Raw genomic sequence first — 40,861 nt, 5'->3', positions numbered from 1 at the left:
TCTGGGGAACGGTGATGTCTGGTTGACAGTACCCGGTACGGATTCGCTGCTGCTCAAACCGTAAAACGTCCCGACAGTCTTCTTCTGCCAAGGAGCCTCACATATGCCAAAAACCCGCGTCATGATCGTCGATGATTCGGCCGTGGTACGCAAAGTCGTCTCCCAGGCCATCTCGCGCGAGCCCGCCATCGAAGTCATCGGCACGGCGCAGGATCCCATTTTCGCCCTGCAACGCCTGCAGCACGAATGGCCCGATGTCTTTATCGTCGACATCGAGATGCCCCGCATGGACGGCCTTACCTTCCTCAAAAAAATCATGGCCGAACGACCCACCCCGGTCATCATCTGCTCTTCCCTGGCCGCTCAGGGTACCCAGGTCGCCATGGAGGCCATCGCCGCCGGTGCCGTCAGCATCATCACCAAACCCAAGCTGGATCTCAAGGCTTTCCTCGAAGATGCCAGCAACGATATCGTCTCCGCCATCAAGGCTGCCGCCAGGGTCAACATGTCGGCACTGCGAAAACTGCAGACACCCGCCCAGCCTGTCGCGCCCAAATACGATGCCAGTGCCGTCCTCGGCCTGTCATCGCACAAAGGCGAACAGATGTACGGCACCACCCACAAGCTGATTGCCATCGGCACCTCCACCGGCGGCACCCAGGCGCTGGAGGCGGTACTGACCCGCCTGCCACGCGTCTGTACCGGACTGGTCATCGTGCAGCACATGCCGGAGAAATTCACCGCGCTCTTTGCCGAACGACTCGACAGCCTCTGCCAGATCGAGGTCCGCGAGGCCCGCGACGGCGATCGGGTCCGCAACGGACTGGCGCTGGTCGCACCCGGCGGCAGGCACATGCTGGTACGGCGCAGCGGTGCCCAATACTGCGTCGAGGTCAGGGACGGGCCGCTGGTCAATCGCCACAAGCCTTCCGTCGATGTGCTGTTCCGCTCTGTCGCACAGGTCGCCGGCAAGAATGCCCTGGGCATCATCATGACCGGCATGGGCGACGACGGTGCCCGCGGTCTGAAGGAAATGCACGAGGCCGGTGCCCGCACCCTGGCTGAAGATGAATCCACCTGCGTCGTCTATGGCATGCCCAAGGAAGCCGTGCGCATGGGCGGAGTGGACAAGGTCTTGCCTCTGGATCGCATGCCTCAGGAAATCGTCGCATTTCACTGAGAATGCCGCGCACGATACTGCGTGCTGAGCACCTTCAAAATCAGAATACCCGACTGATCGTCATGCTGCCGAACACCGGCCGATCCCCCTGGCCGTCAAATTCGCGGGTACGGTGATAGCGTGCAAAAGCCACCTTCCACGGCCCGTACGTGACGGCCAACCCATACCCGAAATCCGCCACAAAAGGCCGCTTGTGCACGCTGTGGCTGTTGCGGAAGGTATTGCCGTCCAACGTAATGTCATGCACCATCCAGCGCCCATCCACCGTGGCAAACAGGTGTCCGCCCCAGCCCCTGTTGCGTTCACCGCGCGGCTGTGGTGCCATGTTCTCGCCCGAGGGCCGCAACGGTGAACTGCCAAAATCATCCGGCAGACGCCAGCCAAAACGGATCTCCCCACCCACATTGGCATAGGTAGCGAGGTTGCCCAGGCTGCCCCCCCAGTGCGTCGAGGCATCCCAGCCCCAGCCCCGGCGTGCCTCGGCAGGCTGCCAGCGACGGGTACGCTCGTGGATCAGTTGGAAAACCGGCTCGTTGTGCAACTGGTTATCCCATCCCTTGAAGCGGTCGGCACCGATGATGCGATGCCATTCACTCTGCGTCTTGCCCGCCAGCGCGGCGGGGCCGACGACGCCCAGGCGCAGTACGGTAGTACGCAGCAGGTCATCGGCACGTGCGTTGTAGCCGGCACTGACAAACAGCACACCGGCATACGGGCGATCATCCTCGATCAGATCGGAGCGATAGCGATCCTCGGGCGTGAACATACCCTGACCAAGGCTGAACACCACATTCTGCAGATCGGTCGCCTCGGGATGCAGCCAGCGCAGGAAATGGCTGGTCTTGCGCATCCAGGCCGGCTGGCAGGGATCATTGCTGAAATCGGTCAGATTGGGCGACACCACCGACAACAGCAAGCCATTGGTGTAGTTCTGATCCTGATCGTCCCAACCGAACATATCATTGTCGAGCCGCAGCGTGACCCCGAAACCTGCCTGCTCGACCGAACTGTCGCGCACGCAGTCCTGCGCCACAGCCGTGCCCGCCAGCATGAACATGAGCACGCCCAGCAGGCCGCTGCCGCGCAGCCTGCGCGATGCACGGCGTTGCCCGGATCGGTATTGAGTCCGTGGAGTCATCTCGTTCTCGCCTCATGAAAGGGATAAGCAATGCTGCATAGGGTCCGGCCATGCCGGAAGCCGGAAAATTGTAACTGCGCCAGCACCGACAAAACGTGTCAGAGGGTAAGTCAACTTCGACCACCCTGTGACAATTTTGTCCAATTTTCAAGGGCATGGCGATCCGGTAGATTGCCTTTTCGCTGATCGGACAAGGGAGCGTCATGCCAGAATCGAAGATGTCGGGGATAAAAGTGGGTGGCTTGAATACGGTCGGATCGAATATGCCGGCCTCAGGTTTGCTGCAAGCTCATGTCCAGACTGCAGATCATGCCGTCTCACTCCCAGGCCTGCGCCTGACCAACGATCTGGTGTTCAAGGCACTTTTCAGTCGTCATCTGCATCTGCTGTCGGATCTGATCAACGCCGTTCTGCAGTGGCCATCCCCGGTTACCGTCGTCAAGGTGCTCAATCCCGATATCCTGCCGCGCCACGCCAATGGCAAACGCATCGTCATGGATATCCTGGTGCGTGATGCCACCGACGCCGTATTCATCATCGAGATGCAGGTACGCCGCGAAGAACCCTGGCCGGAACGCAATGTGTATTACCTGGCACGCGGCCTATCGGAACAGCTACAAGCCGGGCAGGATTATGAAAGTTTGCGCCCAGTGATCGGCATCAGCCTATTGGCTCATGACCTGTTCCCGGAATATCCACATCAGGCCCTCTGGCGGTTGGCCCTGCGTGATGAGCAGACACCCGCCGTCTGCTTCAAGGAAGCTCTGCAACTGCATATAATGGAACTGCCCAAGGCTGAACGACTGGGCGATCTGCCGCCCGAACTGCGCGCCTGGATCGCCTGCCTGCTGCACAACCTGGACGAGGCCGCCATGAAGCAGATTACCCATCCTCCCGTGCAGGAAACCCTGCAACACCTGCAGACCCTGTCTGCCGATGAAAAACTGCGCTGGGCGGCACTGCAGCATGATATTGCCATGCTCGATGAGCGTACCGCACTCAATCGTGCGACCCGCAAGGGGGTTGAGCAAGGATTGGCACAGGGTATTGAGCAGGGCCTGCAACAAGGTCGGGAAGAAGGTATCAAACAAACCCTGGCGCAAGGCCGTGAAGCGGCAGCGGGAACGCTGACTACATTACTGCTGCGCAAATTCAGCCATATTCCCATGCCGGTGCAGGATCGCATCGCCTCCGCCGACCTGGCTGCCTTGCAGCAATGGACCATCAACGTGCTGGATGCCGATCAGATCGAAGAGGTATTCAAAACACCGCTTTGATGTGTAGCAAGGTGCCACCACTCATGCCAAAGTCGGATACACCAACGCTGAATTCATCCTACGCTCCCAATTCGACCTGCACCTGTCTTTCGGCACTGCGCCCCAGATCATCACTGACCCGCAACCGGTAAGCCCCACTGCGCGGCGGACGCCAGGCCAGTCCTTCGCCGGGGGCAGACTGCCCCAGATACGACTGGCCGGCAAACCAGTACAGGCGCGTGGCCGCGCTGTCGGCCGAGGCGCGCAGCAGCAGCCCGGCTTCCTGCTCGGCACTGCCCAGCCTGTAGGTCACGCCCTGCAATGGTGCAAGGATCGACGGCGGATCACCTGCCACCTGCGCATGGCCCGTCCCGCATGCCGGCAGGCTGGGCGGATGACGGCGCGGCACGCTGGCGGCATCGAACAGACGCCGCATCTCGCCCGGCCAGAATTCGAACACCTCAAGGCGGCTGTCCTCAGGAAACGGCGGCCCGCACACGGCCCGTCCGGCCGCATCGACACGTACCGGCCGATGCAGCGTGGACACACGAATGGGCGACACGCCGGGCATGAACCAGGACGGCACGGTCTGCGGACACCAGCGGTCAGGCAGGTCGCCCGAAGCGCGGCACACCTGCACTGCCTCGACGCCCTGCGGAGGGGTATCACGCCAGTCGACACGCGGCCCGATGGCCGCCAGCGCATCGGCCAGCCGGAAAAACAGCGGCGCAGCCATCTGGGCACCAATGAATGCAGGATTGGCCCGCCCATCGAAATTGCCGACCCAGACCACCAGCACGTACGGGCCGATCAAACCCGCACTCCAGGCATCGTGAAACCCCCACGACGTACCGGTTTTCCAGGCTACGGGCCATTGTGCACCCCGCCGGTCGGGAGGCAAACCATCCGGGCGGGGGTTGTAGCGCAACATGTCGCGCACCATGAATGACGCGCCTGGCGACATCAGTGTTTCGCCCGCCGCCGCGGGATCGCCCTGCAGCATCCGGGCGCGAACGGCACGGCCATCGCGCCCCAGCGCCAGATAGAGCTGTGCCAGTTCCAGCGGCGTCAGCTCCCCACCCCCCAGGGCCAGCGCCAGGCCGTAATGCGCCTCTTCTCGCAAGCCGCTGACCCCTGCCCGCACCAGCAAATCGTGCAGGCCGGGCCGGCCCAGCCGGTTGGCCAGCCATACGGCAGGGATGTTGCGGCTGCGGATCAGGGCATCACGCGCGGTCAGCGGCCCGGCAAACTTGCCGTCGAAATTCTCCGGCTGGAAATACCCGAATGCCGTCGGAATGTCCCGCAACATGCTGAGCGGATGGATCAGGCCACGATCCAGGGCCAGCCCGTACAGGAATGGCTTGAGCGTGGAGCCCGGCGAGCGGCGGGCGCGTATGCCATCGACCTGGCCGTGGATAGAGACATCGAAATAGTCGGCCGAGCCGACCCAGGCCTTGACCGACAGGTCGCGACTGTCCAGCAGCAGCGCCGTTGCATTGCGCACGCCCCGGCTGGCCTGCTGCCGCACGAACTGACGCACAGTTGTCTCTGCCATCCGCTGCAGTACCGGAGACAGCGTGGTCTGCAACACGGTATCACTGCGGCTGGCCAGCAGGTGATCGCTTAAATGCGGTGCGGAAAACGGCAGGCGTCGCTGCGTCGCAGGCGGCAGTTCCAGTGCCATGACACCGCCATTGCGGGCATCATCGGGATAGGCCTGCAACCAGTCCTGCAGCAATGCTTCGGTCGCCCGCCGCTGCGCTGAACCAGAGCGACTGCGCCAGGTCGGCTGTTGCGGCATCACCGCCAGCGCCAGTGCCTCGGATAACGACAGGCGGCTGGCCGGCTTGCCGAAATACAGCCGGCTGGCCGCGCCGACCCCCTCGATGTTGCCACCCATGGGCACCAGGTTGAGATAAGCCTCGAGCAATTCATCCTTGCCATGGCGCAACTCCAGCCAGAGCGCCAGCGCCATCTGTTGCAACTTGCCAGCCACGGTACGGGTATTGAGGCCGTAGAGCCGGCGCGCCAGTTGCATGGTGACCGTGGAAGCCCCCATGCGCGTCCCGCCACCATAGGTTTCACGCACGGCACGCAGCAGGGCCACCGGGTTGATGCCCGGATGCCAGTAAAAATATCGATCTTCCTTGAGCAGCATGGCCTGCACCATGCTGTCGGGAATATCGGCCAGCGGCACATGCTCCCGGTATTGCTGGTCCGGGGCCAGGGTCATGCGCAGCAGACTGCCGTCGGCGGCAAGCACCTGGCGTGAAAAAGCCACTTCGGCAAACAGGCCCGGACCCGGCCACAGCCGCACCCCCACGACTACCAGCCCCAGCACAATCGCCACCACCAGCACACCATATAGCCAGCGCCAGCCTCGGCGGCGCGATGACAGGGGTTGCTGCAAGTCCGAAGCTGGAGGTGGCGGCCCCTGCGCCAGACGCCACCACCCAGCACGCCTCATGGCTGGACGATTTCCAGCCGGCCCACGGCACCGTGAGCCTGCAGCGTCGGATCGTACATGCCCTCGGCATAAGCCGGCGGGATACCGAACTCGCCGGCGCTGACCGCACGGACGCGATAGACGAATGTGCGATCCTGACGATCCAGCCAGCCATACAGGATCACCCGATCCTCGCGTACATCAACCTGCTCCGGTTCCCAGTCGCTGCGCTCCGGCTCGCCGATCGGCGCACGCCAGCCGCCCTCGCCCCCTTCCTCGTCGAAGTATTCACCGGACTCATCGGCTGCGGCATCGTAGCCCGAGCTGTTTTCATCGACCTGCGGTGCCATGCGGTAGACAGGTTCAACGCCCCCCGGCAACAGATCGACTACGGCCACCTGGCCTGAACGATTGTCATCGGTCACCCGCACGCGTACCTGCACCAGCATTTCCTGGCCGACTTCGGCACGCGTCAGCGGCTTGCCGTCCAGATCCAGATAGGCATGCATCACCTCCAGTCCTTCGTATACCGGCTGGGTCGGCACGTCGCGGTCAAAGCCGGCCTGGCTCAGCATGTAGAAGGCCGGTGCCCGCCCCGTCTTTTCCAGTTCGACCTGGCGGGTGCCCACCGGTACGGCCGCTTGCGGCGGATTGCCCTGCAGGTCCAGTGCAATCCGCAGCCCTTCGGTCGCGCCAGCCTGGGCGGCCATGCGTGCGCTGGCCTGCAGTGCCATGTCGGCACCAGCCTGGGTGCCGTAGGCATCGAGCGCCCGCACCAGCAATGCGGCCGAATACGAACTGTAGCGCTGTGCAGCAATCGCCTCGCCCATGCGATCCAGCACCGCATCCGGCACGCTCTTGCGGGCGGCAGCAAAATGCCGGCTCATCAGCGTCAGGCGCTCGGCATCATGGATCAGCGGATCGCTGTACTGGCCACTGCGCTGCCAGGGCGACAGCAATTGCCAGGGCACATCGGCAAACAGGGCGTCGGCCTGCCGGTCTTCCCGCATCAGGCGATAGGCAGCAGCCAGATAGGCCGCGCCCAGGTCACGACGCCATGCATCACCATGGTAAACCTCGTACTGTTCACGGATATCGGCCAGCATCCGCCCGGCCTGTCGCCCTTGGCGGGTCAACAGATAGGCGGCATAGGCACGCAGGCGCAGATCCTCCATGCCTTCGGATGGACGATTCGCCAGTGCCTCGGCATAGTCAAGCGTACGCGCCAGCAGGTCATCCGACACGACCAGGCCACGCTGACGGGCCTCGATCAGGAAATCGAGCGCATACAGTGTCGCCATGTCGTCGGCCTCCAGGCTGGCTGACCACATGCCGATCCCGCCGTCGTAGTTCATGCGCTGGCGCAACAGCCGCTCGGCCTGCGCATAGGCATCGCGAGCCTGCTGTGTCGTGCCGCCCGCCTCGGTACCCAGCACCAGCGCCGGCATGGCCTTGGACACCATCTGCTCGGTGCAGCTGTAGCTGTAGTCTCCCAGATACTGGGACAGGCCGCTGATCCAGGCCAGCGGCGATGCCGCTGCACTGAGCCCGACCTGCCGATAGGCGTCATGCAGGTTGCGCGACAGCGCCAGCGTCTGGCTGCCTGTTGAAAAACGGCCGGCATCGAGCGTCACGCGATGCGTGCTCAAGGGTCGCACCGAGATTTCCTCGCCGATGCTCACCTTGCGGCCATCCGGCAGGTGAGCAGTCCAACGCAGCGCCGCCGCCCCCAGTTGCTCACCGGCCTGAACCTGCAGCTTCAGCGTCTGCTCGCGACGCGGTGCCAATGTAAGCGTCTGCTGCGTGCCATCGGCCAGAACCAGGCCCGTGTCGGCGACAACCTCCAGCCGCACTTCGGCCGGCGCGTCCAGGTTGCTGTAGACCCCTGCGGTTACTTCAAAACGGTCTCCCGGCGAGACAGCAGCCGGTACGTTGGGGGTGATCACCAGCGGGCCGCGCACGGCGCTGGCACCTTCTGCCACGCCGATGCCCTGGGCATCGACCGCCACGGCAAAGAGCCGCAGCGAGCCGTTAAAGCTCTCCGGTACCGTATAGCTGAACTGCGACCGGCCCGCCGGCACGTCGATCAGCCCGGACCACCAGGCGACCGGCGGCTGGCGCTTGCGCTTGAATGGGTTGAGATGCGCATCGAGCACGCCTTCACCGTCACCCCCGGCAGCGGCTACATTCAGCAGGCGACTGAACTCGGGCAGGATCAGGTCGAGGATCTGGCTGGTTTCGACTTCCAGCGCACGCTTGCGGAAGAAATGCGCCAGCGGCTCGGGTGTACGGTAGCGCGCCACGCTCAGGATACCTTCGTCCACGGCATAAACCACGGCCCGCGCCGGACGACCACTCTCCAGCGAGAAGGTCAGTGTCTGGCCGGGTTCTATCTTCTCGGGCGAGGTCAGCGCCAGCGGCAGTGTACGGCGCTCCAGACTCAGCTTGAAGGGAGCCACGCCGACCGACAGCGGGCTGGCATAGATCTCATCGGAAGACGGTGCACGCACGAACTGAACATTGACGTAGGCATTGCCCTCCAGGTCATCGGGAATGCGGATGCGCTGCACGCTGCTGGTCGTATCGGCACGGAACCACTGCGCCTGGTAGACGCGATCACGCTCGATGGTGATCAGGCCGGCACCGACATAGGGCGCTCGCACCGAGATTTCGATCTCGTCGCCAGGGCGGTACTGCGCACGGTCGAGTTTCAACTGCAGCTCGGCATTGCGATCCAGGGCACGCGTCATGTTGGCGGCACCGGCAACCGAATAGTCGATGGCATTGAGCAGCCGCCCTTCGGCATCCATCAGCCGCAGGCTGAAGTCACCCGGCTTGCCGGTATCCAGCGGCCAGGCCTTGCCTGCCACCGGCACCCCAAACGGCTGGCTGCCCAGCGACACTTCCTTGAGCCGCGAGACATAACGATAGGTATCGTCGGGCTGGCGCACCAGCACCGATACATAGCGCTTTTCGACCAGATCCAGGGTCAGCCCCTCGACCGCCACCGGTTCGAGATCCGGCCCGACGGCCAGCCAGTCCACGGCGCGCTGGGCACCTCGCGCCACATAATCGAGCGCATCGCGGCTGCGCACGCCCACCAGCCAGGGCGCGCTCGATACCAGCACACGCGACTGGGCCGCCACATTGCGTCCGCCTTCTGCCTCATAGACCCGCGTCAGCAATTGCAGGCCGTAGGTCCCCTCGGCAAACCGGTCCAGACCCAGGTCGAATGTGGCCTGGCCGTTTTCGTCGGTCTGCTGGTCCGGCAGGTTCTCGATGCTGACTTCGCTGCGCGGGTTATAGGCACGGAAGCGATAGTCGCGATAGCGCTCGAAACCGGCAAAAGCGGGGGCCAGGCGCATCTCGGCCGATACGCGCCGGTCCGAAGCCGGGGCGCCGAACAGATGCATGGCCTCGACCCGCGCCTGCACCTGATCCGGGCGCACCCAGCCGACAACCGGCTGCGCCGTCAGATCCAGACCGACTTTCATCCGGTCCGGCTCGAAATCACGCACGCGGAATGTCGTGCTGCCGATTTCGGTTTCTTCGCCATCCGGTCCCATCAGGTGCAACGACGCCTGGTAATCCCCCGCCGCAGCGGTTTCGCTGCTGGTGTACTCCATTTCGTCAAATCCGCCCGCCGACAGGCTGTAGCGCTGGCGCAGCACCATCATGCCGCGTGGATCGAATACACGGAATTCCAGCGGCATGCCGGCCAGGTCACCCTGCCAGTCGGCGCGCCGCACGATCAGGCCCAGGTGTGCCGTTTCGCCCGGCCGGTACAGGCCTCGATCGGTGAACAGGTAACCCTGCAGCCGGTCGGGCTGGCCACTCTCGTAGGCACCGCCCACGTCAAAGCGTGAATAATCCAGATAATGCGAGCGCTTGGCCAGCGGCAGGAACGACATGTCGGTACCGGCAGAGACCACGATCATCAGGGGTGCACGTTCGCGCCGCAGGTCGCCCAGTTGGGCAAAGTGCGCGCGCCCCTGTGCATCGGTGAACTGGCGGGCCACCGGCAGGCCGTTGCGGCCGACCAGTTCGACCTGCGCCTGCGCCACCGGCTCGCCGGTGCCGATGGACTGCACAAACACATCCTGGCTGCCATCGCTGGCGCGCTTGGCAATGATGCCCAGGTCGGTGACCACGATGAAACGCGTATCGCGGGCCTCGTAGCCCTGTACAAACGTACGGTCATCTTCGTCGTCGGTGGCGGCAATCCGCACCACGAACACGCCCCGACGCCCGCCCTGGGCCGTCAGGTAATCGCCCAGGTCCACACTGCTGTAGCGCGTCTTGGCCGGATCACCGGGCGGCAACATGATATCCAGCCGCTCGCGCTCGACCATGCGGTCGAACGACGATTCCGACAGGGATGGCCGGGCAAAGGTCCCGCTGCCCTGGTCCACCAGATGATGCAGCTGATTGGGCAGCATGCGGGCAATTTCCACCTGCGCGCCCGGTACGCCACGCGCCATGAAGCCCAGCCGGCGCTCGCCCGACAGGCCCAGCAGCGCGCCATCGGACATGAAGCGCAGCACCCGCGGGTAATCCGGCATGGTCTGCACCTCGAGATGCGGATTGCGCGCCAGGTAACCCCCGATGGCTTCCAGCCCCGCCTGGACCCGCACGAATATCTGGCGTCCCGGCGGCGCATCGAAACGGAAGGCATGCTGCGTATTGAGCGGCTCGATGCTGGGCACGTGCGTCAGCGCAATCCGCGACGACCGCGCCAGCACGGCATCGGTCACGTCCATCGTATCCCAATAGCCCTGATCCCGCGCACGCACGGGCAACACCCAGGCCTGCACGCCGGCCGCAATGGTGTCGTCCGTCATGGGGCGGGTACTGTGCAGCATCAGAACCGGTTCCGGCTCGCCCTGGTCATTGTCGGCAAAGATGATGCCGCCGCTTTCGAACTCCAGCTGGTAGCGTCCGGGCACGGTCAGGGCGCGATGCATGTCCCTGTCCAGTGCCTGGCCACCGCTGCGTGCCTTGATACCCTTGTCCAGCCGCAGTTCGGCCTGCACGGACTCCAGCGGCACCGCCAGCGCAGCCGACAGGATATAGGCCTTGAGCCCTTGTTCATCAAACCGGATGGCCGGCTCTGCGGCCTGCCCGGCCTGATATTGCAGGCCCTTGCCCAGGTTGAAGGCGACCCGCCGACGCACGCTTTCCTCATCGACCGGATGGGTGAAGGCAACCGTGGCCGCCGCCCGCTTGATCTGCTCGTCCTGCGGATCCTGGTAGAACGTCAGGGCCTCGATCCAGCCGTTGAAGGCCTGCGTCTCGAACGTACCCTGCGCCGACGACAGCAACACGCCCGGTGCCAGCAACCGCTCAGGCTGCATCGTCACATCATATTTTTGCCCGACCGGCCAATCGCCTGCCGGCTCGAACACCAGCAGGCGACTGCTGCTCCAGCGCCATTGCCCGTCGATGGCCGGCGACACGGACACACCTTGCGTCAGCACCTGCCCCACCGCCTCCAGCGGTGCCACCGGCTCGGCAAAGGCCACGCGCAGCGGCTGCACATGACGGCCATTCTCGTCGTAGCGGGTCAGCTCCGGGGCCACGATGCGGTACTGCACAGTGTGCGGCTGCGGCCTGGATTCATACCACTGCCAGCCATACCAGGCCCCTGCGGCCACCAGCGCCAAACCAGCCAGTGCCGCACCGGCAACCCGCGGCCGACGCCGCATGCCATTTCCCAGCCATGCAAAGCCACTGCCCAGGGCAGCCAGCCAGGCGGGGGCCTGCCACTGCACCCGTCCGAACAGGAATACCCAGCAGGCGGCCAGCAGGCGGCATACGCCACCGCTCACGGCACGCAACGGGCGGGCCAGGGAAGAGAGGAATTTCATGGTGCGGGCAGATATCAGGGGAACAGACGCATTATCGCCTATTTGCTGCTGCGGCGACGCCACGCAAGCGTGCCTGTGCACCCGGAATGTGTCTCGCATCGGCCTAGGGTTTTCCTAGGTTTGCACAATACATATTACTTCATATGATATTTGATAAGAACCCACCATAACAGGAGACAAACATGTCGCACACGACACTCAAACACTTCATCAACGGCCAGTACACAGCCGCCGCAGACAGTGAATACTTCGATCTGGTCAGCCCGGTCACCGGGCAGGTCTACGCCCGCTCGCCCAATGCCACGCAGGCCGATATCGACCGCGCCTACGATGCAGCCAGGGGAGCGTTTCGCACATGGGGCCGCAGCACGCCCTCGCAACGCCAGAAAGCCCTGCTGGCGCTGGCCGATGCCGTCGAACAGAATGCCGACCGTCTGATCGAGGCCCAAAGCCGCAACACCGGACAGCTCAAATACCTGATTGCGTCCGAGGAAGTCGCGACCTCTGCCGACCAGATCCGCTTTTTCGCCGGCATGGCACGCTGCCTCGAAGGCAAGGCCAGCGCCGAATACATACCGGGCCTGACATCCTCGATCCGCCGCGAACCACTGGGCGTGGTCGGTCAGGTCACCCCCTGGAACTACCCGTTGATGATGGCCGTCTGGAAATTGGCACCGGCCCTGGCCGCCGGCAACACCACCGTGCTCAAGCCCAGCGACACCACGCCGGAAAGCACCCTGCTGCTGGCCGAACTGGCCGCCCCGTTCTTTCCGGTCGGCACCATCAATGTCTTGCTGGGCAAGGCCGATGCCGGTGCCCGAATTGTCTCGCACAAGACCCCGGCACTTGTCTCCATTACCGGCTCCGTCAGGGCCGGCCTGCAGGTCGCCGCTGCAGCCGCCTCCAACCTGACCCGCGCCCACCTCGAACTGGGCGGCAAGGCACCCGTCGTGATCTTCGAGGACGCCGATCTCGACAAGGCGGCCACCACCATTGCCACCACGGGCTATTTCAATGCCGGCCAGGACTGCACCGCAGCCGCGCGGGTGCTGGTGGCAGAATCCGTCCACGACGATTTCGTGGCCCGCCTGGTCGAAGCGGCCAGGGCCACCCGCTTTGGCGACCCTGACGACGAGGATGCGCTCTACGGACCGCTCAACAATGCCAGCCAACTGGAGCGGGTCCAGGGTTTCATCGAGCGCCTGCCGGCCCATGCGCGCATCGAAACGGGTGGCAAGCAGGCAGACCGCCCGGGTTTCTACTTCGAGCCCACCGTCATCACCGGGCTGCAGCAGCATGACGAAGCCATCCAGACCGAGATTTTCGGGCCGGTCATTACCGTGCAGTCCTTCCGGGACGAAGCCGATGCCCTCGACAAGGCCAACGATGTCGAATACGGCCTGGCCTCCAGTGTCTGGACCCGCGACCACGGCCGTGCCACGCGGCTGTCGGGCGCGCTCGACTTCGGCACGGTCTGGATCAATACGCACATCCCGCTGACCGGGGAAATGCCGCACGGCGGCTTCAAGCGCTCGGGCTACGGCAAGGATCTCTCGGGCTACGGTTTCGAGGAATACACCCGCATCAAGCATGTGATGAGCGCACACGACTGAGCACACGGGAGAACACCATGACAGCAATCGAAAGCCTGCGCGAGCGTGTCGCCCGCGCACACCGCGAACTTTTCACAGAGCGCGACACCGGCGCGCTGGAGCGCTACTTCTCACCCGATTTCGTCGAGCACTCGCCCCTGGTTGCCGATGGACTGGAAGGTCTGCGCACACTGGTGGCGGCGCATCCGGACCTGCACCATGAGGCTCATCGTGTGCTTCAGGATGGCGATCTGGTTGCCATCCACGGTCGCTATACCGGACTGGAAAAGCAGCCACTGATCGGTTTTGATCTGTACCGGATCGCCGATGGCCTGATCGTCGAGCACTGGGACGGGCTGGTGCCCGAGGCGGCCCCCAACGCCAGTGGCCGCAGTCAGCTCGACGGCCCCACCGATCCCGGCACGGGGCACGACCCGGAACAGAACCGTGCACGGGTGACGCGCTTTTTCACGGAGACGCTGATCGCAGGTGACTACGAAGGCTTTCGGCGCTACACGGACGGCAAGACTTTCCTGCAGCACAGCCCGGACATCGCCGATGGCGTCGAGCCGGTCATCGCCTTTCTCGAAAAGCTGCGTGACGAGGGACAGGCCCTGGACTATGCCCGTATCCACCATACCGTTGCCGATGGCCAGTTCGTACTGACCCACTCGGAAGGTGCCATCGCCGGGGCACGCCATGCCTATTTCGAACTGTGGCGCGTCCAGGACGGCAGGATCATCGAACTGTGGGATGCCATCATGCCCGTGCCGGAAGATGCCCAGGCACTGCACAGACATGGCATATTCTGACTTTCGCTTTTCCACCACTGCATTGATGTCATGACTGCGCATACTGTCGTCTACTCTCCCATCGGCCAGAGCTCCCGCGCCGAGCAGATTGCCGAACGGCTCAGCAACGCCATCGTGGCCGGCCTGCTCGAAACCGAGGAGCAACTGCCCAACGAGGCGGAGCTGTCACGGCTCATGGGGGTTTCGCCGGTCACGATACGCGAAGCCCTCAACACGCTGCGCGCGCGCGGCCTGATCGACACCCGGCGCGGCCGCAACGGCGGCAGTTTCGTCTGCCGACTGCCCGAACGGGCCCGCCAGGAGCATCACCCCCTGCGCCTGGCCAGCAGCGACGGCATCGCCGACCTGGGCGAACTGCACGCTGCCATCATTGGCCACAGCGCCCTGCTGGCCGGGCAACGCAGCACGGCCAGGGATCAGGAGCGACTGGCCTCGCTGGTTGCGGATTTCGCCCAAGCCAGCCAGCCCGAAGCCCGTGCCCAGGCCGACATGCGTTGCCTGCTGACACTGGCAACGCAGGCGCAGTCAGCCCGTCTTGCCAACCAGGCGCTGGCCATCCAGGCAGAATGGGCACCGCTGGCTGCGGCGCTCTACCACGACAGCCAGGCTCACGCCGTCACGGTCCAGGCCTATGGCCGGATCCTGGCCGCCCTGGCAGCCGACGACGGCATGGCCGCACGCGATGCCGCGCAAGGCATGCTGGCCGCGCTCACCGCACAGATGCTCGACCTCAAGTTGCGTCTGCGCGATCCGACATCATCGCCCCCCACTGCAGCAGCCTGATGCACCATCAGGACAGGAGCAGAAAATGCGCATTCAATCCCAAATAGAACACGCCCAGGACACACTGGAACGCATCATCGGCGACATGCAGCACAGCGCCGCCGCACTGGCCCGCATTGCCGCCGACATCGTCCCTTCACCCCAGCCCGGCACCCAGGGCACCCGACTGTCGGACAGCCAGCGCCAGGCACTGCAGGCACACATCCAGGTGGCCCTCGAACGCCATGCCTGGTGCCACGGTGCAGGCTTTGCCAGCTATGCGTCGCCCACGGCCACCGACAATGGCTACTGGACCCTCGAATGGTGGCTGCGCGAAGCCGGCGATGCCCGCCAGGCACATCTCGACCAGAGCCAGGAAATCCGGCAACGCCTGGATTTCCGTACCTTCGACTGGTTCGAACAACCGGCACGCCGCCACCAGCCCTTTGTCGACGGCCCCTACGTGGATTATGTCTGCAACGGTGCCTACACCATGACGGCTGCCCACCCGGTCATGATCGACAACGCCTTTGCCGGGGTCACGGCAGTCGATGTGCTGGTCTCGACACTTGAAACACTCGCCCTGCCGGCGCTGACGACCATCTCACAGCCAGCGCTCGTCCTCAACAGCGACCGCCGCGTCATTATCTCGACCTCACCCGACATCCGTACCGGCGACCTCTGGAAGACAAACCGACTGCCCGCCTGCCACAGCAAGCCGGGCATCCCACTGCAACTGGTCGTTCTGGACGACGCGCCCGGCCTGCCGCCCAGCGGCCCCCGCTGACGCCCCCGCTCCCGCAGCAGCACCACCCCGACAAGACGCAGCACCCTGTCCGCCCGGACCGGGCAGGCCGGCCTGCGCCCTGATTTTTTACCTTTGATGGAGAACGTCACATGAAATGGTATCTGCACGCCCTCAGGCATTACGCCACCTTCCGGGGCACAGCCAGCCGCCGGGAATACATCGGCTTTCTGCTGATCCAGCTCTGCGCAATTGCGCTCATTTCCTTTCTGGAGCGGACCTTTGCCCTGGCCAACCCGGAAATCGGTATGGGCTGGCTCACCGCGCTGTATCTGCTGCTGACACTGCTGCCCGGTCTGGCCCTGGCTGCCCGTCGCCTGCACGACACCGGCCACAGCGGCTGGTGGCTGCTGCTCTGCCTCCTGCCGCCCATCGGCCTGCTCTTCATCTTCGGACTGGCCCTGCCGAAAGGCGGCTCGGCCACGCATGACCACCTTCAAGCCGCCACGCAGCCTCATTGACACCACACCAGGAGCCCTATCATGACCCTCAATCGACGCAATTTCATGCTCAAGAGTGCCGCCCTGTCCGGTGCGAGTGCCTGCGCCGCCCTGCTGCCCGCTCCGCTGCTGGCACGGATCGCGGACCTCACCGGCCCGGTCGGCCAGGCCGCCCCCGCCCCCGTGCTGCTGCCGGATGCCCACCAGACAGCGTCCCGACTGGGGCTGGATCCCCGTATCTGGAACTGGCATCGCGACACCTCGCCTGCCGACCCGGCACCGGCCAACTATTACGAGGCATCGCTGGCAGCCTGGCCTGATTTCGGCCCGTTGGCAGGCGACCGCACCTGCGACGTGGTCATCGTCGGCGGCGGCCTGCTCGGCGCATCGACGGCGCTGCACATGGCCGAGGCCGGGCTCGACGTCATCCTGGTCGAGAAGGATCATATCGGCTCGGGCGCGTCCGGCCGCAACGGCGGACAGCTCACGCCGGGACTGGCGCGCTGGGAAGCCGAGACCATGCTCGACAATCTCTCTGCTGAAGATGCTCAGAAACTCTGGCGCTTCGCCTCGGTGGAAGCCATGGAGCTGCTGGACGCACTCTCGGCCCGCCACGGTTTTGAATGCGACCGCAAACACGGCCACATCACGGCCGCCGTGCATGCCGGCCACATGGGTGCTCTGGTCCAGAATGCCGACGCCCGACGCCGCCTGGGCGATCGGGCCGTTCGCATCATCGGGCCGCACGAACTGCAAGAATATGTCCGCTCGGATATCTACCACGGCGCGGCGCTCGACAGCTCGGGCGGCCAGGTCCATCCGCTGGCACTACTGCGCGGCCTGATCCATGCCTTCACGGCACAGGGCGGCACCGTACACGACGGCACGCCCGTTGAAAAAATCGAGACAGATTCTGCAGGTACTCGGGTCGTGACCCCCGGCGGCGTGCTCCATGCCCGCAAGGCGGTCGTGCTGGGCGTTCACAGTGCCACCGGCCAGTTCCTGCCCGGCAGCTCTACCACGGTGCCTTTCTACACCTACGTGGCCGTCACCCCGCCCTTGCCCGTACCAGCCGCCGAACTGCTGCCCGCCGACCTGCCGGTCTATGACACACAACTGCAGATCGACTATTACCGGGCCGTGCGCGGCAACCGGCTGTTGTTTGGCGGCCAGGGCACCGGCAACTCATGGTCGTCACGCGATGTGAACAATTACCTGCTGGAACGGATCAGGACCGTATTTCCGCAACTGGAATCGCCCGAACTGGAATACTCCTGGGGCGGCATCAGCGACATCACCCTGAGCGGGGTCACCGACTGCCGCAAGAGCGATGCTGCCGTGCCTGTCTACATGGCTCATGGCTGGAGCGGCCATGGCGTGGCCCAGACCGTACGGATCGGCAAGGCCATCAGCGACGACCTCACGGGTCGCAACCATGATTTCGCGATGCTGACGCGTTTCGAGCATGCCCCCATTCCCATGGGTGACTATCTCGGCCCCGTCGCCATACCGCTGGTCAAGGGAGCCCTGAGCCTGAAGAGTCTGGTGAATCCGGCGGATATGGTGTCGTTTTGAGGGGTGTTTTACGGCGAGAAAGGGCGCTATGCGTGTCGCTGAGCGTCGGCACTCACGCCCTGAGAGCAGACCGGGCACTGTAATAGAGCCGATTGCAAGGGGGAGCGTGCTTGTTTGTGATCATCATAGCTCGTTCTCTCTCACCTTATAGAACAAAGACTGCAGGGCGCTGACAAGGACGATGGATGTCGGCTTTCGACCCATAGCAGACATCTATTAAACCTGAGTTAAGCTGCACCACAACGCAGCATCGGATCGAACTGTTAGGCAACTGAAGCGAACATTTTAAGAGTTTGGACGATCCGTACTATCCGTTTTTTCTGCTGGAAAAATTGCGCATTCTTGCCAAGCAACGCCAAGCTCACTAGCTACATCAGCCACCGCATCATCAGCTGCCTCGTAAGAGCTAAAGCCAGATCGCAACACTCGAGATATGCCGCAGCCTGGATCTCCTGATGGGATGACATGGCATATGGCGTATTCGCCTGTAGATCCTAAGTTTTTTCTCAAAACTGCTGTCCTTATAAAAATTCAACCCTTAGCCCTATCAAAAGCGCCCTCCGATTGAGAGCGCCCTAACGCCTGAATTAAGCCACGCCGCGAAGCAGCGTCGGCTTGAATGAATTGCTCAGAGTTTCCCTAGCGCACTATGCGTCCCAACTCGCTCAGATGATTCGAGCCAACATTTAAGACCGCCTCTGGCTGGCTGCTAATGCGTCGGCTCGCTCCCGGCCAGAAGCGGACGCTAACGCCGCATCCAGCGGCATATCCGCTGTAATGCTTTGTTAGGCAACCTTTTCCTTTCCACTACTGCCTCTTGGTTTATTCTCGATATGCGAAACAAATTCCTCTATTGATGGAAAATGCCTTGGTCCACCTGCAGCTTTACGGAACTCTTTAAGCAGGTAGTGACCCTCTGATGGAGAAATCAAAAATTGATATTGCTCTTCCAACATATTCCTATCAGCTACGTTGTGCCTCCAGGCTGAGAGCGTACTTTCAAGATTGTTTAGATAAGATACAATCTGCCATCTGATATCAGCAGAGTCTGACACTGGAATTTCAATTTGGCTATCAGAATCCTTGGTGGAATTATGGAGATTCGATTCCTTCGAAATGCAACCCAGCAACAACTCCCTGTGCTTCGAATCCACCTTAAAGCTCTCTTGATTCAAGAGAGCTTTTGACTGTTCAAAACTTAGTGTTTCCGCAAACTTTCTAGCAATGGAAGATTGTCTTTGCCTAATCACATCCATGTGCATAAGAAGTTTGATAGCATTTTCTCTTCTGGATCTTTCATGATCTGCTTTTAAAGACCTTCGAGCTAAAAGGGCCTGAAACGCTACAAAGACCACTCCGACTGCTGTGGTGACACTTGATCCGGCGACAATCCAGTCAGTTAACGATGACACTTACTACACCTTCCCTGTGCTTTATTGCTTAGTTAGTAACTAGAAGACACTCATGTCCTTTTAAACGCGACATGTATGTCTGATAACGTTCCTTGTTCGTCCGCAACTTCCTGATTGGCTTGACTGTCACGTCAGAAGCGCGACATGAGGCGAGAGGGAAAGCCACATGAATTTTGAGCACTTTACTGACGTATCAGTTGGATGTCCATCGTCCGCTTCTGGCCGGTAGACGACAGTCTCAGAACGACCCAAAGCAAATCACTAACATTTGACATGAGCGGCGAGGCGAGGTGCAGCGGGCGGAGCCTGTGTGGCACGTCCGCTCGATGGATGGGCTAGGGGCTGTGCTGAAACATGACCAGCTCCAACGCTCTTAACCTGGAAACTTCATAGCCAACAGCTTTGTTCACCGACGCATGCAGAAATGGAAAGCGGCTGTCGGCTAGCAGCTCGCGCAACTGTCGGTGATACGTCCGGTAGTTCTTGACGAGGCGAACTTGATAGTGATGCGGCTTCTTCTTGAACAGAAACGTATAGATCTTGGAATCCCAGATGGCAAAGTTATCTGGCGAAACAAAGTGCAGAAGCTTCGATGCTCCAACCAGAGAGTTGTTTGTGACACTGGCGAGTTGATCGAGTTCTGTATCGGTGAGCTTTCCATTGCGCTTGGCGGTTGACAAGAGTGCGGCCGCTTGCGATAGCCCAATGTTTGGTGACTCTGGGAACAGCTCCAGGATGGTAGGCATCCAACCATAGACCATGTGGCTTCCGCATACGAAGTCTTCCTCAGAAAATATATCTTTCGATGCGAAGTAGCTGATTATGTGTGGGTACGCCAAAATGTATGAGTCGCCTTCAGCGATCCGGATACCTTGAGCGAGTTGGAATACTTCGGACATCTCATTCCTTGCAAGCCAACCAGAATTATTATAAATTGTTACCATAGACGCAATGCCAGCTTGCCAGCAATAACCAAGATCGGATGCCCACCAGTTTCATAAGTATTAGACGAGCTGGCGCCAACTTTTGGTTTTGCTTTGTTTCCATCTATTATCCAAGTATTGGATGAGCTGGCACTCGTTTTAGGTTTCAGTTCCCTCCCGTCCCACAACCACGTATTCGATGATGCAGCACCCACCTTTGGCTTAATCTCCTTCCCTGACAGAATCCAGGTATTTGACGAAGATGCTCCAGTCTTTGGCTTTAACTCAGTGCCGTTGCAGATCCAGTTGCTTGGCAGATCAATTTTTGGCATGTGATATCTCCTTCAGCTTATGTAACGCTAACTACAAATAGGCGACAAGCTGCTGGATACGATTAGTCGCCTAAACAGATCGAATTCAGTCTGACTCATTGGCACAAAATCCTCTGCTGTCTTTTAGTCAGACCTAAAAATCTACGGATGGAACGTTTGTCCGCTTCTGGCCGCAAGCAGTCATCGTATCATTTTATTACTTTATGCCAATTCAGCCGTCGTCGCCCCCCTCAAAAAAAAGGCACCGGTTCCTTATCCCGGTGCCTCTTCTTCACCCCATAAGCCTGACTTACTGCACGGCGTACAGATAAATCTCCACCCGCCGGTTGGCCGCACGGCCTTCCACGGTGTCATTGCTGGCGACCGGATCGCTGGGGCCACGGCCCTCTGCAGTCAGCCTCGACGCCGCCACGCCATTGTTTTCAAGATAGGTCGTGACGCTGCGCGCGCGGTTGAGCGACAGCGTTTCGTTGTAGGCCAGTTGACCCGTACTGTCGGTATGGCCCACCACCTTGGCGCGGATCTGCGGATGCTGCTCCAGTGCCCGCGCCACGCTGTTGAGCAGCGGTGCCAGCTCGGGCTTGATCGCATAGCTGCTGGAGGCAAAGCCTGCGCTGCTGGGAATGTTGACCTTGAGCGTACCGTCAGGCATCTCGACCACATCGACGCCCAGGCCATGGCCGGACTGTTCCACGTCCTTTTTGATGCCCTTCCAGTTGTACCCCACCACGCCACCGGCCACCGCACCGATACCGGCACCGATCAGCGCAGCCTTGCTGCTGTCGCCAATCAGCGCACCCAGGCCCGCACCAATGGCGGCCCCGGCACCCGTGCCGAAGGCGGTGCGATTCTGCTGGTCGGTCGCGCAGCCTGCAATCAGCAAGGCGGCACTCAGGATGGCGATCCGGTTCATCGTTCTGCTTTGCATGGCACTCTCCTCGTTTATTGGAAATAAGCGGATTGTTCCGCAATCGTTGCGACCCGTGACAGTTGTACACCATCACCTGCCACGCGAAGATCAGCATTGATCATTTTTGACAATCGATACACGATGGTACGATTCTCTTTTGCCTTCGTTTCACTGTCTATACCATGAGCGCCCAGGACACCCTTTGCATTGCCGGCAAGCACTATCACTCCCGTCTGCTGGTTGGCACCGGCAAGTATGCCGACTTCGAACAGACGCGGGCCGCACTCGACGCCAGTGGTGCCGAGATCGTCACCGTCGCCATCCGCCGCACCAACATCGGCCAGCATGCCGACCAGCCCAGCCTGCTCGACCATGTCCCGCCGTCGCGCTTCACGCTGCTGCCTAATACGGCAGGCTGCTACAGCGCCGATGACGCCGTGCGCACGCTGCGCCTGGCGCGCGAACTGCTCGACGGCCACGACCTGGTCAAGCTCGAGGTGCTGGGCGATCCGCACACGCTGTTTCCCAACATGCCGGCGACGCTCGAAGCCGCCCGCACGCTGGTGGCCGACGGTTTCAAGGTGATGGTGTACTGCACCGACGATCCGATCCAGTGCCGCATGCTGGAGGATATCGGCTGCGTGGCCGTCATGCCGCTGGCCTCGCTGATCGGCTCCGGCATGGGCATTCTCAACCCCTGGAACCTGCGCCTGATCATCGAGCAGTCCAAGGTACCCGTGCTGGTTGATGCCGGCGTCGGCACGGCCTCCGATGCTGCCGTCGCGATGGAACTGGGCTGCGACGGGGTGCTGATGAATACCGCCATCGCTGGCGCGCAAAACCCCATCCTCATGGCCAGCGCCATGAAAAAGGCCGTCGAGGCGGGGCGCGAGGCCTTCCTGGCTGGCCGCATTCCGCGCAAGCTGTACAGCGGCAGCCCGAGTTCGCCCACGACTGGCCTGATCCAGAGCTGATTGACCTGGCCGGCCCCACGCCGGCCACTGACTTCACAGAACCGAGGACGCTTCGCGACATGATTCCCCATGCATTGAGCATTGCCGGCGTTGACCCTTCCGGCGGTGCCGGCGTACTGGCCGACATCAAGGCCATGAGCGCGCTGGGTGCCTATGGTTGCGCGGTCATCGCCGCGCTGACCGCCCAGAACACCCAGGGCGTGACCGACATCTGCCCGGTCCCCCCCGAATTCGTGCGCAGCCAGATCGACACGCTGTTCGCCGATGTCCGCATCGACGCTGTCAAGATCGGCATGCTGGGCCAGACCCAGGTCACCGAAGTGGTTGCCGAACGGCTCGCCCACTGGAAGCCTGTGCACATCGTGCTTGATCCGGTCATGATCGCCAAGAGCGGTGCCGCGCTGCTGGAACGCGACGCCGTCGCCGCCCTGCGCGAAATGCTACTGCCGCAGACCACCCTGCTGACACCCAACCTGCCCGAAGCTGGCGTGCTGCTCGAACAGGCCCCCGTCGAGAACCTGCGCGACATGCGCCGGATTGCCGAAAAGCTGCGCGAAAAGATGAATCATTCGGGCGAGCGCTGGGTACTGGTCAAGGGTGGCCACCTGCCGGCCGACGATGCCATCGACCTGTTGCATGACGGCGATCGCATGATTGAGCTGCCGGCACGCCGCATCGATACCCGCAATACCCACGGCACCGGCTGCACGCTGTCGGCCGCGCTGGCTGCCTGCCTGCCGCAGGCACCCGACGTACCAGCCGCCGCCCGCCGTGCCAAGGACTACATCAGCCAGGCCATTGCCCATGCAGACGAACTGCAGGTCGGCCATGGCCACGGCCCGGTGCATCATTTTTATCATTGGTGGAAATAGCCATTTCAAGAAGTTGATGCAACCACTGCATCAGCCCATAACATCCGTCCGTCCAGCCCCACTGAGGTAAAATGGAAAGCTGGACTGTCTTCAACTCCGAGCTGCCATGAACGCCAACACCCTGCCCGATATCGAACAAGCCCGCTTCAACATGGTCGAGCAACAGATCCGACCCTGGAATGTGCTGGACGAAAACGTGCTGGAAGCCCTCTCGGCCGTACCTCGCGAACTCTACGTGCCCGCCTCGATGCGCACCCTGGCGTTCGCCGACATCGAAATCCCGCTCGAATCCAAAAAGGGCACCTCCTGTGCCACCATGCTCTCGCCCAAGGTCGAGGCGCGTCTGGCCCAGGAGCTGCAACTCACCGCCAAGGACTGCGTGCTCGAGATCGGCACCGGCTCAGGCTACCAGGCGGCCCTGCTGGCGCACCTGTCACGCCAGGTCACTTCGGTGGAAATCGATCCCGAGCTGGCCGCCTTCGGCAAGGCCAACCTTGAGCGCAACTACGTCACCAACGTCCAGCTCGAGACGGGCGACGCCCGCAACGGCTGGGGCAGCACCGAATACGATGCCATCCTGCTGACCGGCTCCACACCGACTGTACCCGATCCCTTCAAGTACCAGTTGCGCATCGGTGGTCGGCTGGTCGTGGTCGTTGGTCAGGCTCCTGTCATGACGGCCTATCGCATCACCCGCACCAGTGCGGCGGGCTTTGACGTCGAACCGCTGTTCGATACGCTGATCAAGCCGCTGCGCGGCATCACCGTATCGCGCTTCAAGTTCTGAGCGCGCATGGCGCGTCGCCTGCTTGCGCTTCTCTGCCTGGCCTGCACAGCAGGCTGGTCACAGACCGCGCTCGCCGATGACCTCTGGCAGACCTGGCAGGCTGCCCAGGCCCACGATCCAGGCTATGCCGCCGCCCAGGCCCAGTTCCGGGCCTCGCAACAGAAAATCCCCCAGGCACGTGCGCGCCTGCTGCCCAGGCTCGACGCCGAAGGCGGCGTCGAACATCGCCAGGACCGCAGCACCCACAATTTCGAGCGTGCCGGCAATCGGCAGCAGGCCGACTGGGCGCTGCGCCTGACCCAGCCGGTCTATGACCGCGCCGCCTGGAAACAGATGGCGCAATCCCGCCTCGTCCAGGCAGAAGCCGAACTGGCACTCGAGCAGGCACGCCAGGACCTGATGCTGCGCGTGGCGCAAGCCTACTTCGACATCCTGGCAGCGCAGGACACTCTGACCGCCCTGCAGGCTGAACAGCGCGCCACCACAGACCAGTTGCACTCCGCACAGCGCCGCTTCGAACTTGGCTCGGCCACCGTCACCGACATTCACGAAGCGCGCGCGCGCCTGGACCTGCTGGCGGCCCAGGAGTTGCAACTGCTCAACAGTCTGGACATTCGGCGCGACCAACTGGCCCAGATGACGGGTCGCTACCCGGATACGCTTTCCCAGTTGCCTGCAGGCCTGCCCTTGCCGGCCCCCGAGCCCAACCGCATCGAGCCCTGGTCGGAGCAGGCCCAAAGTGCCAACCTGGCCGTTTTGCGCGCGCAATTACAGTCCGATATCGCCCAGCAAAGCATCGAAATCGCCCGCAGCGGCCACTATCCTACCCTGAGCCTGCAGGCCGGCAGCAGCCAGTCAACCACGCAGCGGTTCGACGAGGCACGCCGTGGACGTCCCATCGAAAACACGGTCGGTCTGCAACTGAGCATTCCGCTCTACAGCGGTGGCGGCGTCTCCGCCCAGGTCGAGGAGCAGGTCCAATTGCAGCAGAAAGCCCGCTTCGAACAGGAAGCGGCGCGACGCCAGGCCATCCAGACCGTGCGAGCGCAATTCCAGACGCTGCACAGCGGGCTGGGACGCATCGAAGCTCTGGAGGCCGGCGAAGCCTCCAGCCGGGCGGCCGTCGAGGCCAACCTGATCGGCTATGAAATCGGCGTGCGCATCAACTTGGATGTACTCGCCTCGCAACAGCAACTCTATGCCACGCAAAGCGCACTGGCCCAGGTGCGCTACGACACACTGATGGCGGGCCTGCGCCTGAAGGCGGCCGGCAGCACCCTCTCTGCAACCGACCTGGAAGAGGTCAACGCGCTGCTGGCACGTCCGCCCGAATCTTCTGCACCAGCGCCGTCGTCGAGCGCTGGAAGTCAAACGGAATAGCCACCGCACGCCCGCCCCAACTGCGCACCAGCGCGGTCTCGGGCAGGGTTTCCATGTCGTAGTCGCCGCCCTTGACGATGATGTCGGGGCGCAACTCGGCAATCAGGGCTTCAGGCGTATCCTCGTCGAACCAGGTCACGACAGCCACGCTCTCCAGCGCCGCCAGCAGTGCCGCCCGGTCAGCCTCGCCATTGAGCGGCCGGTCGGGGCCCTTGCCCAGGCGCCGCGCCGAAGCATCGGTATTGACGGCGACCACCAGCGTACCGCCCAGTTGTGCTGCCGCATCCAGATAGGTGACATGACCACGGTGCAGGATGTCGAACACACCGTTGGTAAAGACCAGGGGTCGCGGCCAGTCAGCCTGCGTGAGGGCCTGCCGGCATTGCGTTCTGGAAAGGATCTTGGTTTCGAATCGTGCGCTCATGGCCGGATTCTACCGTGTCCGCCCGAACCGGATACATCCGGACGCGAAACGTTCGCGACAACAGCGGTTAAAATCGCCCCTTTACCTGTTCTCCGGTTATCGCCACATGCGCATCGCCCGCAACTACCTGGGTCGCGAAATCTACCAGTCCAGTGCCATGGTCACGACCGCGCTGCTGGGCCTGTTCGCCTTTTTCGCGCTGATCGATGACCTCGACAAGGTCAGCGATACCTTCGGCCTGGGTGCGCTGCTGTACCTTGAAGTGCTGGCCATTCCCACGCGGCTCTACGACCTGCTGCCCATCGGCCTGCTGATCGGCTCCATCCTGGCATTGGCCAGCCTGGCCCAGCGCAATGAACTGACCATCCTGCGTGTCTCGGGTGTCAGCGGCATGCGGCTGCTGGCCACGCTGTGGCTGATCGTGGTCCCCGTCATGGCAGGCGCCCTGGTGCTGTCCGAATGGCTGACACCACTCTCCGAGATCAAGTCGGGCGAAGCCAACCTGACCCTGCGCGGCAAGAGCGGCGGTGCCCGCATGAGCAGCGGCTACTGGTTCAAGGAGCCCACGCCCAACGGCGGTACCCGCATCCTCAACATCCACAGTCTGCAAAGCGGCGGCAGCGTCAGCGGTGTCACGCTGTACGAATTCGACGACGGTCAGGAACTGATCGCCATGTCGACGGCACCGGAAGGTCACTTCCGGGACGAGACGCTGGTGCTCGACAATGTCACGACCAACCGGCTCAAGCCACAGGCACTGGGCATGCTGGCCGATCCCGAGGCGCGCCACCCGGCCGAACCGCTCATGCAGGTCGAGCGCCAGCCCGAACGCACGCTCGACACGACGCTCACGCCGGCCCGTCTGCTGGCGCGCGTGCTCACCCCCGAGCGCATGTCACTGACCACGCTGCTGGATTACATCGACTACCTCAATGACAACCAGATCCAGGCGGATCGCCAGATCGTCGCCATGTGGCGCAAACTGGCCTATCCCTTTACGCTTCTTGTCATGATTACCATTGCCGCGCCGATCGGCTTCATGCAAACTCGTCGTGGCGGGGTAGCCGCCAAGGTTTTCATCGGCATTCTGTTGGGCGTGGGCTTTTTCATGCTCAACCAGCTTGCCCTGAACGTCGGCATGCTGGGCCGCTGGCCGGCCTGGGTCACGGCCCTGATGCCCAGCCTGGGTGCCCTGCTGCTGGCGCTCGGCACCCTGTTCTACATGGAGTACCGCCATGCGGTATCCCGCATCATGCAACACCGTTGGCCCTGGAGGAAAAGTCCCGCATGATCGACAACCCCATCTGGATGATTGGAGATGTCCAGGGATGCGGCACACCGCTGGACGCCCTGCTCAAGCACCCCGAGATCGACCAGCCCGGCAGCCGCTTCTGGTTTGCCGGCGATCTGGTCAACCGCGGCCCCCAGTCGCTGGCCTCGCTGCGCCGCATCAAGGCACTGGGCGACCGGGCCATTTCCATCCTGGGCAATCATGACCTGCATCTGCTGGCCGTCTCGGCGGGCATCCGCGCGCCATCGAAGAACGACACCATCCAGGAAATCCTCGATGCCCCTGATGCCCAGGAGCTGATCGACTGGCTGCGCAACCGCCCGCTGGCACACTTCGAGGCAGGTCACCTGATGATCCACGCCGGAGTGCTGCACAAATGGACAGCCCAGAAAACCCTGGCCCTGGCCGCCGAGGTCGAAGCCGTGCTGCGCGGCAAGAACTGGCAGAAAGGCCTGCAGAAAATGTATGGCAACGAACCCATGCAGTGGCGTGACGACCTGACCGGCAGCAAACGCATCCGCATCATCATCAACGCCCTGACCCGGATGCGCATGTGCACCATCAAGGGCGAGATCGACCTCAACTCCAAGGCGTCACCGCGTGGTCAGCGCAATAGCACGCTGGTGCCCTGGTTCGACGTACCCGGACGCGCCACGCGCGACGTGACCGTGGTTTTCGGTCACTGGTCCACGCTGGGCCTGATGGTGCGACCGGATGCCATCTGCCTGGACACCGGCTGCGTCTGGGGCGGTCAGTTGACCGCCATGCGACTGCAGGACCGCAGGATTATCCAGATACCGTGCCTGCAGTGCCAGAATCCGGCTGACTTTCCGGGCTGACGGCGGGTACACACACCGCCCGCTGCAATGCCAGTCGAACATCCTGCCCCAGTTCCTGGCGGGTTGCGGGTCGCCCGCTGCGCGTCAGGTGGCCCATCGGCTTGAGATAGTGCACATCCACAGCCAGCCCTGTCGTGCCCATGATGCGCCAGAGATTGCCGACCAGCGACTCTTCGCCCACGAAGGCTGCATAGCTGCTGCGCACACCATGGTGCCTGAAACAGAAGGCCACCGGCTGCACGATCACGCCATGCTGGCGGGCGGGCTCAAGCAGGCTGGCATGCAGGGGCAGCACATCCCAGCCCAGGGTCGTGGTGCCCTCGGGAAACAGTCCCACGGCCTCGCCACGCGCAAAACGGACCGCAATATCCTGCCCCACTTTCTGTACGGCCTGGCGCTGCTGCCGGTCGATGAACAGCGTACCGGCACCGGCGACCAGCCAGCCGATCACCGGCCAGCGACGGATCTCGCTCTTGGCGACGAAGGCCGCAGGACGCAGTTGGTTGAGCACGAAGATATCGATCCACGACACATGGTTGGCCACCCACATGACGGCCCCGCTGCGACAGGGCGTACCATGCACATGCACCCGCATGCCACAGATGCGAACCAGCCCCACCGACCAGAAACGGATCATGCGCTGGCGCACGGACAGCCTGATGCAGGGCAGCACGAAGGTCACGGCCAGCAAGCCCCAGGTCAACCAGGGCAGCAACATGCAGGTACGGGCCAGGAAACGCAGGGTATGAAGTACAGGGGAAGCGGTGGCCGAAGATTCGGGCGCGGAAGAAACAGGGACGGACATGGAATTTCAGGCAGACAGATTCAGTAAAAGGCCAGACGACGCAGCATCGAAATGACGCTGCAGGATCACGGCAGCCGCCAGCGCATCGTCCGGCGCATGGCGTCCTTGCAGTGACTGCGCCTCGAGGCTGCTGTTGCGCTCATCGACCAGCACGACGCGCATGCCGTAGCGGCCATGCAATTGATTGGCAAAACGACGGCTGTGGACCGACGCCAGTTGTTCCTCGCCATCGAGCGTGAGCGGCAGGCCCACCACGCACAGGTCGGGCTGCCATTCGGCCAGCAGTGCCTCGATCCTGGCAAACCGGCCGGCCCGGGTGGATTCCTCGATGATGCAGAGCGGGCGGGCAGCCGCCGTCAGGCTGTTGCCGATGGCCACGCCGATCCGCCGCGTACCGAAATCGAAGGCCAGCACGGTTTCGGGCTGCGATACCGCGCCAGTCAGGGTATCAGGCATGGCCAGCCGCCCCGGTGAGTGCGCCGGGGTCGATGCCCAGCAGCGCCAGTGCCGCCTCGTAGCGATCTTCGGGTGGCACGTCGAAAATGATGCGGATATCTGCCTGCACATTGAGCCAGGCATTCTGCGCCATTTCCGTTTCGAGCTGGCCCGCTCCCCAGCCAGCATAGCCGAGCGTGACAAGCATGCGCTCGGGGCCAAGCCCCGATGCCGTGGCCTGCAGGATATCGCGGGACGTGGTCAGCATCAGTTCGCCCAGATGCAGGCTGGAAGAAAAATCGCCCGTCGGCATGTGCAGCACGAAGCCCCGGTCGGTCTGTACCGGGCCACCGAAAAACACCGGCGCATCCTGCTGCGGCACATGGATCTCAAGCGCCATGTCGATCCGCTCCAGCAGCGCACCCAGCGTCAGGTCGGTCGGCCGGTTGATCACCAGGCCCAGCGCACCGCGCTCGCTGTGCTCACATACATAGATGACACTGCCCGCCAGGCTGCCGCCGACCTGCTCGGGCATGGCCAGCAGGAACTGGTTGGCAAAGCCGGCAAATGCAGGGGCGGACGCCTCCGGCACCATCTCGGCACGGGTATCACGGCTATCGTCGGTCATGGCACGCTCCTAGGAAATGGCTGGCACCTGGCCTGCATGCAGCAGGCACGGCCGGCAGAAACGGTCAGATCTCCATCAATTCGAAATCTTCCTTGCGGGCACCACACTCGGGACAGACCCAGTTCGGCGGGACATCTTCCCAGCGCGTACCGGGAGCGATGCCCTCTTCGGGCAGGCCGGCCTCTTCGTCGTAGATCCAGCCGCAGATCAGACACATCCAGGTTTTCATTGATCGGTTCGCCTCTATGCTGTTCGGATTAGAATGGGGTATTTTACCGGCATCGGTGAGCGCCCCGTGACTCTTGCAGCATCTCCTTCAATCGTACTTGCTTTCGGCCCCTTCGATCCCAGCGGGGCCGACGGCCTGCCCGCCGACGCAGTCACCTGCGGCGCACTGGGTTGCTACGGCCTGTCCGTGCTGAGCGGCATCCTGGTACAGGACTCCACCGGCCCCGAATCCGCCCAGGCCCTGTCGCCCGAACTGATCGACGACCAGGCACGCAGCCTCCTCGAAGACATGCCCGTCCAGGCCTTCAAGGCCGGGGCCGTGTACACGCCCGAGGCCGCCAGCGTGATCGCCCAGATCGCCGCCGACTACAGCGAAACCCCACTCGTGCTGCACCTGGGTGCCGGCCTGCTGCCCACCGAGGATGCCGCCGAGGCCGATGCCGACGAAGCGCTGCACGAGGCCATCCTCGAACTGTTGCTGCCGCAGGCGCACATCACCGTGGTCGAGCATCACCTGCTGACCCGCTGGCTCGACGAAGGCCTGCTGCCTCGCGGCGACAGCGATGCCGATGATCCGGCCCAGATTCTGATCGACAATGGCGCGCAATGGGTACTGACACTCGGCCAGCCCGCCCCCCAGGGCGGCCTGATCAATCTGCTGCTCGGCCCTTCGCGCCAGACGGCCAGTTGGCCCTGCCTACCCACCCAGCCACGCACGCATGACACGGCTGGCCTGACTGCCACGGCCCTGGCCGCCTATGTGGCGCGCGGCAACGACATGCGTGATGCCACCGAGCAGGCCCTGCGCTATGCACGCCAGGCACTGGAGCACAGTTTCCAGCCGGGCATGGGCCTGCGCATGCCGCGTCGCTTTGCCGCCGAGGCCTGACCCATCGCGGCAGCCCTTCTGCCAAGGTGCTGCCCCCGCCCCCATTCCTGACTCCTGCGCGCCATGCCCGACCGACTTGCCTCCTCTCCTTCTGCCTTGCGCTTTCCGCGTGGTCTCTATGGTGTCACGCCCGAATGGGACGATACGGCCCGCCTGTACGACGCCGTTGCCGCCGCGATCAAGGGCGGCATGACTGCCCTGCAACTGCGCCGGAAAACCGCGCCCGATGCCCTGCGCCATGAGCAGGCCCTGGCCCTGGCCCCGCTGTGCCGGGCGCATGGCGTGGCCTTCCTGATCAACGACGACTGGCGACTGGCGCTGGAGATCGGTGCCGATGGTGCCCATCTGGGCCGCGACGATGCCGATCCTTTCGAGGTACGCCGTGCTGCAGGCCGGCTGCTGCTGGGCGTCTCCTGCTACAACGAACCCGAGCGCGCCCGCATGCTGCTGGAGGCCGACGTGGATTACATCGCCTTCGGTGCCATGTACCCGTCCTCTACCAAACCCCTGGCCGTGGCCGCCGGCCCTGAGTGCCTGGACGCGGCACGCACGCTGATCGCCGCACTGCCTGCACCGCGCCCGGCCATTGTCGCCATCGGCGGCATCACCCCGGCCAATGCCGCCCCCGTGGTGCAAGCCGGAGCCGACAGCCTGGCCCTGATCAGCGGCCTGTTCGATGCCCCGGATATCGAACAGGCGGCACGTACCTGCAGCCGCCTGTTCTGATGTGATACTTTTAACCCTTTCAGCAGGCAGGTTTTAGCGGCCATATCGGCCCCCTGTCTGCCGCACATTTGCAGAGATCTACACCATGCCCAGCAATCAGGAGCTTTTCGAACGCGCCGCCCGCAGCATTCCCGGCGGCGTCAACTCGCCAGTGCGCGCCTTCGGTTCGGTCGGCGGCACGCCCCGCTTCATCGCCCGTGCCCAGGGGCCGTACATCCATGATGCCGAAGGCACACGCTACATCGACTATATCGGTTCGTGGGGCCCCGCCATCCTGGGTCATGCGCACCCCGAAGTGATTCGCGCAGTCCAGGAAGCTGCTGTCAACGGGCTGTCGTTCGGCGCGCCGACCGAGGCCGAGATCGACATCGCCGAAGCGCTGATCCGCCGCATTCCGTCGATCGAGCAGGTGCGCCTGGTCAGTTCCGGCACCGAGGCCACCATGAGTGCCATTCGCCTGGCGCGTGGCTTTACCGGCCGTTCCAAGATCGTCAAGTTCGAAGGCTGCTACCACGGCCATGCCGACAGCCTGCTGGTCAAGGCCGGCTCCGGCCTGCTGACCTTCGGCAACCCCACCTCGGCCGGCGTGCCGCCCGAGTTCGTGGCCCATACGCTGGTCCTTGAATACAACAACCTCGATGCCGTCGCCCAGGCCTTCGAACAGCACGGCAACGAAATCGCCTGCATCATCGTCGAACCCTTTGCCGGCAACATGAACCTGGTCAAGGCTGCGCCAGGCTTCCTGGAGGGTCTGCGCGAGCTGTGCACCCGCCATGGTGCCGTCCTGGTCTTCGACGAAGTGATGACCGGCCTGCGCGTCGGCCCACAAGGCGTACAGGGCCTGACCGGCGTCACGCCCGACCTGACCACGCTGGCCAAAATCATTGGCGGCGGCATGCCGGTCGGTGCCTTCGGCGGCCGTGCCGACATCATGGCCCGCATCGCCCCGGTGGGCGACGTCTACCAGGCCGGCACGCTGTCAGGCAATCCGGTCGCCGTGGCCGCTGGCCTGACCACGCTGCGCCTGCTGGAAGCCCCCGGTTTCTACGAACAGCTCGCAATCCAGACCCGCAAGCTGACCGACGGCCTGCAGGCGCGCGCCCAGGCCGCCGGCGTGCCCTTCTGCGCCGACGCCGTGGGCGGCATGTTCGGCCTGTACTTCCGAGACAGCATCCCGACTCGCTACGCCGAAGTCTCCCAGTGCGATACCCAGGCGTTCAACCGGTTCTTCCACGGCATGCTGGATCACGGCGTACACTTCGCGCCCTCGGCATTCGAGGCCGGCTTCGTGTCGGCGACACACGACGATGGCGTCATCCAGCACACGCTGGATGCAGCCGAAGACGTGTTCAAGACTGTCCGAGCCGGTTAAGGCCCGCCAGGGCAGCCCATGACGCAGGTCTCGCCCCGCCATGGCATTCGAGCTGCCCTGCGCAGGCGGCTGCCCGCCCTGTTCTGCACCCTTCTGCTGCTGGTCGCGGCAGGGGGTGCGTATATCGGCATGTCACGACATGCCGAGGCACAACTGGCCCGGGATGCCCAGTTGCGGCTCTCGCTGGTGGCCGATACCCTCAATGCCGCCATCAAGCGGATTGCCGGCATCCCGCCCCTGGTCGGTGCCTCCGGGATGGTTCAGTCCCTGCTGCAGCACCCTGGCGACGAAAACATCCGCAACGCCACCAATGATCTCCTGGCCCGGACAGCGCGGGCCAATGATCTGGACGATCTCTTCATTCTCGATGCCCAGGGCGTCACCCAGGCATCCAGCAATTTCGGCGAGACCGGCAGCTTCGTCGGCAAGGACTACAGTTTCAGGCCTTATTTCCAGATCGCCCGCAAGAACGAACAACCCGTTGTCTCGTATTACGGCGTGGGCGTCACCACCGGCCGACCCGGCTATTTCCTGGCCTCGCGCATTGCGTTCGGCCCAGGCCCCGAGGATTTCGGCGTGGCCGTGGCCAAGACCGAGTTCTCGCGACTGGAATCGAGCTGGGCCGAAGGCGGCGAACATGTCCTTGTCAGCGATGCCGACGATGTAGTGTTCCTGAGTGCGGACCCGCAGTTCCGCTATCGCCCTCTCAAACACCTTTCACACGCCACGCTGGACACCCTGAATGTCGAACAGCGCTATGCCAGGCATGCCCCCGGCGTCGTGATCGACCTGCTGCGCGACCTGCCCGAAGGAGCCATCGCCACGCGCGAAGTGCCGGGCACCGCCTGGCAGATCACGGCAGTACTGCCACGTGGCGACCGACAATGGCAACCCCTGGCCGCCGCGCTGGCCGTGCTGCTGGCCGGCCTGCTTGCCACCCTGGCGGCCATGACGATCAACCAGCAGCGCGCCCGGCGCACTGCCGACCAGCGTATCAAGCAGGATCTCGAACGTCGTGTCGAAGAACGCGCCGCCGAACTGGTCGAGGCCATGTCGCGCCTGGAGGCCGAGATGGTCGAGCGCCGCCAGTCCGAAGCCGAACTCTCCAAGGCCCGCGACGAGCTGATCCAGGCGGGCAAGCTGGCATCGATGGGACAGGCATTTGCAGGCCTGGCCCACGAGATCAACCAGCCGCTGGCCGCCCTGAAAACCTACCTGTCCAGCACCAAGCTGTTGATCGCGCGCGGCGACACCGACAGTGCCGCCGCCAACCTCGGCATCATGGACGAAACCGTCGAGCGCCTGGTCCAGCTTTCGGGCGACCTCAAACACCTGTCACGACGCAGCGACAACCGCCTGGTCGAAGTCGATCTCGCCGCGACGGCACGGCGAGTCATCGGCCTGATGCGGTTTCGTATCCGCGACGCAGGTGCCAGCGTGCGTGAAGCCCTCGACAACGACGTACAGGTCGTCGCCGACCAGGCTCACATCGAACAGATCATCCTCAACCTCCTGAAAAACGCAGTGGACGTTGCCGCCGACGCGACATGCAAAGACATCATGGTGCAAGCCAGCCAGCAGAACGGCATGGCATGCCTGAGCGTCGGCGATTGCGGCCCCGGCGTTCCCGAGTCCGCACGCGGGCGGCTGTTCGAACCGTTTTTCACGACCAAGGGCGTCGGCAAGGGACTGGGACTCGGCCTGGCGATCAGCTATGCCATTGCCCGCGATCATGGCGGCGTACTGCGCTACGAACGCACGCCTGCCGGCCAGACCTGGTTCCACCTGGTCCTGCCCGCCAGGCCCGCCACCGGACAGCAGGAGCAGCACGCATGAACGAATCCATCGGCACCGTCCTCATCGTCGACGACGACCAGACCCTGCTGCGCGCCCTGTCGCAATGGCTGGGCCTGTCGGGCTTTCATACCCTGACGGCATCGAACGCGGAGGCCGTACCGGACCTGCTGCACACACAGGCCATCGATGCCGTGCTGACCGACGTGCGCATGCCCGGCCAGTCAGGTATCGACCTGTTGCGGACGTTGCGCGATACCCTGCCCGACCTGCCGGTCGTCCTGCTGACCGGACATGGCGACGTACCGCTGGCCGTCGAAGCGCTCAAGCTCGGGGCCTTTGACTTTCTGACCAAGCCGCACGACCCCGAGCGCCTGAGCGCCACGCTGCGCAACGCCTGCACGCAACATGCCCTGACACGACGACTGCACACGGCCGAGGCCCGTCTCGCCGGGCTCGACTGCGTTGCCACCCGCATTCCCGGCCGTTCGCCGCCCATGCTCAAGCTGCACGACGAAATACGTGCCGTGCTGGATGCGCCACTCGATATCCTGATACGCGGCGAGACAGGCACCGGCAAGGAGATCGTCGCCCGCGCCCTGCACGAATGCAGCGCACGCCGCGACCAGCCTTTCGTGGCGATCAACTGTGCCGCCATTCCCCATGAGATATTCGAAAGCGAACTGTTCGGCCATGAGGCGGGTGCCTTCACCGGCGCGCGCATGAAGCGCATCGGCAAGTTCGAGTTCGCCGACGGCGGCACGGTATTCTTGGATGAGGTCGAAAGCATGCCGCTCGACGCGCAGGCCAAGGTGCTGCGCGTCCTGCAGGAACGTGCCGTCGAGCGCATCGGCTCCAATCGCGTGGTACCCGTCGACATGCGCATCGTCAGCGCCACCAAGCTCAGCCTGAAAACCGCTGTGGAACAGGGTCGCTTCCGGGAGGATCTCTACTATCGCCTGGCAGGCTATGAGATCTGCATCCCACCGCTGCGCCAACGCAGCGACGATATCGTGCTGCTGTTCACGCAGTTCGCCTCGGCCTGCGCAGAACGGATCGGTCGCCGCCCGCCGGAACTCACGCCTGCACTCGTGGCAGCGTTGCTGGACCATGCCTGGCTGGGCAATGTGCGCGAACTCAAGAGTGTGGCCGAACGCTTCGGCCTGGGGCTGGGCCTGCAGATCCAGCCGGAAGATGCCACCGGCCTGCCCGAACGGCGCAGCCTGGACGCCATGCTGGAAGACTACGAACGCAACCTCATCATGGCCGCCCTGCGCCAAAGCGACGGCTCGGTAGCCCAGGCACTCGAGATCCTCGACGTGCCACGCCGCACCCTGAACGAGAAAATGCGCCGTCTCGGCATCGAGCGCGATCCAGGCTGACTGCCAGTGAACAACAGGTTGTTCTGCTCACGATCCATTTTCCATCACCATCACTTATACAAATTTGGATGATCAATCAGCAATTCTGATCAAATAGCTCATCACCAAACCAATCTCACCACACACACCCTCACCACCTAAATCAATTTAAAAACATGAAAATACGATAAATCAAAAATCCGACTGAAACTCAAAATCATGCCGACGTCTCCCCCTTCACTCTATGAGTAATAGTTGTCTTGACCGTATATCACAAACAGTTACCCAGGGTGTACACCGGGCATCTTTAGACTTGGATCTGACTCGATAAATAATAGGGTCGCTTTATATTGTAGAGCTCCCTAATGAGAAAATTCTACTTCGTGGAATCGTGCTGCATTTCAGGCCGTTCTCGGCGTTTCCGCAGCAGACCATCGTCGCACATTACTTAGAAGACTCGTTGGGCGATAATAGATGGCTCTGATGCCGCTCCTAGTCCCAGCGTGCAGAGTCCAGACAACTTTTATTTAAACTTATTTCATTGGCTAAAATTTGTCTGTAGACCCCTCACTATCATCTGTGGCGTATTGCAAAAGTCTTCTTATATAAATGTCAGACACCTCATTCTTGAGGTCAGGAATCACCCTTTCCTGTACGACAAGAAGGTCTGCCTCTTTAATTTTTAAGCGTCGCATTGCTATTGCTAACGCAAACTCTAGCGAAGCTTCTCCTTGTGGTTTATAGCGGGAAAGGAATATCTTGATGAGGAATTCCCGCATGAACCCGCTCTCTTCATCAGTGTACGAATAGTCCAGCTCAGATGGCAAGGCCTGCCTAAGTATCGCGGCCTGTATGATTCCATCATTAAATCTATTGAAATTATGAGGGTCGAGAAGTACCTGCTGAAAAATATCGGAACTTAGCCTATGAATTTCCAGTAGCGGGGGGGCTGATCGTGCTTGATTCAATAGAGAGAGGGGCGTCCGTGCTCGCTCTAAAATTGCACCTATAGTAGCTAGGACAAGAGGAGCATGTTTTCCGCACGGAGTATAGCCTTCAGGCCAGAATAGAAAATCTCTTCGTAGTGAAAGCGGCGAATTATTGTCAATTGTAGGCAGGAAAGATAATTCTCCCAAACCAACATTCATTTGACGGTTATGACGATGTGACAATAATGGTTGAAGTTCTGGATCAGAATTTAGATCTAGCTCTTGTTGCAATGAGAGGCGCAGCCCCGGTCCGGTAGATAATCTATTCCATGTTAAAAAACGATTCGTCTGATCTTTTGTGTTGGCTAGGTTGGTTTTCAGAAAATGTTGTTCGCGAGCTGTTTCACAGATTTGCAAGCCAACTATATAAATCTTACTGCCCATATGATGTGGTCGCAGATCTCTGGAAATTCCAAGTAGCATTTGTCCTTGGCCAACTACCGCAGCGACGACAAGTAACCCACGTTCTTGATCAAGTTCAGTTAAGTGCGACTCGCAGTCAGTGCTGCTACGCACGCCCCAGGCTAGGGTAATGGAATACTCTTCCAATAGTGTCCGACACTTATCCGCAAGGATTTTGCTAGAAGGGTCGTCTTGATAAATAATTCCTTGAATGGATGCAGGAACGCTTGAGCGAATCTGTTTCCTCAACCACTGAAGAAACTGATCATGTTGTACAAGTAATTCACCGTTTGCATGGAATGTTCGATGTTTTCCATTTTCTGTGCTTACATCAATATTTAGAAAGTCTTTGTCCCAGAATGATGAGCTTATCTCTTTAGCCTCTTCTGACGGATGATAGTCTTTGGTTAAAGCGACTTTCTTGGGAGGCATTTGTTCCTGTTGGAACCGTTCTCCTAGAGTCCTCATACCCTTGGTGCCACGCAATTCTAATTTCATGCGCTCAGCCCAATCCTTGGGCCGTTCCAACTGGAAAAGTGCGTTCTCGCAGCCAGGGGTGTCATTGAATGTCAATAGCGTGATTACTTCATCGTCTGCGCAATTAGTCTTTGTTCTCCAGAGCTTTTCCAAAGAAAGAGAGGACGATGCTGAGATGATGCAATATGCCGTACCAGGAATTGGGGCAGGAACTTTCTCAAGTCCGTCATGAGATCTAAAACTGACTATTCTTGGCACCAGAAGTGAACTTGATGATCGCAGAATTTCACGTAAAGCGTAAGCGAGGCTGGATATTCCCATCGTATCAATGTAGATGGTTTTTAGATTTCTTTTTTGCCCCATTTTAAATGCTATTGTTAGCGCAATAAAATCTACAATCTCGCTTCTGGAAAGTGCTTCCTCTGCTTTTATAAAGTGCGATGAGCCATCGCCTGAAGGTTTCTGGAAATGATATCCTGGAGGGGCGGGAAGGACTAATCCGTCTGAACCAAACGCTTTCGTTAATCCTGCGCTTAAAATTAGGGAAATTACCTTCTGTTTGCGAAGAGCGGATGTGATAAAGTCGGATTTTGTGTTTTTGCTAATTTTTTTTGTTTTGGCTGTTTTCTGCTCCGGATTTATGAGACAGGTGTAAACTCCTATTTTTCCAGCAAGGCGACGTAACGATGCTTTGAAATTTTCGTCTTGCATAGAAGAACTCAGGTCGGCGCCATCGTCAGCCAGAGCTATTACTATGATTCCATCTGGATAAAGAATAGTTTGGGCCGCTGATTTGATAGCATCTTCGAAGTAGGAAGCAGGTATATGGCCCGGCCCCTTGAACAGGACTCGAAATTCGATTTCTTCGTGTTTCCATGGGAACATGAATAGGGAGTTCATGCTTCTCTCCTGTTCAGAGGAACCACAATTGTATAGGCTGTCCCGGGCAGGTATGGCTGCTCTTTTTCATCGGGGTGCCAATGTTCAGGCGAAAATGTTTTTTTGGTGTGATTGAGGAAATCTTGGTATAGGAATGTTCTTCCCGTGCGGAGAACCATAAATGCGCCTAGCTTCTCAAGTGCCTGGAGGGTATTAAATAATCCTTGTCCCACGCCATGAGTTTGCTTTGTTGTGCTACCTACGGCGAAGCATTCCGTGACGCATCTTAGCTCTTCTTCAAAGCTAAAGGATGCCGTGTCTATTCCTTTCTTTTTGGCCCAATTATTGGCTAAGCCGGGCCCAGTGTCGTAAATGGTGAATTCGAGAAATCTTGTGGAGGTTTTTGATTTGTTGCTGAATGGGGATTGGCTTGGATGGCCCAACCTAATTCTTTCTGCTCGTTCTAAATTGGCTTGAGCAGATGGCCGTCTAGGACGTTGTTGAATTGTGGCCTTTATCATGTAGCGGTGGACGTGCGTGTTTATACTGGTTTCTCGACGATCCTCTCTGAATTCAATCGTTCGAGCTATGAGCCCGCGAACATTGCCTGCCGAATATTTATTCCCATCCTCATCCATGCGAGCATGGTCATGCGTGTTTGAGAAGAGTTCAAATATTATAGAAGCAATAAATCTAATGTAGAAGTACGATAGCTTTCTCTCGGCAGTTGGCTCAAAAGCATTTAGTATATTTCTGATTAAATCTATGAATTCACTTGAGTTTCTTAGTGATTGGTCGTCGCTTCGACCGTAAAATGGGTTTAGGTATTCGTTAATAGACCCACTGAAACAGCACAGATGAACTCCCCTGGATCCAATTGTCTCGCGATATTGGTGATTCTGCATTGCACGGATCTTTGGGATTAAAAAACGTCTTGCGCGATTGCTTTCAAGACTAAAACCGAGGGCACCTGATACCTCGCGAGCAAAGTAAATTGCTGCACTCCCATGGGGCTCGTCTGAAAGGCGGTATAGCATTTCTTGGACAGGTTGCCCTGCGACATGGAGAATTCTTTCGCGATTCCTCCTGGACCATTGAGCAAGTAACTGAATGAGGATGCCCGTCACTGCGAATCCTGATTCTGGCGGAATTTTAGCTGGAACCTGAATCGAATTGGCTTCTGGGCTACCTAAATTTTCTATCTGGGATGAAAGAAAATCTAGCTTGATGTCGCGGGGAAATCTGAGCATCTTCGCCTCGATATGCATGTGCTAATGTGAGTCACGGGATCGTGGTGGACTATCCAAGTTCTCACATGATTTCGGATATTAATTTGAAGCAGAAATAGTATTTAATTATACGGCCTCTTGTTTTCAGGACTTCAATGAGTTTGCGCGGAAGTTTTTCATGAATTCTATAGCGGGTCAGAAATCTTAGGTTTGACCATGTAACCCGTTGAATAGTCGATCCAAGCTTACAGTACCTGAGAGGCTGACGTCACCCCCGTTTTGCAGCACTTGAAAACTAGAATTTAGCCCTCTCTGGCAAGCTGACCTGCTGTGGTCTGGCGTATTCACTCGGGGTCAGCATGCCGAGCGAGCCGTGGGGTCGATGGTCATTGTAATCAACACGCCACGCTTCGATAATGGTCTTGGCGTGTTCAAGCGACAGGAATTCATGCGCGTTCAGGCACTCGTCTCGTAATCGGCCGTTAAACGACTCACAAAGCCCGTTATCTGTGGGTTTTCCTGGTCGAGTGAAGTCCAGCAGCACTTTGTTCTCCCACGCCCAGAAATCCAGCGATTTAGACGTAAATTCGGTCCCGTGATCGACGGTGATACTTGCCGGTAAGGGGACCC

Annotated in this window: 34 protein-coding genes; 19 read left to right on the top strand and 15 right to left on the bottom strand. The window is 61.3% G+C overall.

Annotation, left to right across the window (positions count from 1 at the left end):
- The first annotated feature begins 103 nt into the window (after positions 1 to 103).
- Entirely contained in the window at positions 104 to 1,180 is a 1,077-nt protein-coding gene (locus ABN482_RS09680) for a protein-glutamate methylesterase/protein-glutamine glutaminase (RefSeq protein ID WP_349503792.1), read from the top strand.
- A 40-nt stretch (positions 1,181 to 1,220) separates the two neighbouring features.
- Here the strand turns inward: ABN482_RS09680 and ABN482_RS09675 are convergent, their stop codons facing one another.
- Entirely contained in the window at positions 1,221 to 2,318 is a 1,098-nt protein-coding gene (locus ABN482_RS09675; RefSeq protein WP_349503791.1) for a lipid A deacylase LpxR family protein, read from the bottom strand.
- A gap of 263 nt (positions 2,319 to 2,581) precedes the next feature.
- Between ABN482_RS09675 and ABN482_RS09670 the strand changes: the two genes are divergently transcribed.
- Positions 2,582 to 3,595, top strand: a complete 1,014-nt coding sequence (locus ABN482_RS09670; RefSeq protein WP_349503790.1) for an Rpn family recombination-promoting nuclease/putative transposase — start codon at positions 2,582 to 2,584, stop codon at positions 3,593 to 3,595.
- A gap of 58 nt (positions 3,596 to 3,653) precedes the next feature.
- Here the strand turns inward: ABN482_RS09670 and pbpC are convergent, their stop codons facing one another.
- Together pbpC and ABN482_RS09660 are read right to left on the bottom strand one after the other, a co-directional pair.
- Positions 3,654 to 6,041 carry a penicillin-binding protein 1C gene (pbpC, locus tag ABN482_RS09665; protein ID WP_349503789.1) on the bottom strand — a complete coding sequence of 796 codons (2,388 nt, stop codon included), beginning with the start codon at positions 6,039 to 6,041 and terminating at the stop codon, positions 3,654 to 3,656.
- Positions 6,038 to 11,887, bottom strand: coding sequence for an alpha-2-macroglobulin (locus ABN482_RS09660; protein ID WP_349503788.1), 5,850 nt, complete (start codon positions 11,885 to 11,887; stop codon positions 6,038 to 6,040). The genes pbpC and ABN482_RS09660 overlap by 4 nt, the downstream gene beginning before the upstream one ends.
- 182 nt (positions 11,888 to 12,069) lie before the next feature.
- Between ABN482_RS09660 and ABN482_RS09655 the strand changes: the two genes are divergently transcribed.
- From ABN482_RS09655 to ABN482_RS09630, 6 genes are all read left to right on the top strand, one after another.
- The gene (locus ABN482_RS09655) at positions 12,070 to 13,500 is read left to right on the top strand and encodes a gamma-aminobutyraldehyde dehydrogenase (RefSeq protein WP_349503787.1); all 1,431 of its coding nucleotides are present in this window, start codon (positions 12,070 to 12,072) and stop codon (positions 13,498 to 13,500) included.
- A 17-nt stretch (positions 13,501 to 13,517) separates the two neighbouring features.
- Complete coding sequence (locus ABN482_RS09650) at positions 13,518 to 14,291, top strand: nuclear transport factor 2 family protein (protein WP_349503786.1); 774 nt, start codon at positions 13,518 to 13,520, stop codon at positions 14,289 to 14,291.
- Between the two features lie 30 nt (positions 14,292 to 14,321).
- The gene (locus tag ABN482_RS09645; protein WP_349503785.1) at positions 14,322 to 15,074 is read left to right on the top strand and encodes a FadR/GntR family transcriptional regulator; all 753 of its coding nucleotides are present in this window, start codon (positions 14,322 to 14,324) and stop codon (positions 15,072 to 15,074) included.
- 25 nt (positions 15,075 to 15,099) lie between these two features.
- Positions 15,100 to 15,840, top strand: coding sequence for a cache domain-containing protein (locus ABN482_RS09640; protein ID WP_349503784.1), 741 nt, complete (start codon positions 15,100 to 15,102; stop codon positions 15,838 to 15,840).
- 110 nt (positions 15,841 to 15,950) lie between these two features.
- Positions 15,951 to 16,319: a DUF805 domain-containing protein gene (locus ABN482_RS09635; RefSeq protein WP_349503783.1), complete on the top strand. Its 369-nt coding sequence runs from the start codon at positions 15,951 to 15,953 to the stop codon at positions 16,317 to 16,319.
- Positions 16,320 to 16,340: 21 nt separating this feature from the next.
- Entirely contained in the window at positions 16,341 to 17,873 is a 1,533-nt protein-coding gene (locus ABN482_RS09630) for an NAD(P)/FAD-dependent oxidoreductase (protein ID WP_349503782.1), read from the top strand.
- Positions 17,874 to 18,658: 785 nt separating this feature from the next.
- Here ABN482_RS09630 and ABN482_RS09625 read toward each other — a convergent pair.
- The 4 genes from ABN482_RS09625 to ABN482_RS09610 all read right to left on the bottom strand — a co-directional run bounded on the left by ABN482_RS09625 (position 18,659) and on the right by ABN482_RS09610 (position 21,468).
- A complete protein-coding gene (locus tag ABN482_RS09625; protein WP_349503781.1) occupies positions 18,659 to 19,285 on the bottom strand; it encodes a hypothetical protein in 627 nt (208 codons plus the stop codon).
- Positions 19,286 to 19,620: 335 nt separating this feature from the next.
- Complete coding sequence (locus ABN482_RS09620; protein WP_349503780.1) at positions 19,621 to 20,184, bottom strand: hypothetical protein; 564 nt, start codon at positions 20,182 to 20,184, stop codon at positions 19,621 to 19,623.
- Between the two features lie 38 nt (positions 20,185 to 20,222).
- Positions 20,223 to 20,540, bottom strand: a complete 318-nt coding sequence (locus tag ABN482_RS09615) for a hypothetical protein (protein ID WP_349503779.1) — start codon at positions 20,538 to 20,540, stop codon at positions 20,223 to 20,225.
- A gap of 289 nt (positions 20,541 to 20,829) precedes the next feature.
- Positions 20,830 to 21,468, bottom strand: a complete 639-nt coding sequence (locus ABN482_RS09610) for a YiaD family glycine zipper/OmpA-like lipoprotein (protein ID WP_349503778.1) — start codon at positions 21,466 to 21,468, stop codon at positions 20,830 to 20,832.
- 164 nt (positions 21,469 to 21,632) lie between these two features.
- Here ABN482_RS09610 and ABN482_RS09605 point away from each other — a divergent pair, with 164 nt between their 5' ends.
- The 4 genes from ABN482_RS09605 (at position 21,633) to ABN482_RS09590 (ending at position 25,463) form a co-directional block, all read left to right on the top strand.
- Entirely contained in the window at positions 21,633 to 22,424 is a 792-nt protein-coding gene (locus ABN482_RS09605; protein WP_109061231.1) for a thiazole synthase, read from the top strand.
- Between the two features lie 59 nt (positions 22,425 to 22,483).
- The gene (gene thiD, locus ABN482_RS09600; RefSeq protein WP_349503777.1) at positions 22,484 to 23,296 is read left to right on the top strand and encodes a bifunctional hydroxymethylpyrimidine kinase/phosphomethylpyrimidine kinase; all 813 of its coding nucleotides are present in this window, start codon (positions 22,484 to 22,486) and stop codon (positions 23,294 to 23,296) included.
- Between the two features lie 106 nt (positions 23,297 to 23,402).
- On the top strand, positions 23,403 to 24,083 hold the full coding sequence (locus ABN482_RS09595) for a protein-L-isoaspartate O-methyltransferase family protein (RefSeq protein ID WP_349503776.1): 681 nt from the start codon (positions 23,403 to 23,405) through the stop codon (positions 24,081 to 24,083).
- A 6-nt stretch (positions 24,084 to 24,089) separates the two neighbouring features.
- Complete coding sequence (locus ABN482_RS09590) at positions 24,090 to 25,463, top strand: TolC family outer membrane protein (protein WP_349503775.1); 1,374 nt, start codon at positions 24,090 to 24,092, stop codon at positions 25,461 to 25,463.
- Here the strand turns inward: ABN482_RS09590 and rfaE2 are convergent.
- Complete coding sequence (rfaE2, locus tag ABN482_RS09585; protein WP_349503774.1) at positions 25,387 to 25,887, bottom strand: D-glycero-beta-D-manno-heptose 1-phosphate adenylyltransferase; 501 nt, start codon at positions 25,885 to 25,887, stop codon at positions 25,387 to 25,389. The two genes, ABN482_RS09590 and rfaE2, sit on opposite strands and share 77 nt — an antisense overlap.
- Positions 25,888 to 25,993: 106 nt before the next feature.
- Between rfaE2 and lptG the strand changes: the two genes are divergently transcribed.
- Both lptG and ABN482_RS09575 read left to right on the top strand, forming a co-directional pair.
- Positions 25,994 to 27,178 carry an LPS export ABC transporter permease LptG gene (gene lptG, locus ABN482_RS09580; protein ID WP_349503773.1) on the top strand — a complete coding sequence of 395 codons (1,185 nt, stop codon included), beginning with the start codon at positions 25,994 to 25,996 and terminating at the stop codon, positions 27,176 to 27,178.
- Positions 27,178 to 28,017, top strand: coding sequence for a symmetrical bis(5'-nucleosyl)-tetraphosphatase (locus ABN482_RS09575; protein WP_349503793.1), 840 nt, complete (start codon positions 27,178 to 27,180; stop codon positions 28,015 to 28,017). Before lptG ends, ABN482_RS09575 begins: the two co-directional genes overlap by 1 nt.
- Here ABN482_RS09575 and ABN482_RS09570 read toward each other — a convergent pair.
- The 4 genes from ABN482_RS09570 to ABN482_RS09555 form a co-directional block, all read right to left on the bottom strand.
- Positions 27,965 to 28,735 carry a lysophospholipid acyltransferase family protein gene (locus ABN482_RS09570; RefSeq protein ID WP_502877273.1) on the bottom strand — a complete coding sequence of 257 codons (771 nt, stop codon included), beginning with the start codon at positions 28,733 to 28,735 and terminating at the stop codon, positions 27,965 to 27,967. The genes ABN482_RS09575 and ABN482_RS09570 overlap by 53 nt on opposite strands.
- A 93-nt stretch (positions 28,736 to 28,828) precedes the next feature.
- Positions 28,829 to 29,278 carry a Holliday junction resolvase RuvX gene (gene ruvX, locus ABN482_RS09565; RefSeq protein WP_349503771.1) on the bottom strand — a complete coding sequence of 150 codons (450 nt, stop codon included), beginning with the start codon at positions 29,276 to 29,278 and terminating at the stop codon, positions 28,829 to 28,831.
- On the bottom strand, positions 29,271 to 29,885 hold the full coding sequence (locus ABN482_RS09560; protein WP_349503770.1) for a YqgE/AlgH family protein: 615 nt from the start codon (positions 29,883 to 29,885) through the stop codon (positions 29,271 to 29,273). The genes ruvX and ABN482_RS09560 overlap by 8 nt, the downstream gene beginning before the upstream one ends.
- 64 nt (positions 29,886 to 29,949) lie before the next feature.
- Entirely contained in the window at positions 29,950 to 30,114 is a 165-nt protein-coding gene (locus ABN482_RS09555) for a rubredoxin (RefSeq protein ID WP_109061222.1), read from the bottom strand.
- A 33-nt stretch (positions 30,115 to 30,147) separates the two neighbouring features.
- On the opposite strand from ABN482_RS09555, the gene thiD (ABN482_RS09550) reads away from it, so the two are divergent.
- The 5 genes from thiD (ABN482_RS09550) (at position 30,148) to ABN482_RS09530 (ending at position 36,276) form a co-directional block, all read left to right on the top strand.
- Positions 30,148 to 31,002 carry a bifunctional hydroxymethylpyrimidine kinase/phosphomethylpyrimidine kinase gene (gene thiD / locus ABN482_RS09550; protein WP_349503769.1) on the top strand — a complete coding sequence of 285 codons (855 nt, stop codon included), beginning with the start codon at positions 30,148 to 30,150 and terminating at the stop codon, positions 31,000 to 31,002.
- Positions 31,003 to 31,065: 63 nt separating this feature from the next.
- On the top strand, positions 31,066 to 31,728 hold the full coding sequence (gene thiE, locus ABN482_RS09545; protein ID WP_349503768.1) for a thiamine phosphate synthase: 663 nt from the start codon (positions 31,066 to 31,068) through the stop codon (positions 31,726 to 31,728).
- A gap of 85 nt (positions 31,729 to 31,813) precedes the next feature.
- On the top strand, positions 31,814 to 33,100 hold the full coding sequence (gene hemL, locus ABN482_RS09540; RefSeq protein WP_349503767.1) for a glutamate-1-semialdehyde 2,1-aminomutase: 1,287 nt from the start codon (positions 31,814 to 31,816) through the stop codon (positions 33,098 to 33,100).
- Between the two features lie 18 nt (positions 33,101 to 33,118).
- Positions 33,119 to 34,936 carry a sensor histidine kinase gene (locus tag ABN482_RS09535; RefSeq protein WP_349503766.1) on the top strand — a complete coding sequence of 606 codons (1,818 nt, stop codon included), beginning with the start codon at positions 33,119 to 33,121 and terminating at the stop codon, positions 34,934 to 34,936.
- A complete protein-coding gene (locus ABN482_RS09530) occupies positions 34,933 to 36,276 on the top strand; it encodes a sigma-54-dependent transcriptional regulator (protein WP_349503765.1) in 1,344 nt (447 codons plus the stop codon). Before ABN482_RS09535 ends, ABN482_RS09530 begins: the two co-directional genes overlap by 4 nt.
- 524 nt (positions 36,277 to 36,800) lie before the next feature.
- On the opposite strand, the gene ABN482_RS09525 is transcribed toward ABN482_RS09530, so the two are convergent.
- The 3 genes from ABN482_RS09525 to ABN482_RS09515 all read right to left on the bottom strand — a co-directional run.
- Entirely contained in the window at positions 36,801 to 39,023 is a 2,223-nt protein-coding gene (locus ABN482_RS09525) for a hypothetical protein (protein WP_349503764.1), read from the bottom strand.
- Positions 39,020 to 40,270, bottom strand: a complete 1,251-nt coding sequence (locus tag ABN482_RS09520; protein WP_349503763.1) for a hypothetical protein — start codon at positions 40,268 to 40,270, stop codon at positions 39,020 to 39,022. The genes ABN482_RS09525 and ABN482_RS09520 overlap by 4 nt, the downstream gene beginning before the upstream one ends.
- A gap of 256 nt (positions 40,271 to 40,526) precedes the next feature.
- Positions 40,527 to 40,861: integrase core domain-containing protein (locus tag ABN482_RS09515; protein WP_349503762.1), on the bottom strand; the 335-nt coding region annotated here is incomplete at its 5' end.

Origin of the sequence: Corticimicrobacter sp. (assembly GCF_040137905.1) — a bacterium.
Classification (GTDB): domain Bacteria; phylum Pseudomonadota; class Gammaproteobacteria; order Burkholderiales; family Burkholderiaceae_B; genus Corticimicrobacter.
Note: the sequence above shows the minus strand (reverse complement) of the source record. Positions and strands in the feature narration are given on the sequence as shown.

Bases quoted from the DNA above. Each gene is read 5' to 3' on its own strand.
- ABN482_RS09675 (WP_349503791.1), bottom strand. From the start codon at position 2,318: ATGACTCCACGGACTCAATACCGATCCGGGCAACGCCGTGCATCGCGC.
- thiE (WP_349503768.1), top strand. From the start codon at position 31,066: ATGCCCGACCGACTTGCCTCCTCTCCTTCTGCCTTGCGCTTTCCGCGT.
- ABN482_RS09525 (WP_349503764.1), bottom strand. From the start codon at position 39,023: ATGAACTCCCTATTCATGTTCCCATGGAAACACGAAGAAATCGAATTT.
- ABN482_RS09620 (WP_349503780.1), bottom strand. From the start codon at position 20,184: ATGTCCGAAGTATTCCAACTCGCTCAAGGTATCCGGATCGCTGAAGGC.
- ABN482_RS09660 (WP_349503788.1), bottom strand. From the start codon at position 11,887: ATGAAATTCCTCTCTTCCCTGGCCCGCCCGTTGCGTGCCGTGAGCGGT.
- ABN482_RS09605 (WP_109061231.1), top strand. From the start codon at position 21,633: ATGAGCGCCCAGGACACCCTTTGCATTGCCGGCAAGCACTATCACTCC.
- ABN482_RS09555 (WP_109061222.1), bottom strand. From the start codon at position 30,114: ATGAAAACCTGGATGTGTCTGATCTGCGGCTGGATCTACGACGAAGAG.
- ABN482_RS09610 (WP_349503778.1), bottom strand. From the start codon at position 21,468: ATGCAAAGCAGAACGATGAACCGGATCGCCATCCTGAGTGCCGCCTTG.
- ABN482_RS09530 (WP_349503765.1), top strand. From the start codon at position 34,933: ATGAACGAATCCATCGGCACCGTCCTCATCGTCGACGACGACCAGACC.
- lptG (WP_349503773.1), top strand. From the start codon at position 25,994: ATGCGCATCGCCCGCAACTACCTGGGTCGCGAAATCTACCAGTCCAGT.
- ABN482_RS09680 (WP_349503792.1), top strand. From the start codon at position 104: ATGCCAAAAACCCGCGTCATGATCGTCGATGATTCGGCCGTGGTACGC.
- ABN482_RS09645 (WP_349503785.1), top strand. From the start codon at position 14,322: ATGACTGCGCATACTGTCGTCTACTCTCCCATCGGCCAGAGCTCCCGC.
- ABN482_RS09570 (WP_502877273.1), bottom strand. From the start codon at position 28,735: ATGTTGCTGCCCTGGTTGACCTGGGGCTTGCTGGCCGTGACCTTCGTG.
- ABN482_RS09635 (WP_349503783.1), top strand. From the start codon at position 15,951: ATGAAATGGTATCTGCACGCCCTCAGGCATTACGCCACCTTCCGGGGC.
- ABN482_RS09670 (WP_349503790.1), top strand. From the start codon at position 2,582: ATGCCGGCCTCAGGTTTGCTGCAAGCTCATGTCCAGACTGCAGATCAT.
- ABN482_RS09650 (WP_349503786.1), top strand. From the start codon at position 13,518: ATGACAGCAATCGAAAGCCTGCGCGAGCGTGTCGCCCGCGCACACCGC.
- ABN482_RS09520 (WP_349503763.1), bottom strand. From the start codon at position 40,270: ATGCATATCGAGGCGAAGATGCTCAGATTTCCCCGCGACATCAAGCTA.
- ruvX (WP_349503771.1), bottom strand. From the start codon at position 29,278: ATGCCTGATACCCTGACTGGCGCGGTATCGCAGCCCGAAACCGTGCTG.
- hemL (WP_349503767.1), top strand. From the start codon at position 31,814: ATGCCCAGCAATCAGGAGCTTTTCGAACGCGCCGCCCGCAGCATTCCC.
- pbpC (WP_349503789.1), bottom strand. From the start codon at position 6,041: ATGAGGCGTGCTGGGTGGTGGCGTCTGGCGCAGGGGCCGCCACCTCCA.
- ABN482_RS09595 (WP_349503776.1), top strand. From the start codon at position 23,403: ATGAACGCCAACACCCTGCCCGATATCGAACAAGCCCGCTTCAACATG.
- thiD (WP_349503769.1), top strand. From the start codon at position 30,148: ATGGGGTATTTTACCGGCATCGGTGAGCGCCCCGTGACTCTTGCAGCA.
- ABN482_RS09560 (WP_349503770.1), bottom strand. From the start codon at position 29,885: ATGACCGACGATAGCCGTGATACCCGTGCCGAGATGGTGCCGGAGGCG.
- rfaE2 (WP_349503774.1), bottom strand. From the start codon at position 25,887: ATGAGCGCACGATTCGAAACCAAGATCCTTTCCAGAACGCAATGCCGG.
- ABN482_RS09590 (WP_349503775.1), top strand. From the start codon at position 24,090: ATGGCGCGTCGCCTGCTTGCGCTTCTCTGCCTGGCCTGCACAGCAGGC.
- thiD (WP_349503777.1), top strand. From the start codon at position 22,484: ATGATTCCCCATGCATTGAGCATTGCCGGCGTTGACCCTTCCGGCGGT.
- ABN482_RS09640 (WP_349503784.1), top strand. From the start codon at position 15,100: ATGCGCATTCAATCCCAAATAGAACACGCCCAGGACACACTGGAACGC.
- ABN482_RS09615 (WP_349503779.1), bottom strand. From the start codon at position 20,540: ATGCCAAAAATTGATCTGCCAAGCAACTGGATCTGCAACGGCACTGAG.
- ABN482_RS09655 (WP_349503787.1), top strand. From the start codon at position 12,070: ATGTCGCACACGACACTCAAACACTTCATCAACGGCCAGTACACAGCC.
- ABN482_RS09535 (WP_349503766.1), top strand. From the start codon at position 33,119: ATGACGCAGGTCTCGCCCCGCCATGGCATTCGAGCTGCCCTGCGCAGG.
- ABN482_RS09630 (WP_349503782.1), top strand. From the start codon at position 16,341: ATGACCCTCAATCGACGCAATTTCATGCTCAAGAGTGCCGCCCTGTCC.